46 protein-coding genes, 1 tRNA gene and 1 pseudogene (2 of these 48 only partly in view) are annotated in these 57671 nt (G+C 38.8%); 12 read left to right on the top strand and 36 right to left on the bottom strand.

What is annotated here, in order from left to right:
• The 13 genes from AC3E9F_RS02280 to AC3E9F_RS02220 form a co-directional block, all read right to left on the bottom strand.
• Positions 1-603, bottom strand: the 5' portion of a protein-coding gene (locus AC3E9F_RS02280) for a TIGR01457 family HAD-type hydrolase (protein WP_263393749.1). The gene continues 171 nt to the left of window position 1, outside the view; only the first 603 of its 774 coding nucleotides appear in the window; the start codon lies at positions 601-603; its stop codon lies off the left edge, out of view.
• A gap of 11 nt (positions 604-614) precedes the next feature.
• Positions 615-1352, bottom strand: a complete 738-nt coding sequence (locus AC3E9F_RS02275; RefSeq protein WP_263393750.1) for an acyl-[acyl-carrier-protein] thioesterase — start codon at positions 1350-1352, stop codon at positions 615-617.
• A 4-nt stretch (positions 1353-1356) separates the two neighbouring features.
• Complete coding sequence (hemW, locus tag AC3E9F_RS02270; protein WP_214262096.1) at positions 1357-2487, bottom strand: radical SAM family heme chaperone HemW; 1131 nt, start codon at positions 2485-2487, stop codon at positions 1357-1359.
• An 86-nt stretch (positions 2488-2573) separates the two neighbouring features.
• On the bottom strand, positions 2574-2969 hold the full coding sequence (locus AC3E9F_RS02265; RefSeq protein ID WP_263393751.1) for a YtxH domain-containing protein: 396 nt from the start codon (positions 2967-2969) through the stop codon (positions 2574-2576).
• Positions 2970-2983: 14 nt separating this feature from the next.
• Complete coding sequence (locus tag AC3E9F_RS02260; RefSeq protein WP_263393752.1) at positions 2984-3367, bottom strand: DUF948 domain-containing protein; 384 nt, start codon at positions 3365-3367, stop codon at positions 2984-2986.
• A gap of 1 nt (position 3368) precedes the next feature.
• Positions 3369-4157, bottom strand: a complete 789-nt coding sequence (gene lgt / locus AC3E9F_RS02255) for a prolipoprotein diacylglyceryl transferase (protein ID WP_263393753.1) — start codon at positions 4155-4157, stop codon at positions 3369-3371.
• Complete coding sequence (gene hprK / locus AC3E9F_RS02250; RefSeq protein WP_214262100.1) at positions 4150-5085, bottom strand: HPr(Ser) kinase/phosphatase; 936 nt, start codon at positions 5083-5085, stop codon at positions 4150-4152. The genes lgt and hprK overlap by 8 nt, the downstream gene beginning before the upstream one ends.
• A 191-nt stretch (positions 5086-5276) precedes the next feature.
• Positions 5277-7046, bottom strand: coding sequence for an LPXTG cell wall anchor domain-containing protein (locus AC3E9F_RS02245; protein ID WP_490672761.1), 1770 nt, complete (start codon positions 7044-7046; stop codon positions 5277-5279).
• A 244-nt stretch (positions 7047-7290) separates the two neighbouring features.
• Positions 7291-7467 (bottom strand): 30S ribosomal protein S21, encoded by a 177-nt coding sequence (rpsU, locus tag AC3E9F_RS02240; protein WP_000048054.1) that lies wholly within the window; start codon positions 7465-7467, stop codon positions 7291-7293.
• Between the two features lie 110 nt (positions 7468-7577).
• Positions 7578-7901: a hypothetical protein gene (locus tag AC3E9F_RS02235; protein WP_320693568.1), complete on the bottom strand. Its 324-nt coding sequence runs from the start codon at positions 7899-7901 to the stop codon at positions 7578-7580.
• Between the two features lie 32 nt (positions 7902-7933).
• Positions 7934-8563 carry a class I SAM-dependent methyltransferase gene (locus AC3E9F_RS02230; protein WP_049495523.1) on the bottom strand — a complete coding sequence of 210 codons (630 nt, stop codon included), beginning with the start codon at positions 8561-8563 and terminating at the stop codon, positions 7934-7936.
• Positions 8564-8664: 101 nt separating this feature from the next.
• Entirely contained in the window at positions 8665-9372 is a 708-nt protein-coding gene (locus AC3E9F_RS02225; protein WP_049495524.1) for a glucosamine-6-phosphate deaminase, read from the bottom strand.
• Positions 9373-9521: 149 nt separating this feature from the next.
• A complete protein-coding gene (locus AC3E9F_RS02220) occupies positions 9522-12227 on the bottom strand; it encodes an LPXTG cell wall anchor domain-containing protein (RefSeq protein WP_490672760.1) in 2706 nt (901 codons plus the stop codon).
• Positions 12228-12480: 253 nt separating this feature from the next.
• Here AC3E9F_RS02220 and AC3E9F_RS02215 point away from each other — a divergent pair, with 253 nt between their 5' ends.
• Positions 12481-16452 (top strand): glycoside hydrolase family 66 protein, encoded by a 3972-nt coding sequence (locus tag AC3E9F_RS02215; protein WP_490672759.1) that lies wholly within the window; start codon positions 12481-12483, stop codon positions 16450-16452.
• Between the two features lie 146 nt (positions 16453-16598).
• Here the strand turns inward: AC3E9F_RS02215 and AC3E9F_RS02210 are convergent, their stop codons facing one another.
• The 7 genes from AC3E9F_RS02210 to AC3E9F_RS02180 all read right to left on the bottom strand — a co-directional run bounded on the left by AC3E9F_RS02210 (position 16599) and on the right by AC3E9F_RS02180 (position 31318).
• Positions 16599-23450 carry an SspB-related isopeptide-forming adhesin gene (locus tag AC3E9F_RS02210; RefSeq protein ID WP_263393759.1) on the bottom strand — a complete coding sequence of 2284 codons (6852 nt, stop codon included), beginning with the start codon at positions 23448-23450 and terminating at the stop codon, positions 16599-16601.
• Positions 23451-23830: 380 nt separating this feature from the next.
• Entirely contained in the window at positions 23831-27007 is a 3177-nt protein-coding gene (gene carB, locus AC3E9F_RS02205) for a carbamoyl-phosphate synthase large subunit (protein WP_490672758.1), read from the bottom strand.
• 337 nt (positions 27008-27344) lie between these two features.
• On the bottom strand, positions 27345-28424 hold the full coding sequence (locus tag AC3E9F_RS02200; protein WP_006150768.1) for a carbamoyl phosphate synthase small subunit: 1080 nt from the start codon (positions 28422-28424) through the stop codon (positions 27345-27347).
• A gap of 49 nt (positions 28425-28473) precedes the next feature.
• Positions 28474-29397, bottom strand: a complete 924-nt coding sequence (locus AC3E9F_RS02195; RefSeq protein WP_490672757.1) for an aspartate carbamoyltransferase catalytic subunit — start codon at positions 29395-29397, stop codon at positions 28474-28476.
• Positions 29398-29414: 17 nt separating this feature from the next.
• Positions 29415-29936 (bottom strand): bifunctional pyr operon transcriptional regulator/uracil phosphoribosyltransferase PyrR, encoded by a 522-nt coding sequence (pyrR, locus tag AC3E9F_RS02190; RefSeq protein WP_004252509.1) that lies wholly within the window; start codon positions 29934-29936, stop codon positions 29415-29417.
• 209 nt (positions 29937-30145) lie between these two features.
• Positions 30146-30775 carry an endonuclease III gene (nth, locus tag AC3E9F_RS02185; RefSeq protein ID WP_490672756.1) on the bottom strand — a complete coding sequence of 210 codons (630 nt, stop codon included), beginning with the start codon at positions 30773-30775 and terminating at the stop codon, positions 30146-30148.
• Positions 30776-31318 (bottom strand): YceD family protein, encoded by a 543-nt coding sequence (locus AC3E9F_RS02180; RefSeq protein ID WP_490672755.1) that lies wholly within the window; start codon positions 31316-31318, stop codon positions 30776-30778. It abuts the gene before it with no gap.
• A 168-nt stretch (positions 31319-31486) separates the two neighbouring features.
• On the opposite strand from AC3E9F_RS02180, the gene AC3E9F_RS02175 reads away from it, so the two are divergent.
• Complete coding sequence (locus AC3E9F_RS02175) at positions 31487-31816, top strand: helicase BlpT (RefSeq protein WP_490672754.1); 330 nt, start codon at positions 31487-31489, stop codon at positions 31814-31816.
• A gap of 345 nt (positions 31817-32161) precedes the next feature.
• Positions 32162-33721 carry an ATP-binding cassette domain-containing protein gene (locus AC3E9F_RS02170; RefSeq protein WP_490672753.1) on the top strand — a complete coding sequence of 520 codons (1560 nt, stop codon included), beginning with the start codon at positions 32162-32164 and terminating at the stop codon, positions 33719-33721.
• 43 nt (positions 33722-33764) lie between these two features.
• Here AC3E9F_RS02170 and htpX read toward each other — a convergent pair whose 3' ends face one another.
• Both htpX and AC3E9F_RS02160 read right to left on the bottom strand, forming a co-directional pair.
• The gene (gene htpX, locus AC3E9F_RS02165) at positions 33765-34664 is read right to left on the bottom strand and encodes a zinc metalloprotease HtpX (RefSeq protein ID WP_490672752.1); all 900 of its coding nucleotides are present in this window, start codon (positions 34662-34664) and stop codon (positions 33765-33767) included.
• A 1-nt stretch (position 34665) separates the two neighbouring features.
• Complete coding sequence (locus AC3E9F_RS02160; RefSeq protein ID WP_490672751.1) at positions 34666-35226, bottom strand: LemA family protein; 561 nt, start codon at positions 35224-35226, stop codon at positions 34666-34668.
• A 94-nt stretch (positions 35227-35320) separates the two neighbouring features.
• On the opposite strand from AC3E9F_RS02160, the gene rsmG reads away from it, so the two are divergent.
• Both rsmG and AC3E9F_RS02150 read left to right on the top strand, forming a co-directional pair.
• Positions 35321-36034: a 16S rRNA (guanine(527)-N(7))-methyltransferase RsmG gene (rsmG, locus tag AC3E9F_RS02155; protein ID WP_263393768.1), complete on the top strand. Its 714-nt coding sequence runs from the start codon at positions 35321-35323 to the stop codon at positions 36032-36034.
• A gap of 411 nt (positions 36035-36445) precedes the next feature.
• A complete protein-coding gene (locus AC3E9F_RS02150; protein ID WP_263393769.1) occupies positions 36446-37729 on the top strand; it encodes a uracil-xanthine permease family protein in 1284 nt (427 codons plus the stop codon).
• A gap of 43 nt (positions 37730-37772) precedes the next feature.
• On the opposite strand, the gene AC3E9F_RS02145 is transcribed toward AC3E9F_RS02150, so the two are convergent.
• From AC3E9F_RS02145 to AC3E9F_RS02120, 6 genes are all read right to left on the bottom strand, one after another.
• Positions 37773-38531, bottom strand: coding sequence for a CPBP family intramembrane glutamic endopeptidase (locus AC3E9F_RS02145; protein ID WP_263393770.1), 759 nt, complete (start codon positions 38529-38531; stop codon positions 37773-37775).
• A gap of 114 nt (positions 38532-38645) precedes the next feature.
• Entirely contained in the window at positions 38646-39557 is a 912-nt protein-coding gene (locus tag AC3E9F_RS02140) for a DMT family transporter (protein WP_263393771.1), read from the bottom strand.
• A 9-nt stretch (positions 39558-39566) separates the two neighbouring features.
• A complete protein-coding gene (locus AC3E9F_RS02135) occupies positions 39567-40499 on the bottom strand; it encodes a serine hydrolase domain-containing protein (RefSeq protein WP_490672750.1) in 933 nt (310 codons plus the stop codon).
• Positions 40496-41221, bottom strand: a complete 726-nt coding sequence (locus tag AC3E9F_RS02130; RefSeq protein ID WP_263393773.1) for a CppA family protein — start codon at positions 41219-41221, stop codon at positions 40496-40498. Before AC3E9F_RS02130 ends, AC3E9F_RS02135 begins: the two co-directional genes overlap by 4 nt.
• Before the next feature lie 148 nt (positions 41222-41369).
• The gene (locus AC3E9F_RS02125; protein WP_263393774.1) at positions 41370-42188 is read right to left on the bottom strand and encodes an endonuclease/exonuclease/phosphatase family protein; all 819 of its coding nucleotides are present in this window, start codon (positions 42186-42188) and stop codon (positions 41370-41372) included.
• Positions 42189-42239: 51 nt separating this feature from the next.
• Entirely contained in the window at positions 42240-44426 is a 2187-nt protein-coding gene (locus AC3E9F_RS02120; RefSeq protein WP_263393775.1) for a PTS transporter subunit IIBC, read from the bottom strand.
• A gap of 182 nt (positions 44427-44608) precedes the next feature.
• On the opposite strand from AC3E9F_RS02120, the gene mnmL reads away from it, so the two are divergent.
• The 5 genes from mnmL to AC3E9F_RS02095 are packed head-to-tail and all read left to right on the top strand — an operon-like array spanning position 44609 to position 49322.
• Positions 44609-45565: a tRNA modification radical SAM protein MnmL/YtqA gene (gene mnmL, locus AC3E9F_RS02115; protein WP_263394534.1), complete on the top strand. Its 957-nt coding sequence runs from the start codon at positions 44609-44611 to the stop codon at positions 45563-45565.
• Positions 45549-46106, top strand: coding sequence for a tRNA 5-(aminomethyl)-2-thiouridylate-methyltransferase MnmM (gene mnmM / locus AC3E9F_RS02110; protein ID WP_263393776.1), 558 nt, complete (start codon positions 45549-45551; stop codon positions 46104-46106). The genes mnmL and mnmM overlap by 17 nt, the downstream gene beginning before the upstream one ends.
• Entirely contained in the window at positions 46099-46353 is a 255-nt protein-coding gene (locus tag AC3E9F_RS02105; RefSeq protein ID WP_214262125.1) for a hypothetical protein, read from the top strand. The genes mnmM and AC3E9F_RS02105 overlap by 8 nt, the downstream gene beginning before the upstream one ends.
• An 11-nt stretch (positions 46354-46364) precedes the next feature.
• Positions 46365-48419 carry a cation:proton antiporter gene (locus tag AC3E9F_RS02100; protein WP_263393777.1) on the top strand — a complete coding sequence of 685 codons (2055 nt, stop codon included), beginning with the start codon at positions 46365-46367 and terminating at the stop codon, positions 48417-48419.
• Between the two features lie 39 nt (positions 48420-48458).
• A complete protein-coding gene (locus AC3E9F_RS02095) occupies positions 48459-49322 on the top strand; it encodes a YihY/virulence factor BrkB family protein (protein ID WP_263393778.1) in 864 nt (287 codons plus the stop codon).
• 67 nt (positions 49323-49389) lie between these two features.
• On the opposite strand, the gene AC3E9F_RS02090 is transcribed toward AC3E9F_RS02095, so the two are convergent.
• On the bottom strand, positions 49390-50331 hold the full coding sequence (locus AC3E9F_RS02090; RefSeq protein WP_263393779.1) for an ATP-grasp domain-containing protein: 942 nt from the start codon (positions 50329-50331) through the stop codon (positions 49390-49392).
• A gap of 14 nt (positions 50332-50345) precedes the next feature.
• On the bottom strand, positions 50346-51596 hold the full coding sequence (locus AC3E9F_RS02085) for a dicarboxylate/amino acid:cation symporter (RefSeq protein WP_263393780.1): 1251 nt from the start codon (positions 51594-51596) through the stop codon (positions 50346-50348).
• 245 nt (positions 51597-51841) lie between these two features.
• Between AC3E9F_RS02085 and AC3E9F_RS02080 the strand changes: the two genes are divergently transcribed.
• Together AC3E9F_RS02080 and AC3E9F_RS02075 are read left to right on the top strand one after the other, a co-directional pair.
• Complete coding sequence (locus AC3E9F_RS02080; RefSeq protein WP_263394535.1) at positions 51842-52201, top strand: DUF3397 domain-containing protein; 360 nt, start codon at positions 51842-51844, stop codon at positions 52199-52201.
• Between the two features lie 109 nt (positions 52202-52310).
• Positions 52311-53996 (top strand): N-acetylmuramoyl-L-alanine amidase, encoded by a 1686-nt coding sequence (locus AC3E9F_RS02075; RefSeq protein WP_263393781.1) that lies wholly within the window; start codon positions 52311-52313, stop codon positions 53994-53996.
• Between the two features lie 36 nt (positions 53997-54032).
• Here AC3E9F_RS02075 and AC3E9F_RS02070 read toward each other — a convergent pair whose 3' ends face one another.
• From AC3E9F_RS02070 to AC3E9F_RS02045, 6 genes and pseudogenes are all read right to left on the bottom strand, one after another.
• Complete coding sequence (locus tag AC3E9F_RS02070; protein ID WP_263393782.1) at positions 54033-54347, bottom strand: hypothetical protein; 315 nt, start codon at positions 54345-54347, stop codon at positions 54033-54035.
• Positions 54348-54522: 175 nt separating this feature from the next.
• A tRNA-Thr gene (locus tag AC3E9F_RS02065) sits at positions 54523-54595 on the bottom strand.
• Between the two features lie 47 nt (positions 54596-54642).
• Positions 54643-55104, bottom strand: a pseudogene (locus AC3E9F_RS02060) (GNAT family N-acetyltransferase).
• A gap of 38 nt (positions 55105-55142) precedes the next feature.
• A complete protein-coding gene (locus AC3E9F_RS02055) occupies positions 55143-55928 on the bottom strand; it encodes an ABC transporter permease (RefSeq protein WP_225750518.1) in 786 nt (261 codons plus the stop codon).
• A gap of 1 nt (position 55929) precedes the next feature.
• Positions 55930-56748, bottom strand: coding sequence for an ABC transporter permease (locus AC3E9F_RS02050; RefSeq protein WP_003017344.1), 819 nt, complete (start codon positions 56746-56748; stop codon positions 55930-55932).
• Between the two features lies 1 nt (position 56749).
• Positions 56750-57671: the 3' portion of an ABC transporter ATP-binding protein gene (locus AC3E9F_RS02045; protein WP_490672749.1), read on the bottom strand. It continues 71 nt past the right edge of the window; only the last 922 of its 993 coding nucleotides appear in the window; the start codon falls outside the window, past its right edge — the gene reads right to left on this strand; the stop codon is at positions 56750-56752.

Here is a 57671-nt window from a genome sequence, read left to right as displayed (position 1 = left end):
AATTTCTTGGCGTTCAAGTCCTAGGTGTTCAACAGCCTTATCCATAATAATCGCGTTTGGTTTTCCAATATAAACTGGTTTTACACGAGTTGCTGCCTCAAGAAGAGTAATCAGTGAACCAGCACCAGGTAAAAGTCCACGTTCTGTTGGAATATTTAAATCTGGATTGGTGCCGATAAAATGAGCACCTTTATGGATAGCTAAGGTTGCCGTAGCAAATTTTTCATAGTCTACTTGCCAGTCTAGACCAACAACCACATAGGCTGGATTTTCTTTATCTTCCACGTAGCCAGCTGCTTGAATCGCTTCCTTAAGCCCTGCTTCTCCGATGACATAGACTGTCTTTTCAAGTCCTAGATCATTCATATAATCAATAGTCGCTAAGGTAGCAGTATAGATTGTCGATACAGGCGTGTCGATGTTAAACTGATTGGCTAACATCTCTTGGACACTTTCAGGTGTACGAGTGGTATTATTTGTTACAAAAAGATAGGGAATCTCCCTCTTTTGTAACTCGTGAACAAAAGCTTCTCCCGCTGGTATTCTGTCTTTTCCCTTATAAATTGTTCCGTCTAAATCGATTAAATAGCCTTTATAAGTCATAAATTTTCTTTCTAATCTTTGTTAATTTCTTGCCAGGTTATCTTTGCCTGAGCATTGATATCGCCATCACTTGTAACTTGGTGATTACTCTCTAACCCATTTAATTCATAGCTAGAAGTAATCATTCCACCTGGTCGAACTTCCTTGACATATTTGAGGTTGATTTTTTTAGGGATATGGTTGGTCAGAAAATCTGCTCCCATAACCTCAAAGATCCAATCTAGGTATTTGCTGTTATTGACATGCCCATTCATATCCAAGTCGTAAAAACGAACATGATAGTCCTTGCTGATTGCTTCTTCTAGCTCTTGGTATTTTGGTCCACGGATCAGTTTTTTAGAAAATTCAGATTGATAAGGGGCAACAATTTCTGGTTCTACAGGGTGAACCTTTCGACTCTCACGATCCATGAGGACAAAGGTAGCTACCATGTGGATGATTTCTTGACCAGTTTCATCGTAAATGGTAAATCGGCGATAGCAAAAAAGACGGTTATAAGTCAAGGCTTCTGTTTCAATCGTAATCTCCTCAGCAAAACGAGGCAAACGAACCACATCGATGTCATAATCTGTGATAATCCAGACTAGATTGTACTGTTCTAAAACATCCTTGTCACTTACTCCCAGTTCAATTGACTGCATTCCTGATACCTGCAAAGATAACAAAATCACATCTGGTAGCTTGATATGACCGTTCATGTCAGCCATATCGAAAGGAATTTTCATCTTCATTTGATAAGTTAAGCCCATAATTCTACTCCAATATAAATCTTTCTGCTACTGTATCTCCTAAAAAGAGACCTCTCTTCGTCATTCTCACTCGGTCACCGTCAACCAGCATAAGCCCCTGTTGAACCAAATCTCTGACAATTTCTCCATAAAGTCCATCGAAAGACCGCTCAAATTTTTCTTCAAATCGTGTCATGGAAACACCAGACTTCTTACGAAGGCCAAGAAACATCTCTTCTTCCATCTGCTCTCGCAAAGTTAAATGTTCCTCTGTAATTCGGGCATTTCCCTCTTCTACTGCCTTCAAATAATGGCGGATAGGCCCATGATTTTTATAGCGAACACCATTGACATAACCTGAAGCTCCTGCGCCGATACCATAATACTCGGCATTATCCCAGTACATAAGGTTATGACGACTTTCAAAACCTGGTTTTGAAAAATTTGAAATTTCGTAATGCTCAAAACCAGCCCGCTCTAATACAGCAATGATATATTCGAACATCTCAGCTTCTACTTCTTCTTTAGGAAGTGGTAACTTTCCACGCCGCATGCGATTCATAAAGACCGTATGATTTTCCAAAATCAAACTATAAAGACTCATATGGGGAATGTCCAAAGCGATGGCCTTGGCAACATTATCCTTTACTTGTTCCATAGTTTGACCGGGAAGAGCGTAAATCAAATCAATAGAAATATTATCAAATCCTGCTAATTTAAGACGATCTATATTTTCATAGATATCTTTTTCCAAATGGCTTCGACCAATTTTTTTCAGCATTTTATCATCAAATGTTTGCACACCTAGTGAAACACGATTGACAGCTGAATTCTTTAAAACTCCAATCTTGTCCTCATCCAAATCACCTGGATTAGCCTCAATGGTTAATTCTTCTAAAACAGACAAATCCAGATTCCTAGTCAAACCGTCTAATAAAACTTCCAATTGTGAAGCAGACAAGGCTGTCGGTGTCCCTCCTCCAATATAGAGAGTACGCAACTTTTGAATATCATAAGAAGCAAACTCTTCTAAGAGATGCTCCAGATAGCTATCTACCGGTTGATTTTTAATAAAGACCTTTGAAAAGTCACAATAATAACAGATTTGTGTACAAAAGGGAATGTGCACATAAGCTGATGTTGGTTTCTTCTGCATAGTATTTATTATACCACAAAGACTTCCCTCAAGAAAAAAAATCACCATCTCCGACTCTAAGGGAATCAAAAATGGTGATTTCTATTTTAATCTTCTTCGATTTCGATGATGATTTCTTGACCGTCTTCTGGATCTTCAACAACTACTTTTTCTTCCAATTGTTCCTTGAGATTGTTCAAGGTCTCTTTTGAAGCTTCAGTCGCTTGTTGAGCATGGTATTTTGCTTTATCTAGGACTGTATCAATCGTAATTTCCCCAGATTCGATTTGTTCCTTAGTTTTAAGAACAAATTCTTTGGTTTGATCTTTGACATCAGTCAGCTTTTCACAGACTTGTTCTTTTGCGTATTCTGGATCTTCTTTCAGATCTTCTAAAAAGTCTTGTGCTTGACTCGTAACGCGTTTCCCTTTTTCACTTGTTAAAAACAAGGCAATAGCCACACCTGAAACAGTTCCTAAAAGGATTGATGATAATTTACCCATGAGTTATCTCCTTTTTATTTTTTAAAAAATTTACTTGCAATACGAACGGCAGATAAGCCTGCACTAGTCTTTAATGTTTTTGAACCTGCAGATGATGCTTTTTTGCTCAAGACACGAGCCTGCTCATTTAAATCAGAAACAGAAACAGAAAGGTCTGCAACTGCTGTAAAGAGTGGATCAATGGTTGCAACTTTGATATTGATATCATCAGCAAGAACATTGACCTTGGCAAGAAGTTCGTTTGTGTGATGTAGAGTAACATTTACATCTGAAGTTAGCGTTTTAACAGTATTTTCTGTTTCATCAATTACACGTCCAACTTTTTGAAGGGTAATAATCAAATAAACAATAAATACAACCAAGGCAATAGCCACAAAAATATAAGCAACTTCTAACATTTTAATTCTCCTTTTTTACATTATAAAATGGTGCTTTTTTCCGGTTTTGATAAATAATAATATAAATTCCAAGACCAATTAAGAAGACGGATAACAACTGAGATACTCGAATTCCTAATAACATGAGACTATCTGTGCGCATGCCTTCGATAATCATACGCCCAAATCCATACCAAATTAGATAAAAAGCTGTGATATGACCACGACGAATACCCTTTAATCGGCGTCTAAAAATAACAATTAAACTAAAACCAATCAGGTTCCATATGGATTCGTACAGGAAGGTTGGTTGGCGATATGAGCCATCAATATACATCTGATTCTTAATGAAACCAGGCAAGTAGTTAAGATTTTCAACAACTGCACCGTATGCTTCTTGGTTAAAGAAGTTCCCCCATCGTCCAAGGCTCTGAGCAATCATAACGCTCGGAGCTGCTATATCTAAGAAATCCCACGTGTTGATCAATCTACGATCAGCGAAAATATAGAGTACAATCGCTCCAGTAATTAAACCACCATAAATCGCAAGACCACCATTCCAGACAGCAAATATCTCTCCTAAATGTTGACTATAATAGTCAAATCTAAAAACGACATAGTACAGTCTCGCGCCGATGATTGACAAAGGAAAGGCAATTAAGATAAAGTCCAGAATATCTTCCGATAAGATATTCTTTTTAGGCGCTTCTTTACTTGCTAAATATACCGCTAAGATAAGGCCAGAAACGATACAGAGTGCATACCATCTAATAGCTAACGGACCAATTTGAAAAGCAACTGGATCAATCATTTTGCACCTCATTCTTTTCAATTAGTTTCGTCAATCTTTCTTCAAAGAGACGTGTCGCATCAAAGCCCATTTCCTTAGAACGATAGTTCATGGCAGCAGCTTCGATGACCACAGAGATATTACGTCCTGTTTTTACAGGAATCCGAATACGCGGAATAGAAACACCTGAAATTACCAACTCTTCAGCATTGTTCCCTAAGCGGTCAAAGACCTTATTTGTATCGTAATTTTCTAGATAGACAGCCAACTGAACCTGTGAAGAATCCTTAACAGCACTAGCCCCATAAAGGCTCATGACGTCAATGATACCAACTCCACGAATTTCTAACAAATGTTTCAAAATTTCAGCAGGTTCTCCCCAAAGTGTCATCTCATCCTTAGAATAGATATCTACACGATCATCTGCGACTAAACGATGGCCACGTTTTACGAGCTCAAGACCAGTCTCACTCTTACCAATACCACTATCACCTTGAATCAGAACACCCATACCATAGATATCCATCAAAACACCATGTACGCTTGCGCGTTCAGCTAAGCGAGAGTCAAGATAACTAGACAATTCGCCTGAGAGACGACTTGTAGCTGTACGACTTGTTAAGATTGCAATTTTACATTCTCTAGCAGCCTTTAACATTTCTTCAGGAACAACTAGACCACGTGCAACAATAACTGCTGGTGTTTCTGGCTGGAACATTTTTCTCAAAACAGTATAACGGTTGTGAGAAGACATGCTGATCAGGTAAGACCACTCCTTCATTCCCAACAGTTGAATCCGCTCTGGAGTGTAGTAATCAAAATAGCCTGTCATTTCAAGACCTGGTCTCGTTATATCTGCAGTATTGATTTCCTTTTCCAGTAATTCAGGTTCGCCATAGACAATGTCCAGTCTAAGCTTCTCAATTACTTCTTTTACTGAAACCGACATATATTCCTCCTTCAATTGAGTTCTCTCTACCATTATATCAAATTGTAGCTGGAAGTTCGTTTTTTTAACAGTGTTTACGCTATTTATTTGACTGATAATATTTGAACCATACAAAAAGGGACTAGACAATGAAATATTGCCTAATCCCTTCTAATTTTTTAACAGTTTAATTAAATCATAAATAATGGACTTTAGTTATCTTTTTTCTTTAAGCCCAATACTCCAAGACCAGCTACCAAGAGTGCTACACCTGTTGCAAACAATGATTCTTTAGAACCTGTATTTGGTAATTCTTTTTTAGGTTCAACTGTTGTAGACGTAGTCTCAGGTTTTGTTTCTTCAGTTGTTTTGCCTGAAGTTGTTTCTTCGCTTGATTTACCTGGAGTTGTCTCACCTGTTGTTGTAGTCGTTGTTGACTCAGCTGTTGTTGTAGTGGTTGTTGGCTCTTGGGTTGTTGTGGTTGTTGTAGTTTGCCCAACTGTCGTTGTAGTCGTGGTTGTTGTTGGCTCTTCTGTTGTTGTCGTGGTTGTTGTAGTACTAGTTGTTGTCGTAGTTTGTTCAACTTTTTTATACCAGTGGATACGATTTCCTTCACGATCTTTTTCTGTTTTTACAAACTCATAACCATCAATAGTAGCTGGATCTTTCCAACCCTTATCCTGTGGTTTAAGATTTTCTTTTGTATCGATATCCTTGTACTCTGTCACAAGCGTATCAAGAACTAATTGTGCACCTGCAGAGTCATTAATGATACGGTAAATATAGATACCCTTTGAATCTTTCCCGTCAATAGTTGCCGTAGCTACTTTCGAAACATCATATTGCATTTTTTCAAGATCAATCTTAGATTTATCGATGATATTAATACGGTTTTGACCAACACCGAAGAATACACCTAATTCTTTTGGAACATCTCCTGAAATCATTTCCATTGTTATTTTCTTTTCAGAGATAGAAGTTACTTTGAATGTTGGCTCAACACCTGTCGGGAATACATATGCGCCATATTCATTGACTTCATATGTACTATATACAGGCAAGATAAATCTTGAAGTAAAAGTATCTCCAACTTTGAGTGCAGTATCACCACTTGTTTTCCACTCGATACCTGAAGCATCATTGAATTCTAACTCAACAGTTGAACCAACTTTCATACCTTCACTTCCACGAACTTGGAATTCTGTATATGTTTCATATGAACCATCAGCCTTGAACTTAATTGTATTTCCAGAAGGTGGCATGTTAATTGAGTTTGTATCGGTTGCAAATTGTTCTACTTTCGGAATATCTACTGTACTTGTCACAGAAGAAGACCCCACTTTAATCACTTGGTTTAAAGTGTAGTCTTTATTTGCGATTACAGCTCCATTATAAGCGTTATCTGATTTAATTTGGAACTTGACTTGTTTCAATACATCTGGTTTTTCAGCTTCAATAGCTTTCGTAAATGTAATTTTTAATGTCGCGCGTGTTGATTCCAATTGAGCTTGTCGCATTTGAGCTGTATCGTTTGAACCTTGACGTGCTTTATTGACGTTTTCAAACGAAACAATTGAAATTTTACCAATTGTCTTACCTTCGTAAGTGACATCCTTGCCATTTAATTGATTTAAGATAGCGACGTTTTCTAATGTAACTGTAACATAGTCGCCTTCTTTCACATCATCTTCTGTAATTGAAAAAGAAAGGTCTACATCTGTATAGTATTCAAAGTATTTAATGTCATGGTTTTTTATGGTACCAGTCACTTCTGCAGCTACTTCTCTAGCTTCACGTGCAGGAGTTTCTGTAGTTGTTACTGCTTCAGCAGTAGTTGTTGCTTCAGCACTTGTTGTAGAAATTTGCTCAGCCGTTGTTGTTTCTTCGGCAGTGATAATTTCTTGACTTTGAAGCGCAGCCAAAAGCACTCCAGTAGACAACAAAGTGATCAATAATTTTCCAAACCTTTTCTGGTTTTTCATCCCTATTTACCTCCGTGTAAAATTACACTATTTTAACATGATTTTACAATATTTTTCAATTAAAATCAACTAAAACGAATGATTATTTTAAATGTCAAATAAAAGTAAATAGAGTTATAATATTCAGTTATTACACTCTTAAGTTTGATTTTTATCCAATTCCTAAATAATCATTGAAACATGTAAAATTATTCGGGTCTTAAGAATACAAAAAAGACTAGACAAGTCTAGCCTTTCACTTCAATTAGAATTTTTTACGTTTACGAGCTGCTTCTGATTTACGTTTACGTTTTACAGAAGGTTTTTCATAGAATTCACGTTTGCGTGTTTCTTGAAGAGTACCAGCTTTAGTAACCGCACGTTTGAAACGACGAAGTGCATCGTCAAGAGATTCATTCTTACGTACTACTGTTTTAGACATTTTTTTCACTCCCTTCAAGTTCAAGATCTATTCTATTTTACATGCATAATGAATAAATGTCAAGGGGAAGCCTACATTTATTCCTATTTTCCAGTTTATTAATTACTTTCTTACCTATACTTTATCAAATCATACAACTTTGTTACTGCTTGTTCAAAAGATTCAATATATTCCCAATATTCATCAGGAAGATTTGAAATCTTACTCAAGTCATTGCTATCAAAATGATATACCAGATGACGAAGAATTTGATTTTCAATAAAATGCAAATCCCTCAGCTGATCTATACTAATAGAATCGATCTTTTCTACGTAGTGACATAAATCAGCCAGCGACTGCCTATCAAATACTTTTTCCTCGTGTAAATAATAGAGAAAGCTTTGGTTTTCAGCCTTTTTATTATCTTCTATCAAATTCCTATTCTTCGTATTCATTCTGATTCCTCCTGTAAAAGATTTTAAAAAAGCTACTTTTTAACAAATCCTTTACGAATTTTATAAAGGATCCACGATCCCTTTCTTTGACTAGTTACGAGCTCAAAGCCTACTGATAACAAGAATCGTCTAAATGCTTCTTCGCTTTGAACCTCTGGTAAAAAGTAAGATAACTTGTTATATTCACAAGCCAGTAAGAGCATCCCGTCTGATTTGAGTATTCTTCGAATTTCCATAAAAGAAGCCTCTAGATTCTGCCAATGAAAATGAGTTTGAAAGGCTGTGATTAAATCAACACTTTCATCAGAAAAACCTGTCTCCCTAACGTCTCTTCGTTCAAAATTTAGATTAGTCATCTCTATCTGTTTGGCTTGAGCTATTGCGGTATCTGAAATATCGATTCCAGTTATAGTACTTTGCGGAAAAGTTTCTTTCAGTAGGATGGTTGAACGGCCGTTCCCAACTCCTACATCTAAGATTACAGGGTAAAATGTCCTATCCAGATGACGAATTGCCCATACAAACATGGGGAGATAGGCTCTATTCCACAATTTCATCATTCGTTTTCCTAGAATACCTGAAGGGTTCTTTGATTGCTGAATGAGACGATAAAACAGTAACATTAAAAGTAAAAAACAAATAAAACCGATTATATAAATCAAAGTTCGAACCTCCTTTATATAGCTATATTATACCACTTTAGCAGGATAGTGAACATTTGAAGTAAAAAACCACTCACTACAAAGAGCAAGTGGTTGTGAATTTATTTTTCAAGCAGGCTGAGTGCTCCAGCATCCGCAATAATAGTTACATCTGGATGGTTCTGCAAACTACTTGCTGGAAGACTTTCAGTAACTGGACCTTCAACAGTTCCAGCGATAGCTTCTGCTTTTGACTCTCCATAAGCAAATAGAAGGATAGACTTAGCGTCTAAAATGTTCTTAATGCCCATTGAGATAGCTTGTGTTGGTACATCTTCAATCTTATCAAAGAAGCGAGCATTTGCTTCAATAGTAGACTGATCAAGATCTACAAGGTGTGTTTGACTATCAAATGGAGTTCCTGGCTCATTAAATCCAATATGTCCATTTCGGCCAATTCCCAAGATTTGTAAATCTACTGGATGATCTGCAAGAATTTGATTATAACGTTCTACTTCTTCTTCTGCATTATCTTTTACACCACGCGGTAAAAAGCTTTCTTTGAATGGCTTTTTATTGAATAGATTTTCTTGCATAAAGTAACGATAAGATTGTGGGTTATCTCCATCAAGACCTACATATTCGTCCAAGTTAACACTTGTAAGATTTGAAAAATCAAGGTCACTCTTAACGATTTCTCCATAAAACTCAAGTGGACTGCTACCTGTCGCAAGTCCTAATGTTTGAGCACCGTTTGCTAACTTTTCTTTTAAAATTTCAAAAGCTACTTTTCCACCTTCTTCAGGATTTTTTACTTGAATAACTTTCATAATTGTTCCTCCATATTTCTTTATTTCATTATATGGTATAGACCAATTTTTGTCAAGTGAAAACGGTTTAATATTTTAAATTTTATAGGAGAATGTTAAAAAAAAGAGAAGACTAAACTAGTCTTCTCTTTTTAAATTGTCAGAATGAATTAGTCTTCTTTTTTCTTTCTTGACAAAGCATAACCGGCAGTAGCTAAACCAATAAGTGCTGAATAAGTCATGAATGATTGTTCAACTGAACCAGTATTTGGCAATGATTTCTTAGATGATTCTGGTTTTGGCTCTGGTTTTGGCTCTGGCTTAGGCTCTGGTTTTGGTTCTGGCTTAGGCTCTGGTTTTGGCTCTGGTTTTGGTTCTGGCTTAGGCTCTGGTTTTGGTTCTGGCTTAGGCTCTGGTTTTGGTTCTGGCTTAGGCTCTGGTTTTGGTTCTGGCTTAGGCTCTGGTTTTGGTTCTGGCTTAGGCTCTGGTTTTGGTTCTGGCTTAGGTTGTGGTTTTTCATTTTTCTTGATAAGCACAACATTTTTATTCCATTCAACAGCTGGTTTTTCTGTTTCTTTCTTAACAGGATCCTTCAGCAACTCAGGTGCTTCTGGTTTAACCGGTTCACTTGGTAAGACAGGTACAGTTTTATATTCTGGTTCTGTCGGTGGAACTGGTTTTTCTTTAACAGTTGGTACTTCTGTCAATTCTGGTTTTTCAGGTTTAACTGGAGGTGTTGGTTCTGTTGGTTTAACTGGCTCTTCACCTGGATCTTGAGGGAAGCCAACGTTTGAGTTGATAGAGAACCAATAGATAGTTGCTTCGCCTGTTGCGTTAGCACCTTTTGCTGTAAATTCAAGATGACCATCTTTCAAAATAACAGCAGCACCACCATAGTAAAGGTAAGGGCTCGTAGGATCATCCCAACCCTTAGTTTGACTTGAAGAGTCTGCATTAAATGTAGCACCTTGATCCATGTATTGGTTTTGTTCTTTAGCAGATACTTCTTTTGTAGATGAATCTTGGTCTACACTTGAATTTGGAAGTTTAATAAACTCTTTGTCACCAATGTTTACAGACTCAACGTGAGGAGTATCTTGGTGTTTCATTTTTGGTGTGTATCTCAAAACACCTGATGTAGCGTCTACAGTGTAAGAACCGATAACATCTGATTTATCACCAAATGTGTAATCTTCAGTACCAACTGAGTGACCATTTCCGCCACCAGATGCGTTCACTGTTGTAGCATCAACTGTTGTTTCTTCAGTTACTTTGAAGGCATCATCAACCCATGTTGCTTTTTGAGCAACAATTTTCAAAGGATTATCAGCATTGATATCAACTTCTGCACTACCGAAGTCAGCTTTACCGCTTTTCACAACAACGTTTGCACCATCGAGTTTTGGTTCAGTTCCATCTGAATATGGATCCCAAGTTCCACGAACTGTATTGCCTTCGCTATCTTTAGCTTCAACAACTAGAGGACGAGGTTTGTCATTTTCAACATAAGATGCACCATTCCAGTGGTTAAGTGAGTTAAGGGCAAGGATTGCATTGTGTTGTGACAAATCAATTAATTGGTCATTTTCATCGTAAAACTCAATGTCAACACCAACAGTTACTGGGTTTTCAGTATCTGTTGAGCTACCAATTGTCATTGTAACTGCTGGATCGTTATAAATTTGAACGATTCCTTTTCCATCTGATGATGGAAGGCTCTTCACTTCGTATTTATAAACAACTTTTGCAATACGTTTTTCTTCGCTACCTTTTACAATTTTAGCTTGAGTAAGTCCTGTGTATGTCACATCAAATTTGTCTCCGACTTTTACAACTCCCCACTCAATTTCATTGTTGGCATATGGATTTGTAGTTGTCAAATCAGAATCTTGAAGATTCTTTGTTTCATACATTTTTGTAGCTTTCCCATCGCCGTACATACGAGAATGACCTTCTTTTGTCAAGTAAGTTGTTAATCCAGTTGTTTGGTGTGTGATTTTAGTTGTTTCGCCATCAGCAAGTTCTTCAGAGAGGAATGTCAAATCTTGTTTGTATTTCTCAGGATTTCCACCACGCTCTGCAACCATCTTATTGAAGGCATCTTTAGCATCATCGTATTGTGCTTTTTTCTTGTTGTAAATTTCAAGTTCAATCAAGTAAGCAGCTTGCGCTTCTTCATAAACAGCTTTTTTAGTCTTGTATTCAGCTAATTTAGCTTCATAATCTGCTTGAGCTAATTTATTACTTTCAGTAGCTTCTTGATTTGCTTTTACAGATGCATTATATGCTGCAAGAGCTGTGTTATATTCTTCAAGCGCTTTTTCATAAGCAACACGTGCTTCCTCATTACTCTTTTCTACTGCTGTTTTTTCTGCTGATTTTTCAGTCAATTCTTTTTTATAAGCAGTAAGTTTTTCGTTGTAAGCTTCAAGCTCTTTATCGTAGTTTGCTTTTGTAGCAACATTTTTAGCATCAACTTCAGCTTTTTCTTTTTCGTAAGCTTCTTGATTTGCTGCAACCTCAGCTTTATAATCAGCTACAGTTTTATGAATATCAGTAACTTGTTTTTCGTAATCTTTAGCAGCAGCTTCCTCAGAGTCTTGCTTTTTAGTCTCAGTTTCTTTAACTTCAAGACCTTCTTTTGTGGCAGCAGTTTTAGCTTCTTCCAACTTCTCTGGAACCGCAACTTCTTTTGTTTCTTCTCCAGCTACTGTTGTAGTTGAAGTAACAGGTGTAGTCGCTGATGAAGTCTCATCGGCAGATACAGTCGCAATACCTGCAGCTGCAATCACTGTTGCGACTGCAACAGAACCAAAAGCAACTGAGGTTTTTCTCAAGGCATACTTAATCGTTTTATTATTCTTTAACGATGACATGACAAACTCCTTTTTAATGTTTTTTATATATGCTTCTCAAGCAAAAAGAATTTTTGTTCTTCGAAGTCCCAAAAATCATATCATAAATAATTTTAAAAGTCAAGCATTTTTATTTATTTTTTTTTCAATCTTTTTTCACTTTATTTTCAAAAGATTTTCATGTCGGTTTCAAAAAGATTACGTTTTTCTTGACATTTTCTTATGAACTATCGTATAATCTCAACTAACAAAATATTATGAATGGAGAGATATAATGAGATCTTCAAATAACTTTTCTCAAGAAAAAGGGCACGGTTATTTCCGTAAGAGGAATAAAGTACTTGTATCTATGATTACGGTCTTTGGTTCCTTGATGTTAAGTTCTGTTGCTATGGCAGATGAAGTTGCTTCAACTACAACTTCAACTACAAACGTAACTACATCAAGTCAACCAGCCACTAGTACTGAGACCACTAGTACTGAGACCACTAGTGAGCAACCTACTACAACAACTAGTGAGGGAACCCCAAAGACTTCTTCAAGCGAAGAGACATCAACTTTGCCTCAAACTTCAAGTACAACTGAACCCACAACGGCTAGTACTTCATCTACAACAAGCACTTATAACACTCCAAAAATCCGAAACGATGTAACATTTAACAAGGCTACATATAAAAGTGGTGAGGATGTTAGCATCTCAATCAATAATCCTAACGTAACTTCATCTGATTTGACAATATCTCATTTAGACAAAGTCATTTATGAGTTGAAGAATGCTCCAGGAAATTCACTTGTCATTCCAAACTCTGTCTTCTCTCCAAATTCTGGTTATCTCATTGACATCATTGGAAAGAATGCTGATGGAAAACAAGAACTTCACAAAGTAGCTGGTCTATCAGTCGAAGATGATTGGACTGTATATCCACGTTATGGTGTTGTTGCAGGTTCAAAAGACAATCACAATTCAATCACAAAAGATCAAGTAGAAGGATATAAAAATAGTATTGACCAATTGGCCAACATGCACATCAATAACTACTTCTTCTACGACGTTTACAATACTCCTGCTAATCCATTCCCAGCTAATGTTGAACGATTCACTCAAGATTGGGCTACTTTCTTGATTCCGAAAGATGAAACAGATCCCGAAAAACGTAAAACATACTTACCGGTTATTGACACAGAAGCTGTAAAAGAGTTGGTTTCTCATGTCCATTCAACTGGTGCTAAAGCTATGCTTTATAATATGATTTACGCTGTGTCTCTTGATGAAAAAATCCCAGACCAAGTAAAAAGTGCGATCGTACGCAACTTGCAAGATCACTTCAACTTTGGAAAGACTGGTGATATTACAGCAACAGACATCCAACAATTTCTAGATCCAGGAGATCCAAACTGGCAAAACTTTATCATCAATGTGATGTTAAAAGCCATGAAAGAAGGCGGCTTCGATGGTTGGCAAGGAGACACTATGGGGACTAACTTGGTTGAAAAAGTTAACGAACCTGGAAAAGCTTTCTCTTTAAGTGAAAACTATCCAAAACTAGCCGCAGCTGCAACAGAGGCCCTCAAAAAAGAAGGCTATGACTTCATGATCAACGATATCTCTACTGGAGATGCTGATCGATTAGGAAAAACAAATGTTTCTGCACCATACGCGGAAGTTTGGGGAGATAGCATCGCCCATGATTCTACCTACCAAGCCTTAACACGCTTGACTGAGCGTATGCGAGATTTATACAACGGAAAATCTCCAATTATTGCTGCTTATACACATCGTGAAAAACATGCAGCAAAACTCAGTAAAGATAATGAATTGCTAACAGATGCAATTATTGCAGCAAGTGGTGGTTATCATATGACAACTGCTGCTCTCAATACCTCTCAAGACGAAAAAGGTTTTGGTGTTATTCAGGCGGAATGGTACCTCAATCAAAACTTACCAGTCAATGCTGATTTTGCGAATGCAGAATTCAACTACCAAGAATTCATCGTTGCTTATCAGGAACTCCTTCGTGGGCGCGAAACCTTAGCACATGATACTCGTCGCATCGGTGACAATACAAATGTTCTTGTAGATGGAAACTTTATCGGTTCTAATCTTGATAATTCAGACGGTGTTCAACCAGGTACCGTTTATACCATCACAAAAGAAACGAAGACCGGCGATCGAATTGCTCATTTAATTAATTTAGTTGGAATTACTGAAAACAAATGGAATAGTGCTGTTAATTCCACTACCAAACTGACTAACATCCAAGCCTTTGTTCCACTTGGAAAAATCACAAAAGATCAGGCTGAACATGCTAATATCTATTGGGCTACCCCAGATGCTGTAGAAGGAAAGTATAATATTAAACTTCGTGAAACTACTGCCAACGTATATTACGATAGCGGTGCGGGACAATGGATGGCTGCAATTGATGTTCCTAGCCTTGATGTGTGGGATATGCTCTATGTCAAACTCAATGAGGTTGCCCGTGTAATTTATCAAGATGAAACTGGTAAAGAACTGGAACGTTCAAAAGACTTTGTTGGTCATACTGGTGAAAAAATTGACTACTCAACAAAAGATACGATTGCTAAATATTTGAAGCAAGGTTATAAACTAGTTGAGAACGAATTTGATAAAAATGGACAAGCAAAATTTGACCGAGATGCTTCAAACATTAATGATGATGGCGTACAAGAATTCATTGTTCGCTTTGCTCCAAAAATCGTAGATTTTTCTGAGACACAGCCAATTCAAGTTGGTCAAGTTGTTCCAGGAGATACTGATGGCAGCCTCTATCCAACTCCTAAAGCTCCAAATGGAAAATCTATTAGTGATCTCAATCATTTATCTGAAACAGTGACTCGTACCATCACATATGTGATTGAAGATAAGAATGGACACAATCGTCAAGAAGCTGGCATCACTTCAAAAACAGATAGTTTAAGCTTTAGCCGCAAAGGGACTATCAATTTGGTAAGTGGAGAAACTACACTTGAAGATTGGGAACCTAAAGACGGCACTACTTTCGCAGATTATGAAAATCCAGTCAAAAATGGATATGTTGTGGTATCTGAGGAATCAAATGCAACAATCACTCCTGATCTTAAGAAATCTGGAACTCACACTGGAATCCTAGCTGAATCAGATGACATTTCTGATATTGTTGTCTACCGACCAGTTGGTGTTTATACAATTAGTTATGCTTCTGGAAAAGAACCAGCAAATGCTATTAAGGAGATTCCTTATCTCAATGATCCTTCCAATCCAACTGCTATTTCAGCGCCAACTGCAACTCTGCCATATATTGAAGGATTAGAACCTAAAGATGCAACTGGAAAAGTCTTAACCTTCGTAGACCCACTTGATGAAACTAAGGGTTACCTTCTTCCGACTGCAACTTCTGCCACTATTGATACACCAATTACTTATACCATTTCTCAAGGAACAGTGACTGTACTCTTCCTCATTGCAGGTAGCAATACAGAACTACAAGACTCTCAAACAGTTTTTGAAAATGCAGACTTTGGTACGAACTATACTACAGATGCACCAAAAGTCATTACCAAAGACGGTCTAGTCTATAATTTAGTTGGTCATCGTGAGGGTTCTGCTGATGTTTCAGGAACAGTATCTAAGGGAAATAAAACAGTAATTTATGACTACAAACTTGCTTCAGGAAATGTAATAGCACGATTTGTCCTTCAAAACACCACAACTGAATTGCAACCAGCTATCGTTGTTGCTTCAAATGCAGATAACGGTTCTGCCTACATTGCTGTTGCACCGGACGAAATTTCTTATAATGGTCAAACATACGAACGTATTAGCAGTGCACAACAATCAGGCCAAGTCGGAGTAGGTACTACAGATCTGATTTTTGAATACAAAGTCAAAGAATTACCAACTCCTCAACCTCAACCTAAACCTCAACCTAAACCTCAACCTAAACCTCAGCCTAAACCTCAGCCTAAACCTCAGCCTAAACCTCAGCCTAAACCTCAGCCTAAACCTCAACCTCAGCCTAAACCTCAGCCTAAACCTCAAACTCAAACTCAAGTTCAACCTCAAACTCAAGTTCAAGTTCAAGGTTCTGAACGCCAAAAAGAGTCAATACAATCAGAAAGAACTTTGATTAAACCTGGTAGTCAGCTACCTGCAACAGGAGAGCAAAATTCCCAATTAGCATATCTTGGATTTGCTTTTCTCACTGGATTTGCAGGTCTTGTCGGTTATAAAAAGAAACAAGATTAAACTACTATAATTTTAAAAACCCAAGGAATAAGTCCTCGGGTTTTTTTAAGAAAATAACAAAGAGGCCTTGCTCTTACGAGCAAAGCCTCTTCATTTTAGAGCTAAAATTGCTATTTCAATACCAAAATATTGATCTTATCTCAATCTTAGTCTTCACGTCTTTTTGGTTTTGCAATTAAACCAAGACCTACTAGACCAAGTGCTGCACCTAGAGTCACTAATCCAACTTTAGATTGCTCACCAGTATTTGGCAACTCACGACCTTTAGGTTTTTCCGGAGTTGGTGGTGCTACCGGCGTTGGCGGCGTTGGTGGTGTTGGCGGTGTTGGCGGTGTTGGCGGCGTTGGCGGCGTTGGCGGTGTTGGCGGTGTTGGCGGCGTTGGCGGCGTTGGCGGTGTTGGTGGTGTTGGTGGTGTTGGTGGTGTTGGTGGTGTTGGCGGTGTTGGTGGTGTTACCTTGTTGTTAAACTCAGTATCTTCAGGCATTTGTGAAGTAAGAGTCAACACTTTACCATCCTTAGTTACAGTAACTCCAACAGTCGCTACCATCTTATCGTACTCAACTCCAGCCTCTGTACCTTTCACTTCTTCTACATGATAGATATAAGTACCTTCTTGACCACGTTTGAATTCAAGAGCTGAGAACTTGATTTTACCTTCAGCATCATTGCTTACGGTTTCAATCACGTTACCATCTTTGTCTTTCAATACGAAGCTGAATTCACCAGCTTTCAACGCACGACCTTCCAATTTCTTAGTGAAGTTGAATTCAACTTTAACTGGAATATTTACAACACGTTTTTTAGTTGGTTTTTCTGGTTTTTCAACTGATTTCTTAGTTGGATCGTATTGGTGAACGATTTGAGAAGCTGTATTTTCAATATCTACACCTTCCTTAGCAGTATCCTTGATTCGTGCAAGAATATCAAACTTGTAGTAACGTCCAAATGCTAATTTAGCAGTGTCGATTACTTGAGTATTTTCTGCATCTCCAAGTGACTTAGTCAAATCAGTCTTAGATGTAGCAGTAATGACACCATCCACAATTGAGATATCAAACTTAGCTGTAACATCTTCACCAGTTACTGAATCATAAGCTTTAATATCGGCTACATTAACATCCAAGTTTTCGATGTCATATTTATCTGTAATACCAACAGATTGGATATTGTGAGCTTCTGTGAATTTAGTTGTATCCAACCATACTTGGTAAACAACCTTATCACCTTTGTGGAGTGTTTGAGTATTGATATTTTGTGCTTCATTATTATCAACTTTGTCCACATATGGGTCTTTGTTGGTATCAGCTACTTTATCAGTCAACTCTTTATCATCATCCAGAAGTTTAGTTCCAGTAATGTCAAATTTCTCTTCGTTAAGAATATATTTTTCTGGGTTAAACTCAGGAGTTTCTGGAGGAGTCACAGTGTTATTGAACTCTTTATCTGGAGCATCTGTCACTGTCTTCACAAGTGCTTTAGCTGTACCATCGTATTTGACTTCTACTGTGATCTCAGCCTTCATAGAGTCGTAAGTGACTGTAGCGTCAGTTCCTTTAACTTCTTCTACAGTGTACTTATGAGTTCCAACTTGAGCTTTAGTGAATTCAAGTTTAGCGAATTTCACCTTACCATCTTTGTCGTTCTGAACCGTTTCGATTTCAGTACCTTTAGAGTCTTTCAATACGAAGCTGAACTCACCAGCTTTCAATTCACGACCTTCGAGTTTCTTAGTGAAGTTGAATTCGACTTCAATTGGAACTGAGTTGACACGTTTTTCAGTTGGTTTTTCTGGTTTCTCAACTTTCTTCGTAGATGGGTTGTAGTAGTTTACAATTTGCGCTGCTGTATTTTCGATGTCTACTCCACCTTCAACGTCTGATTTTACAGTGGCTGGGATATCGAATTTATAGTAGCGACCAAACTCGAATTTAGTTGTATCGATGATTTGTGTATCGTCTGCGTCTCCAAGTGACTTAGTGAAACCAGCTTTAAGAGTTGCGGTCATAACACCATTTTCAACCTTGATGTCGAACTTGTCAGTCACATCCGCACCAGTTACTGAATCGTAAGCCTTGATCGCTGAGACATCTACATCGACCTTCGTTTCATCGAAATCATCAGAAATACTTACGGATTGGATGTTATCCTTGTTAGCTGCGTCGAACTTAGTAGTATCAAGCCAGACTTGGTAGTAGAGCTTAGCACCACGCTTAACAGTCTTGGTATTCAAGTTTTCTGCTTCGTTGTTGTCAGTCTTATCTACATACGGATCTGTATTCGTATCTCCGTACTTGTCTGCCAATTCAGAATCATCATCAAGAAGTTTGTTATCCGTAATTGAGAATTTAGCTGTATCCAATACATATTTATCTGGTTGGAACTTAGGTTCTTCTGGTGGAGTTACAGTGTTATTGAACTCTTTATCTGGAGCGTCTGTCATTGTCTTCACAAGTGCTTTCGCTTTTCCATCGTAAGAAATCTCAACAGTAATCTCAGCTTTCATTGTATCGTAAGTTACTGTCGCATCTGTTCCAGCTACTTCTTCTACAGTATACTTATGAGTACCTTCGTCACCCTTCATAAATGATAGTGGTTCAAATTTTACTTTACCATCTTTATCATTCTTGACGGTCTCGATTTCGTTTCCTTCAGAGTCTTTCAACACGAAGCTGAATTCACCAGCTTTCAATTCACGACCTTCTAATTTCTTAGTGAAGTTGAATTCAACTTCAATCGGAACTGAGTTAACACGTTTTTCAGTTGGTTTAACTGGTTTTTCAACCTTCTTAGTTGATGGATTGTAATAATGTACTAACTGACTTGCAGTATTTTCAATATCAGCTCCTGCCTTAACATCTGCTTTAACAGTAGCTGGGATATCGAATTTATAGTAGCGACCAAAGGCAAATTTAGTTGTGTCGATGATTTGCGTATTGTCTGCGTCTCCAAGTGACTTGGTGAAGTCAGCTTTAAGAGTCGCGGTCATGACACCATTTTCAACCTTGATATCGAACTTGTCAGTCACATCAGCACCAGTTACTGAATCGTAAGCCTTGATAGCTGAAGCATCTACATCAACCTTAGTTTCATCGAAGTCATCAGAAATACTTACTGATTGGATGTTATCCTTGTTGTTAGCGTCAAACTTAGTAGTATCCAACCATACTTGGTAAACCAATTTAGCGCCACGTTTAACAGTCTTAGTATTCAAGTTTTCTTTTTCGTTGTTTGACGCATCGTCCGCATATGGGTTCGCATTTGTGTCTGCGTACTTATCTGCCAACTCTTTATCATCGTCAAGAAGCTTGTCACCTGTGATATCGAATTTCTCTTCAGAAACAACGTATTTCTCTGGTTGGAACTTAGGTTCTTCTGGAGGTTTCACAGTGTTATTAAACTCTTTATCTGGCGCGTCTTTAACAGTTGCTACGATTGCCTTAGCAGTACCATCATGGTCTACCTTCACTGTAACTGTTGCAACCATATCATCGTAGGTTACTGTTGAATCAGTACCTGCAACCTCTGAAACAGTATAAGTGTAGGTCTTGCCAAGATCATCTTTACCAAACTTGAGTGTCTTAAAGGTAATTTTACCTTCTGCATCATTCTGAACAGTTTCAACTGCAACATTGTCTTTCTTAAGAACAAAGCTAAATTCACCAGCAGCTAGAGTACGACCTTCCAACTTCTTAGTGAACTTGAGATCAACTGTAACAGGTACAGTGTTGACACGTTTTTGAGTTGGTTTTTCAGGTTTTTCTACAGATTTACTTACTGGGTTGTAGACATGAACGATTTGGTTGGCTTTGTTTTCAATATCAGCTCCTGCCTTAACATCTGCTTTAACAGTAGCTGGGATATCGAATTTATAGTAGCGACCAAAGGCGAATTTAGTTGTGTCGATAACTTGAGTATTATCAGCATCACCTAAAGATTTGTTCATAGAAGACTTAGAAGTTGCTGTGATGACACCATTTTCAACCTTAATGTCAAACTTAGCCGTTACATCTTCGCCAGTTACACTATCATATGCCTTAATATCACTAGCATTAACTGTTACTTTTCCAGCATCATAAGTATCGGAAATACCAACAGATTGGATATTGTTCTTCTCTGAGAAGTTTCTAGTATCTAACCATACTTGGTAAACTAATTTTTCACCACGTTCAACTGTCTTAGTATTGATGTTTTCTGCTTCGTTGTTAGTAGTTTTATCAGCATACGGATCTGCATTCGTTTCTGTGTACTCATCCGTTAACTCGTTGTCATCATCAACCAACTTAGTACCAGTGATGTCATACTTTTCTTTGTTGAGTACAAATTTTTCTGGTTGGAAAACAGGTGTTTCTGGAGGAGTGATTTTGTTGTTGAATACTTTATCTTCCTTACCATCAGTTGATGTTCCGTTATCATCTACACCACCAGTTGATGATACGCTTGTTACTGTAGTAAGTGTATGACCGTTCTTAGCAACCTTAACTGTAATAGTTGCCTTCATCGTATCGTAAGTCATACCAACTTCTTTTGTTGTTGGAATAACTTCTTCTACAGTATAGGTATGTGTGCCAATTTTCGTATTGTCAAATGACAATTCAGTAAATGTCACTGTACCATCTTTTTTGTTGGCAACAGTTTCAACTTCTTGACCTCTTGAATCTTTAAGAACAAAGTTGAATTCTCCGTCTTTAAGTTCACGTCCAGCCAATTTCTTCGTGAAGTCAAATTTAACTTTTACTGGTGCTACTACATAGTTGTTGAAGATCTTATCATCATCACTTGATTTGAATCCACCTTCAGCACTGTATTTAACAGTTGCTTGCAATTCACCTTTAGAATTCTCAGTTACAGTAACTGTCATGGTAACAGTCATTGCGTCATAGTCTACGTCTGTATCAGAACCCTTTTGTTCAGTGATCTTGTATTTATAAGTACCAGCTTTGTTAAAAGTAAGCTTGCTGAATGTAGCTTTTCCATCCTTGTTGGTAACAGTTTCTTCGTGCTTATCAGGAGTACTTTTCTCTTCTGTTAATTTGAAAGTAAACTCGCCGTCTGTCAAGACACGTCCGTCCAATTGTTTTTCAACTTCTGGAGTGACTGTTACTGGTTCTTGTTTGACATAGTAATAAATTGGTTGCTTGTATGGTGTCAATGAGTTGAGCAAGTCAACGTTTGTACCTATTTGTACATATGCACCATTTCCTAATTGACTATTTGGTGAAAGGTGTCCGATACCATCTCCTAAGAATGGTACGAATACCGTTTTATACGGTGTATATCCAGCAGCTTTTTGGAAGTCAAATGGAACTTCTACTCCATTAGGATGGTTTACACCGTCATTACCGGTGAAGTCAATTGTGTTAAGAGGTGATTTCTTAACATTTAATTCTTGTTTGTTATAATCACCAGGTTTAATCGGTTTAGTTTCTGCTAGCAACATGTATCCATCAGTGCTCAATGTACCATCAGAACGTTTGCTTTGTTGTTTTGGATCTAGAAGATAAACACGAACGACTACAGTTCCATCTTCCCCTACGATTTCTTTAATCCGTTTAATCCCTGCACGCTCAGCGTCCATGAATTTAGTTCCAACTTTGTAAGGACGACTCACATAACCTGATTTATCGTTTGCATCAGCTGTTTGATACAATTTGTAGCCATCAAATTGGCGCTCACCAGATGCTGTGAAGTTTTGTCCTTCCATGGCTTTAGTTGTATATCTAGCCAAGTCTACTTCATTACCATTTGGTACGTAATCTTGAACAGTTTTATCTGTTTTATTAGCGTTAAATGTTGGGTTATTTTTATCAACTACTCTGTAGTAAGTTGTTTTATCAACGAATATTGGAATTTTAGCGTTTGTATCTGTGATTGTACGACCATTATAAGCTGGTTCTACAACGTTAATAATATCAGTTGATGTACGAGCATTATAAACATCTTGATATAATTTTTGTTCAGCTTCATTCTTTGGATTTACTAAAGCTTGAATACTTGCACCAACTTCATAACCTAATTGGATAAATGGTTGGTCAGTTTTACCCGGCCCTGCTCCTGTACCTGGGTTGTAATCAACTTGCCAAGTTAGTTCACCATTTGATGCCGTTTTAGTAGTAGTGAATTTTTGAATTCCACTTGTTGCTGTGATTGTTTTTGTTTCTACTACATTCCCAGTTGTTTTATCAATTAATTCGACAGTGGTATCTGTAGAAGCATCAAACTTCTTATAAGCACGTGTATAGTAATTTGTATTATAACGTTCGTTAAATTTGGTCAAATCTACAATACTGTATGTATACCAATCTCCTTCTTTTCTCGCGTAACCAGCTGGTACATCTTGAGACTTAACAGTTGCCCCGTTAGGATTAGTAATAGATGGATCAACAGTTTCCCCATCTTTTAAATAAGTGCTAACACTTACTGGTTTAGTGTTGTGATCTCCAGTAACAGCTTCGTCAGTAGTGGCACGACGACTACGTACTCTTGGTTTGTTTGATTCATCTATTGCTGGTTTTGCTTCAGTTGCAACTGCTTTCTCTGCTGCTGCTTTTTCTTCTTTTTTAGTTTCTCCTTCAGCAACTTCTGGTTTTGCTTCTTCTGCTTTTTCTGCTGGTTTAGCAGTTTCTTCTGCAGTAACTCCGCCTTCAGCTGTTGCTGGTTTTGCCTCTTCTGCTTTTTCTGAAGACACTGGTTCAGATTTAGGATCTTCTGTTTTAACCTCAGATGCTGGTTTTGCTTCTTCAACCTTTTTTGTTTCAGCAAGCTCAGTTGTTGCAACATTTTCGACAACATTCACTTCCTTCTTAGAGGAATCCTCGATGCCACTATCCTTTTTCACCAACTCTGTCTTCTCTTCAGAACTTGGTTGCGTAGGAAGTTCAGAAGCTTTTACCGCACCACCATTTGCCAGCATAAAGCTAAGGGTTGTTCCTAAAAATACGGATGCAACACCTACTTTATATTTCCGCAAAGAAAAACGTTGTTGTTCCTTTCTTATCATTTGGATATATTCTCCTTTTATATTTTTTTACTATCAGCAGAAGAAATTATACTATATCTGAATATAGAATACAATATTTTTCTCACACCTTAGCAATTCTATCATACCATAAGTCTTACCTAACTTCAAATAATTATGAGCTCTTGAAATCGTTTACTTCGTTATATTTTAGACCTTTTAAACCTACTCTAATTTATTATATATACTTATATGCAAATGTACATCATCCTATATTATGTCTATTTTTTTAAATAAATAAATCTAAAATTATACTATTTTTATATATTTACTCATGCGTTGGTTTTACATATAATTTTTTGTGAAAAATGATAGCAACGCTTTCAACAAAAAAAGATTCTCTTACGAGAATCTTTTTAATCCTAGATAGCCTCTGTGACAAAACTTCTGCTTTCTAATACTTTTAGCATGGCATCTGCTGTATCCAAAGCTGTAAAGAGAGGCACCCCATGTTCGATGGCAGATCGACGGATTTGTTCTCCGTCTTCGTCGGCTGTCCGTTTGGTACCGACAGTATTGATGATTGCTTGAATTTTTCCTTTGCGGACGTAGCTTGGGATATCGTGTTCATCATGACCGATTTTACCAACAAGTTGAGTCTGTAATCCATGACTTGCAAAGAACTCCGCTGTTCCTGCAGTTGCAAGGATTCCGTAACCAATATTTTGGAAACGACGCGCTAAATCTAAAGCTTCTTCTTTTGCATCGTCTGCGATGGTAAAGACAACGTTCCCAAAGGTTGGCAAGTGGAGGTATGAAGCTTCAAAAGCTTTATAGAGGGCTTTTTCTAGAGTGGTATCAGACCCCATAACTTCCCCTGTTGACTTCATTTCAGGACCAAGAAGGCTGTCTACCTTAGCTAGTTTGGTAAAGGAGAAGACTGGTGCCTTGATATGGACGCGAGTACTTTCTGGGTAAAGTCCATCTTGGTAACCAAGTTCTTCGAGACTTTGACCAAGAATCAACTTAGTCGCTACCTGTGCCATAGGGATATTGGTTACTTTTGAAAGGAACGGTACGGTACGGCTAGCACGAGGGTTTACTTCAATGACGTATACTTTCTCATCCTTGATAACAAACTGAATGTTCATCATACCAAGACAGTTGAGGCCAATTGCAAGACGCTTAGTGTAATCTGCAATCGTTTCTTGCACCTTTTGAGACAAGGTTTGTGGAGGGTAAACAGCCATTGAGTCACCTGAGTGGACACCAGCACGTTCGATATGTTCCATGATACCTGGAATGAGGACATTTTGTCCGTCTGAGATGGCATCAACTTCACATTCTTGTCCAACGATATAAGAGTCGACAAGAACTGGATGGTCTGGACTTGCCTTAACCGCAGTACGCATGTAAGAACGAAGGTCTTCTTCGTTCTCTACGATTTCCATAGCACGTCCACCCAAAACATATGAAGGACGAACGAGAACTGGGAAGCCAATCTTACGAGCTGCAAGCACAGCTTCTTCTTCATTGGTTGCTGTTTGTCCAGGTGGTTGTGGAATATCCAAGTCTTTGAGGGCTTGCTCGAAGAGGTCACGGTCTTCGGCACGGTCTAGGTCAGAAACTTGCGTACCAAGGATAGTTACACCAGCTTTTGCCAATGGTTCAGCAAGGTTGATGGCTGTTTGACCACCAAATTGAACGATAACGCCTTTTGGTTGTTCAAGGTCAATGACATTCATGACATCTTCAAATGTCAATGGTTCAAAGTAAAGTTTGTCCGATACAGAGAAGTCTGTTGAAACTGTCTCTGGGTTTGAGTTCATGATGATAGCTTCGTAGCCAGCAGCTTGGATTGCCTTAACAGAGTGAACAGTTGCGTAGTCAAACTCAACTCCTTGACCGATACGGATTGGACCAGAACCTAGGACAAGAACAGATTCCTTATCTGACTTGATAGATTCATTTTCCCAACCATAAGTAGAATAGAAATATGGAGTTTCTGATTCAAATTCTGCCGCACAAGTATCCACCATCTTGTAAACTGGGACAATCTTGTTTTCCAAACGTAGTTGGCGAACTTGGTCAGCTGTAGTGTTCCAGAGTTCAGCGATTTTACGATCTGAGAAACCATTGAGTTTTGCTGTTTTTAGGACTGCTACATCTTGTGGATGTGCGCCCAATTCTTGCTCAATTTCAAAGATATGCAAGAGTTTATCAAGATAGAAGATATCAATCTTAGTCAAGTCAGCAATCTCTTCTGGTGTATAACCACGACGAATGGCTTCAGATACGTAGAAGAGACGGTCATCTTGTGCTTTGACAACTTTTTCAATCAAGGCATCATCTGAAACATCTGCAAGTTCTGGCATCTCATTGTGGTGAACTCCAATTTCAAGAGAACGACAAGCCTTAAGAAGTGATTCCTCGATGTTACGACCGATAGCCATAACTTCTCCAGTTGCCTTCATCTGAGTACCAAGACGACGTTCACCCTTTTCAAACTTGTCAAATGGGAAGCGTGGAATCTTTGCAACCACATAGTCAAGGGCTGGTTCAAACATAGCATAAGTTGAACCTGTAACAGGGTTAATAACCTCATCCAATGTCAATCCTACTGCAATCTTAGCAGCCAATTTAGCGATTGGGTAACCTGTCGCCTTAGAAGCAAGGGCAGAAGAACGAGATACACGAGGGTTTACTTCGATGACATAGTACTTAAAGCTATGAGGATCAAGTGCCAACTGAACGTTACATCCACCTTCAATCTTGAGGGCACGAATAATGCTCAAGCTCGCGTCACGTAGCATTTGGTTTTCATAATCTGACATGGTTTGCGCAGGGGCAAATACGATGGAATCCCCTGTATGAATCCCGACTGGGTCAAAGTTTTCCATGTTACATACAACAAGGGCATTGTCAGCTGAGTCACGCATGACCTCATACTCAATTTCCTTGAAACCAGCAATGGAACGTTCAATCAAACACTGGGTAACAGGTGACAACTTCAAACCATTTTCAGCAATTTCTCGCAATTCTTCTTCGTTGGCACACATACCACCACCAGTACCACCTAGAGTAAAGGCTGGGCGGACGATAACTGGGTAGCCAATAGTTGCTGCAAAGGCAACTGCTTCCTCTACTGTGTTGACAATTTCTGATTCTGGAATTGGTTGCTTGAGTTCTTCCATCAATTGTTTAAAGAGATCCCGGTCCTCAGCTTGGTCAATAGCAGACAATTTTGTCCCCAGAAGTTCAACTCCAAGTTCATCTAAGATACCATTTTTAGACAATTCCATGGCCATATTAAGACCTGTTTGACCTCCAAGAGTTGGAAGCAAAGCATCTGGACGTTCCTTACGGAGAATACGAGTCACAAACTCAAGTGTAATCGGTTCGATGTAGACCTTGTCTGCAATTTCTTTATCCGTCATGATGGTTGCAGGGTTTGAGTTTACCAAGACAACCTCATACCCTTCCTCTTTCAGAGACAAGCAAGCCTGAGTCCCAGCGTAGTCAAACTCAGCAGCCTGACCAATAATAATCGGACCAGAACCAATCACCATAATTTTTTGAATATCAGTACGTTTAGGCATTTATAAGATATTAAGGGCGTCAAGCGAACAAAGCTAAAATAGGAGTTATGACGAAGAACAGTCAGTTCTAGGAATAACTATCTTTTTAGCACCGTCCGTAGCCCGTATTCAATTCAGCAAATACGAACTACCCTTCTCCTTTCTATTCGGCAACTCTCTGATTGCCATTAAATAAATTCTCCGACGATTTTTTAGCGAAACGATCATTTTCGGTAAAAAATCTAGTGCAGGGAGTTTTTAGTTCGCCATATAGCGACTAAAATAAACGACCTGCCTTTCTATTCGTCGCCTCACAGAGCGACATTAAATAAATTCTCCGACGATTTCTCACTCGTCTTTAGTTTGTTTGTTTGAAAGCTTCCATCATCTCGATAAACTCGTCAAATAGGTAGCTTGCGTCGTGTGGACCAGGAGCTGCGTCTGGGTGGAATTGCACAGAGAAACCTGGTTGGTATCTGTGACGTACGCCTTCAACTGACTTATCATTGATTTCTTCATGGGTGATGATTAAGTGCTCTGGTAAATCCTCACGGCTAACTGCATAACCATGATTTTGACTAGTGAAGTCCACGCGCCCAGTTGCAATTTCACGTACAGCGTGGTTAAAGCCACGGTGACCAAACTTCATTTTATAGGTCTTCGCACCATTTGCCATGGCAAAGAGTTGGTGCCCCATACAGATTCCAAAGATTGGAATTTTCCCGAGAATCCCACGAATCATATCAAGAGCTTCTGGTACATCTTCTGGATTCCCAGGCCCATTTGACAACATAACTCCATCAGGATTTAAATGCAAGATTTCCTCAGCTGTAGTTGTGTATGGAACTACAGTCACGTTACAATCACGTTTTGAAAGTTCTCGTAAAATAGAATGCTTAAGACCAAAGTCTACTAGAACAACACTCAAACCAACTCCTGGAGCTGGATAAGAAGTCTTGGTAGAAACTTGTCTGATATTATCAGTCGGTAAAACAGTCGCTTTAAGTTGATCAGCAACATGATCCATACTGTCTCCAGCATGTGTCAAAGTTGCACGCATTGTCCCATGTTTACGGATAATCTTTGTAAGCGCACGTGTATCAATTCCTGAAATACCAGGAATTTTCTTAGCTTTCAAGAACTCATCCAGCGTCATTTGATTCCGCCAGTTACTTGCTCTACGTGCCTCTTCGAAAACTACAACACCCTTACAGGTTGGGCTAATAGATTCGTAATCATCACGGTTAATTCCATAATTCCCCACCAATGGATAAGTGAAGGTCAAAATTTGCCCATTATAAGACTGGTCTGTAATAGATTCTTGATAGCCTGTCATCCCTGTGTTAAAGACGATTTCCCCTGTTACATCAATATCTGCACCGAAGGCTTTACCTTCAAAAACTGTGCCATCTTCTAAAACTAGAAGTCGTTTTGTCATATTCTCACCTCTCGTGGACGCTCACTGGCGTCTTTTAACGTTTTGTGTCTTATTTGGCTTTTCTGCTTGCCAATACGGATTCTAAGATTGCCATTCGAACAAAGACTCCATTGGTCATTTGTTGGACAATACGTGATTTTGGAGCCTCAACCAAGTGGTCAGCAATTTCTACATCTCGATTAACTGGAGCCGGGTGCATAATAATTGCTTCTTCTTTTAAGCGATTGTAGCGTTCTTGGTTCAAGCCATGTTGAGCATGATAGCTTTCTTTTGAAAAGAACGCTCCACTTTCGTGACGTTCATGTTGAACTCGAAGCAACATCAGAACATCCACCTGATCAACAATCTCATCAATGGTTACAAACTGTCCGTAGTCTGCAAACTCTTGACTTCTCCATTCCTCAGGTCCTGCAAAGTAAAGTTCAGCTCCCAAGCGCTTCAGAATTTGCATATTGGACTTGGCTACACGTGAATGGTCCAAATCACCAGCAATCGCAACCTTGAGCCCTTCAAAACGACCAAATTCTTGGTAAATTGTCATCAAATCAAGCAAGCTTTGGCTAGGATGTTGCCCTGATCCGTCTCCACCGTTGATAATGGAAGTCGTAATCGTTGGGCTCGCAATCAATTCCCTGTAGTAATCAACCTCTGGGTGTCGAATAACACAGATATCTACACCAAGCGCAGACAAGGTCAGGATTGTATCATAGAGTGTCTCACCCTTGTTGACTGAACTTGTCTTTACATCAAAGTCAAGTCGTTCCATTCCCAGCTTAATCTCTGCAACTTCGAAAGATTTATGCGTTCTTGTCGAATTTTCAAAGAAAAGGTTGGCAACAATAGGATGATCTTCGTAGGGCAACTGGGCTCCATTTTTAAACTCAATCCCTCGTTTAATCAATTTTATAACCTGATCTACAGTGAGATCTTCCATGGACACCACGTGTTCCAGTGCTTGTTGATTTTCTGACATGGCTACTCCTTTAGCTTTTAAGCTTCTTCAGTAATCAAAACTCTATCTTGGCCATCAAGTTCTGTCATCTCAACGATGATTTCTTCAGAACGACTAGTTGGAATATTTTTCCCAACGTAATCTGGACGAATTGGCAATTCTCTGTGTCCACGGTCCACTAGTACTGCAAGACTCACACGGGCAGGGCGACCATGTCCGACAATGTTATCGATAGCGGCACGAATTGTACGTCCTGTGTAAAGAACATCATCCACCAAGATAACTTCGCGGTCTGTCACATCAACAGAAATCAAGGAAGTATCTTCACCACTTTTGACATCGTCACGGTAAGGTTTGGTATCTAATTCTACAACGGGAACAGAGATGTTTTCCAATTGTTCCAAGCGCTCTTGGATGCGGTGGGCGATAAAGACACCACGTGTTTTAATTCCTGCTAAAATGATTTTGTTCAAATCTTTGTTGCGTTCGATAATCTCATAAGTGATACGCGTAATTGCTCGCTTGACGGTTAATTCGTCTACAACTTCTTTTGTCTTCATGACAAACCTCCAAAAAGAAAAGTCTCCTTAGACAAGGAGACTTGAGAATGTATCATTAAGCGAGCCATACTGGAAACAGCATAGACTTACCCTTCTACTTTATCGAGCTCCTTGCCTGCCTCACGGGACAGGTTTAAAGGAATATTTTATTGTTTTTACTATAACACAAAGCCCAGTTCAAAGCAAGTAAAAACATTCAATATTTGACCTTATAATGAACTAAAATCATACAATTGTGGATAGTGTTCGCATTCTGGATTTTTCGGATGACAGATAGCACGACCAAAGTAAATCATGGCCTGATGTGCCGCCAACCACTTTTCTGGTGGCAAGACATCCATGACACGTTTTTCAACTTCTAATGGTGTAGCAGATTTTTTTACAATATCATGGTGTTTGCAAATGCGCTCCACATGGGTATCTACCGCAAAAGCTGGAATTCCAAAACCCACACTCATGACTACATTAGCCGTTTTACGCCCAACTCCCGCCAAACTTTCTAATTCTTCTCTAGTCTGAGGAACTTGACCGTCAAAATCTTCTAATAACTGTTGGGCACATTTCTTAAGGAACTTGGCTTTGTTTCTATAAAGGCCTAGACGAGAAATATGTTTAGCAATCTCATTCTCACTTGCGTTCGCCATGGCTTGCGGTGTAGGGAAGGCTTCAAAAAGAGCTGGGGTTGCTTTATTTACTGCTGCATCCGTCGTCTGAGCAGACAACATGACTGCAACTAGCAATTCAAAATGATTGCGAAAATCTAGACTTGGTTTCGCATCAGGAAAAAGAGCAATGATTTCTTCTATGACATGACGGGCACGTTTCTTGGATAAAACCATCTATTCATCTCCATCAAAAAGCCCTTGTAAACCTGCAAAAGGACTACTTTCTTCTTTCTTGACTGCTTGTTGAGCTTGGTACTCTTCCTCAGTCATGATTTGCCAGTCATTTCCAGAAACAAATCCCTGACCAGCTTCTTCTTCTGCTGTTAATACCTTGATTGGAATGTTTAGCAAGATATTGTCCGAAACGCTCTCAGCAAGGTCAATTTCACCATTTTCGATGGGTAAAACCAAGTCATCATCTAGAACTTCTTGGTCCAGATGATTAGTAGCACCTTCCATAAAGACTTCTGTCACTGGATAAGACTCTGCTAACTCAACAGGTTCCATACTACGGCTAGAAGCAAGAACTATAATGTAAGATAGTTGATAATCTAGGAAATACATACGGTCTTCATACTGAACCTTCCCAACTGCGACAATATTTTTTACATCTAAAATTTCTTGGTTACGCTCACGTAAGTCAGCTGACAGGTCTAGAGTTTGCTCAAAATACAAACCTTCAGGCTGCTTACGAACTTCTTGAATATTTAATTTCATACTTCCTCCATTAAGATTTACTCACTTGATTATACCATGAAAAGCGGTCAAGTAAGGCCTCTAAACTTTTAAAAGATCTTTCTGTATTTTTTTGATATATTTATTATGATAATTTTACTTTTTATGCTATACTATAGGCATCAATACATGAGCAAGGAGGAAGCTCATATGGAAGACAAAGCTCTTTTAACAGAAGCCTATCAATTAGTCTCAGAATTAAACCAAGCAATACAAAGCTGTAAACAGGGCTTACCTGATGACCTACGCTTACAGCAAAATATAGACGAAATTCTCAGAGCACTCAAAAAAGCTGAGAAAGTAGACAACGCTATCTTAATTGAACTGGAAACTTTTTTCCAACGTACTAGTCTTTTGATTGGACTTGGTAGCCTAAAACTAAACGACCAGGCTCGTACAGCTTGGCGAAACTATGATAAGTTCCACTACGATCACGTTAAACATCCCCTGACACTTTATGGACCTGTTTTTGGTCTTTAAAAAGAAGATTTTCTGTCTAAATCTTGACAAATTTTTTCAAAAAGAGTATGATGATTCCAACAATACTCGGAGGTAAAGGAGACATGAACAACTAAGTCTATCAAATAAAGAACCTTTATTTAGTAGATCTTGTTTTTGTCTCTTTTTGTGTGCTCTTTTATGCTCTTTCTTCTGGCATTTTATACTCAATGAAAATCAAAGAGCAAACTAGGAAGCTAGCCGCAAGCTGTACTTGAGTACGGTAAGGCGACGCTGACGTAGTTTGAATTTGATTTTCGAAGAGTATTAAAAGAGTTTTTTTGACATAGACTTTGGGCTCTACTAGGTAAAGTAGAGCTTTTTGTTATGCACTATCGACATTCTAGAAAGGGCAACAATATGATAAAAATCAACCATCTGACCATCACACAAAACAAAGATTTAAGAGACCTTATTTCCGATTTAAATATGACTATCCAAGACGGAGAAAAGGTCGCTATTATCGGTGAAGAAGGAAATGGAAAATCAACCTTACTTAAAACTTTAATGGGAGAAAAATTAGCTGATTTCTCTATCAAGGGAGACATTCAGTCTGACCTTCAGTCTCTGGCCTACATTCCCCAGCATCTCCCTGAAGAACTGAAGAAAAAATCTTTACAGGACTACTTCTTTTTAGAGTCTACAGATTTGGACTACAGCATTCTCTATCGCTTGTCTGATGAATTACACTTTGACAGCAGTCGTTTTGCAAGTGATCAAGAAATTGGTAGTCTCTCGGGTGGTGAAGCTTTGAAAATTCAGCTCATCCATGAATTGGCTAAACCCTTTGACATTCTATTTTTAGATGAACCTTCAAATGACCTAGATCTTGAGACGATTGATTGGCTAAAAGGTCAAATTCAGAAGATGAGGCAAACCGTTATTTTCATTTCTCATGATGAAGACTTCCTCTCTCGAACGGCAGACACCATTATCCACTTGCGACTAGTCAAGCACCGAAAGGAAGCTGAAACCCTAGTCGAACATCTAGACTATGATCGCTATAGTGAACAGAGAAAGGCTCATTTTGCCAGACAAAGCCAGCAAGCTGCCAACGACCAGAGAGCCTATGACAAAACCATGGAAAAGCATCGTCGCGTCAAGCAAAATGTAGAAACTGCACTTCGAGCTACCAAAGACAGTACTGCCGGTCGCCTATTAGCTAAAAAGATGAAAAATGTTCTTTCTCAAGAAAAACGTTACGAAAAAGCAGCTCAGTCCATGACCCAAAAGCCACTTGAAGAGGAACAAATCCAACTTTTCTTTTCAGATATAGAGCCATTAGCGGCTTCTAAGGTCTTAATTCTACTGGAAAAGGAAAATTTGTCTATTGGTGAGCGTGTTTTAGCTCAGGAGTTACAACTAACTGTCCGTGGTCAAGAAAAAATTGGTATTATCGGTCCCAATGGCATTGGCAAATCCACACTTTTAGCCAAGCTGCAGCAACTTCTTAATAATAAGAGAGAAATCTCGCTTGGATTTATGCCACAAGATTACCAAGAAACATTGCAATTGGCTCTATCGCCAGTAGAATTTCTCAGCCAAACTGGACATAAAGAGGAATTACAGAAAATCCAATCCTTCCTAGCCAGTCTCAATTTCAGTTATCCAGAGATGCACCAGCAAATCCACTCCTTATCTGGAGGTCAACAAGGTAAACTCCTTCTTTTGAATTTAGTTCTGCGAAAACCGAACTTTCTCCTTCTAGATGAACCCACACGAAATTTTTCTCCAACATCTCAACCAGAAATCAGAAAACTCTTTGCCAATTATTCTGGTGGTCTTGTCACTGTTTCGCATGATCGACGTTTCTTGAAAGAAGTCTGTACGAGTATCTATAGTCTGACAGAGTATGGTTTAGAAGTAGTCGATTTACAAGATCTTTAACTTTTGGAAATAAAACATCCAGAGGAAAACCTCTGGATGTTTTTTACATATGTTTCAAACGCTCAATCCGTTCTGAAATAGGTGGATGCGTGTAAAATAGTTTTTTCAAGAAACCTGGTTTTTGAGGATCATTGATATAAAGCGCACTACTAGCATCATCCACATGATGAGTCATTGGTTGACTATTTTCTAGCTTAAGGAGGGCATTGATCATCCCTTGAGGATTACGAGTTAATTCTACGCTTGAAGCATCTGCTAGAAATTCTCGTTGTCGAGAAATAGCTAATTGCACTAAAGTTGCTGCAAGAGGTGCCAGAACTATGGCTAAGAGAGAAATGACTAACATAATCACTTCAAGTCCTCCACTGTCACGGTCACTATTTCTTCTACTACGTGATGCTCCACCCCACCATATCATACGACCAGCCATACTCGATAAAAGTGTAATTGCACTGGCAAGAGCAACAGCAATGGTAGAGATTCGAATATCCAAGTTGCGAATATGACTAACTTCATGCCCGATTACAGCTTCTAATTCCTCACGATTCATGATGTCTAGAAGTCCTGACGTAGCAGCAACAGCAGCATTTTGAGGATTCGAACCTGTGGCGAAAGCATTCAAACCCGGGTCATCAATTACATAAACTCGTGGCATAGGAATCTGCGCCACCATAGCCATATCCTCAACAACATGAGAGAGAACAGGTTCTTCATTCCTATCAACTTCACGCGCACCATTCATGCTCATGACAATCTCTGTAGATTGAAAAATCATGGTCAAGGCATAGATAAAGCCAAGAATCATGGCTATAGTCACGCCCCCAAATCCTGAGTTCATGAAAAGATATCCAACTGCATAACCTACAATAGCTAACAAAAGAAAGAAGACAATTAAAAGAACCCAAGTTTTGCGTTTATTACTAGCGATTTGTTTGTACAGCATCTTAGTCACCTAAACCACTAAAATCAACTCTAGGAACAGCCTTTTCTTCTTCTGGAGTCTGAAGGAAATCCGCTGCCTTGAAGCCAAAGATAGCCGCAATCAGATTACTAGGGAAGGTTTCTAATTTAACATTGTAGTTGCTAACGACACTATTATAGAGCTGTCGTGCATAAGAAATTTTATTTTCTGTGTTAGTCAATTCTTCTTGTAATTGTGCAAAGTTACTGCTAGCCTTCAAATCCGGGTAGTTCTCTGCAACCGCGAAGATACCTGATACTTGACGAGTAAGGGCATCACTAGCCTTCATAGCTTCTGCAGGTGTGGTTGCTACTGCCACTTGTCTACGAAGTTCCGTTACCTTTTCAAGTGTAGAAGCTTCATATTTTGCGTAGCCTTTTACCGTTTCAATCAAGTTTGGCAAAAGGTCATTTCGACGCTTCAACTGAACATCAATTTGACTCCAAGCCTCCTTGGTTTGCATACGATTTTTTACCAAGCCATTGTAGCTAACGATCACCAAAAAAATAATGAGAGCAAGAACTCCAAAAAACATCCATTGCATCATAAAGCTCCTTTCTGCTTTTAGATTAGTACAAGTATATCAAATTTCCATGTTTTTGTGGTAAAATAAGATGATATACAAGAAGGATACAACTATGAAACCAGAAACTTTTTACAGATTACTCGCTGAACAAAATATTATTCTTACTGACAAGCAAAAAGCACAATTTGATCGTTATTTCCAACTCTTAGTTGAATGGAATGAAAAGATCAACCTAACCGCTATTACCGAAAAAGAAGAAGTTTATCTTAAACACTTTTATGATTCTATCGCTCCTATCCTACATGGGTTGATTGCAAATCAAGAAATTAAGTTACTGGATATTGGAGCAGGGGCAGGCTTCCCAAGTCTCCCTATGAAGATTCTCTACCCTCAGCTAGATGTGACCATCATTGATTCACTGAATAAGCGGATTAACTTCCTTCAGCTTCTGGCTGAAGAGCTAGGATTAGAAGGGGTTCACTTCTACCATGGTCGTGCTGAAGACTTTGCTCAAGACAAGAAGTTCCGTGCCCAATTTGACATTGTAACAGCACGCGCGGTTGCCCGCATGCAGGTTCTCTCTGAGTTAACCATTCCCTATCTTAAAGTTGGTGGAAAACTTTTGGCCCTTAAGGCCAGTAATGCCCCTGAGGAATTGACAGAATCCAAAAATGCTCTCAACCTTCTCTTTAGTAAAGTTGAAGACAACATCAGCTACACACTTCCTAATGGTGACCCTCGCTACATCACTGTGGTTGAAAAGAAAAAGGAAACTCCAAACAAATATCCCCGTAAGGCGGGCATGCCAAATAAACACCCACTTTAAAAATTTTTAAAAGTTTACCACAAAATCTTGCCTCGCTTTTTTGTTTCTTAGCTCGGGAAAAAATCGTTTACAAAATCATACCTCGCTTTCTCATTTCAAGGCTCGGGAAAAAATGATTTACAAAATCATACCTCGCGTCTTTGTTTCTTGGCTCGGGAAAAAATGATTTACAAAATCTCGCCTCGCTTTCTCATTTCAAGGCTCAGGAAAAATTCGTTTACAAAACGAATTTTTTCTGCTATACTATCCTAAGCAAAGGTTTTTAATGTCATCCCGTGAGGTGACGAAGGCGTGGAAATATATGAAATTCTTTAGGAATGAGATAATCCTCTTTTTAAAGATGTCTTACTCTGAGAGCCTATTGCTGTAAAATAATGGGCTCTTTTTTGATGCCCAAAAAGTGAGGTATTTATGAAACAAGAATCAACTGTTGATTTGTTACTCGACGTTGACCAACGTCCTTCTTTTGGTAAGGGAATTCTACTCAGTTTCCAACACGTTTTCGCCATGTTTGGTGCGACCATCTTGGTGCCACTGATTTTGGGAATGCCTGTATCTGTTGCCCTTTTTGCATCAGGTGTCGGTACACTGATTTACATGATTTCCACTGGCTTTAAAGTTCCAGTCTATCTCGGTTCTTCTTTTGCCTTCATCACTGCAATGGCTCTTGCTATGAAGGAATTGGGTGGAGATGTTTCTGCTGCTCAAACAGGGGTTATCTTGACTGGTTTAATTTACGTTCTTGTTTCAACTAGCATCCGCTTTGCTGGTACAAAATGGATTGATACGCTCTTGCCTCCAATCGTTATCGGACCTATGATTATCGTTATCGGTCTTGGTCTTGCAGGCTCAGCTGTAACAAATGCTGGTCTTGTTGCTGATGGCAACTGGAAAAATGCTCTTGTAGCAGTAGTTACCTTCCTCATCGCTGCTTTTATTAATACAAAAGGAAAAGGATTCCTTCGTATCATTCCTTTCCTCTTTGCCATTATCGGTGGATATATCTTTGCAGTCTTTCTTGGTCTAGTAGACTTCACACCTGTTCTTCAAGCTAACTGGTTTGAAGTTCCTGGTTTCTACCTACCATTTAGCACAGGTGGTGCCTTCAAAGAATATAACCTATACTTCGGTCCTGAAACAATTGCAATCCTACCAATTGCTATTGTAACAATTTCTGAACATATCGGAGACCACACGGTCTTGAGTCAAATCTGTGGCCGCCAATTCTTGAAAGATCCTGGTCTTCACCGTACCCTTCTTGGTGACGGAATCGCAACATCTGTATCTGCCTTCCTCGGTGGACCAGCCAATACTACTTACGGTGAAAACACAGGGGTTATCGGTATGACTCGTATCGCTTCTGTCTCAGTTATCCGTAACGCTGCCTTTATCGCAATTGCCCTAAGCTTCCTTGGAAAATTCACAGCCTTGATTTCTACAATCCCTAACGCCGTACTTGGTGGGATGTCAATCCTTCTTTACGGGGTTATCGCCAGCAACGGTTTAAAAGTTTTGATTAAGGAGCGCGTTGACTTTGGACAAATGCGTAATCTTATCATCGCAAGTGCAATGCTCGTGCTTGGACTTGGTGGAGCAATCCTTAAACTCGGTCCAGTTACACTTTCTGGTACTGCCCTCTCAGCTATGACAGGTATTATCCTAAACTTGATCTTGCCATACGAGAACAAAGACTAAAATGTATTCATAAAAAATCCACTCATTCGAGTGGATTTTTTTCTTAAGTCCTCCAAGCAATCAAGAGATATAAAAGACTGGATCCGAACATATCTGCAAGAGCATGCATGAGAAAGAATGGCAGTAAGTTCTTGACTAGATACTTGTACAAGAAATAATAGAATAGTCCATAAACAAGACCAATAACCAAGGCCCAGAGTAATCCTTGATAGGTATGGAATGAAATCCGTATGATGACCGAATATACTAAAACCAGCCACTGATGCTTTTCTTTTACTGAAGTCAGTAATCCTAAGAAGAAAAATTCTTCGTAAAAACCATTTAGCAGAGCATAGCCAATAGCCATTGGAGTTAAGGCCATGAATTTTCTAATGATTTCCATAGGGTCTATAAAAGGGAGCAGTTGAGGATTAAAATAATTGTACTCGCCACTGAGAGTTGTAATAATATCACCGAAGATCCCAACTACAGCAAAAATAAGGGGAACCCAAATGAAAACCGACCATGACAAGCGGATGGAGAGCTGTTTAAAATCGTAGTTTCGAATCAAGAGATAGAGTAAAGTAATCCCTAGCATGATCAATTGAAAAGTAAAATTACTCGAATAAGCTGCCCCATCACTTGCTACATTTGTTGTAGTTTCTGCAACGCTAGTCACAGTCGAAGGTGATAGACTCTCCATAAATTGCTGGGTGGATCGAATGATAAACTCTCCAAACATTAAAACAGTGATGATTACGATATCAAACCATTTTAAGTATCTTAAAGGTTTAGTAGGATGAATACTCTGGATAAAATTCATATTTCCTCCATAAAACTTTGTATTTGATAAAGTCATTATAAACTTTCAATCTTAAAATTAATTTAATTGATGCTAGAACATAAAAAACAACCTTTTTATCAGGTTGTTCTGTCTTTAAACGGATTTGTGTTTCTTTTCTAGCATTAAATCCTTTAAAGAGATAATAGTCACAGCCAATAAAATCATTGCCATTCCAAGAAAATCTACAGGATAAAAAATATCTCCCATAATCATAAAAGCAAAAAAGACTGCAGAGATAGGCTCAATCGAAGCCAAAAGACTTGACTTGACTGGTCCGATCATACTGGCTCCCTTAAGAAAGGCTGTGTAGGCAAATACTGTTCCAATAAGAATGATTCCCGAAAAGGCTAGAAAAATATCAAATGACATAGGAATACTGGCGCCGATAATCCCTGTAAATGGCACTGCTACCAACCCAGATATGGTCATACCGACACCAATAACCAGAATGCTCCCCCACTTTTGAATGAGCTTAATGGGTACAATGATATAAAGAGCATAGGTTAAAGCAGAAAACAATCCCCAAAAGAGACCTGCTGGTGTCATAGAGAGCTGATCCAACTGACCATGAGTCGCAATTAAAAAGGTTCCACCTATTGCTAAAATCATAGAAAGGATTTCGGCTATAGTAGGTGCTACCCTATCCTTTATACATGTGTAAGCCAAGATTCCAACAGGACAGACATATTGAAGCACCGTCGCTGTACCTGCATTTGTCTCCTGAATAGCCGATAAATAAGCCAATTGATTCAGAAAGAGGCCAAATAAAGAAAATAAGAAGAGAAAAAAGAGACTTGATTTATCTTTTAAAAAAGCTAGAAATTGCTCTTTGGACTTCATATACGATAAAAGAACTAAGAGGAGACCTGCGATTATTAAACGGATATTAGTTAGGACTAGAGCCGATATCCCATGAACCATTAGGTACTGACCACTGGTCCCAGACAAGCCCCAAGCAATACCAGCAATCACTGTAAAAAGAGTTCCTTTAAGAGCTTTTGACATACTTCCTCCCTAGTCTGCTTCACGGATCAAATCCATAATCTGATTACGGTCAATGATCCACTGGGCACGCTGGTCTTTTTCGTAGGTTCTATTGGACAAGAAAATCACAGCTTCCTGCTTCTTACGATTCCACATGATAAAGGTTCCAGTATAGCCTGTATGGTCTAGCCAATCACCTTCAAGATTCCAGGCCAAGGATCGTTCCTTATCACTCAAATCTGAAAAATTCTGGCTTAATCCTGCAGCAAAATCATCCTGTAAATAATGCTCTAGGAAGATTTTCAAATCCTTCACAGTTGAAAACAAGCCTGCACTCCCGGCATGTCTACCTAGTAAACGAGCCTTGGGATCATGCACCACTCCTGCCTTCTGTCCACGAACTGTAGGGACAGCACTGCTAACTGGTCCAAAATGAGTTCCCTTCATCTTCCATGGATCTAAAACTTGCTCTTGTAAAATCTGGTCTAAGTTCTTCTCAAAGTAGTTCTCTAAGAGAAAACCGAGTAAGAGAAAGTGCACATCCGAGTATAAAAAAGCTCTCTTCTCTCGGCGATTCAAATGAAACATGGCTTCTCTTAGTTGGTCCGCTGAGAGCTGATCTCTGTTAGGAATATAAGGATCCAAATCTGTCGCATGCGTTAGCAATTGTCGAATGGTGATGTCTGGATAATCCGCCTCTGGAAGATAGGTCTTTATGGATTGATCGAGCTCTATCTTGTCTTGCTTCCACATGAAGGTTAAGACGGTTCCTACGCCAACAACCTTACTCACACTTGCCAAATCATAGACTAAACCTTGACAAGTCTGCTCTCCAATTTCTGGATTTGCTTCTCCGAGGTAGCAATCAGACCATTCACCATCCCGATAATACGCAAAAGAGGCACCAGGATAAATCCCTGCCTCAATTTGTTGCTCTATTTTTTGAATGATTTCTTGTTTCATACTTTTTCAAACCACAATTCGATATTGTTGGCATCCTTGGTTAGGAAAAACTTCTCAGACTTAGGAATAAAGTAACCTGCAGTTTCAAAACGCTGACGCAGACTTGCCAATTCAAGTTCATTTACTTGGAATTTCAACATAGACAAATCCCAAGTTACATTATTTTCAACAAGCAAATCACTACCTTGGGCTTGCTTAAAAGTTATGCTAGTTTCGATTTCCTCTTTTTCAAGCAGGCTCGTCGTTTCAGCAGGCAAGTTAATTTCTGCTGAAATATCAAATGCTGTTAAATATTGCAGTTTCTCATCTTTTGTGAAAGTAACAGTTTCATCAAACTTTCTCAAATCTTTGATGTCATCTTCCGCATGGATTAGGACAAGATCCCCCTCTGGTGAAAGGATTTCAAAAGCATATCCCTTGTTTCCTTTATAGAGTTGAGGAAGTTTTTCCATTCTAGCTAGCAGTGCTTCAACCTCGGATGGATTCGCTACTTTTACAATCAATCTAGCTAATTTTTTGATCCCTTCAACCTTGCGGCTTCTCATACTTGGTGATTCTTCTAAAACCAATTTTTCAATGCCTGACTGGTCTCCTAGCGATAAGAAAGCCGACTCTTCAAGCAAGGGTTTCATACCCAAGGTTTGGATATAAAACAATTCATTTAATCTTCTATTATTTACCTTTAGCGTCGGGATCATACGCACAATTTGATTTACATTCATAAATTCCTCCAACACTTTTTATTTTAAAGGATTTTATTCTATTTTACAAGTTATTCAACTAAAAACTTTAACTATATTAACCCTTTGAATCAGTAACCCCCCTTCGTTATCAAAAGGGGGGCTTGTTATATTTTAGTAAAATACTTTCTTAGTTCTTCCAAGAAAGTATTGCTTGAAGGCCGTAGTGATCACTAACTTGTGGACTTTTCTGACCATCAAAAACTACTTGTAAGTTTTCTACCTCTATATCCTTTGTCGTAAAGACATAATCTATCCTTAGAGGTTCACTGTTTCCCTTCCAACCATCGATTTCAGGCGGAACAGTATAGCTACCACTTCTCTCTTTTGCAACTTCAAATGCATCTTGTAAGTTTAGTGGACTAGCTAGGATAGCTTGATAACCCTCTTGACCTGCAGGATTGTTGAAATCACCAGCTAGCAAGAGAGTCTTGTTCAATTCTTTCAGAACTGCTTCAAAGCGTGCCCACTCCTCTTGGAAACCTTTATTCCACCAAGAAAGATGCACACTCGCAACTGCAAGCTCTTTGCCTTCCACTACTGTTTCAGCTAATGCAACTCGACGAGTGTGATAATCAGTTGGATCATCTACATCAGAAACCAAAATTTCACGAGCCTCAATTGGTGTTTTAGATAGAATGGCCACACCCTCATGATAACGATCATAACCGATATGGTTGTAGGCCCAGGTCCAATAATATTTGTGACCTTTTTCAGCTAGTTTCTCTACCAAAAGACGCACATAATGGTCTTGGTGAATGGGTTCTGCTGAAGGTAACGGATGATATAGCGGGCCCGCTTCTACTTGCTCTGAAGTAATTTCTTGGTTGATTTCCTGAAAACAAATCAAATCATAGCTGTTTTCAAGGATATCTTGTAACAAGAGCTGAAATTTTTCTTCAGGATTTTTTTCCATCCAACTATGAGTATTGAGTGTTAAAAACTTCATACTTTTCTCCTATAAACAAGAGGTTGGAAATAGATTCCAACCCCTAATCAATTACAATTCTACTTTCGCAACTGCTGTGTTAGCTGCAAGAGTTCCTGTTTGTTCTAATGTTACTGATTTAATAGCATCACCATTTGTAAAGACAACTACAGTTGTAGTTTCACGACCTGCTGCTTGAATAGCACCAAGGTCAGCTTTAACTAAGAGATCACCTGCAGCTACTGCTTGCCCTTCTGAAACCTTCACATCGAATGGTTTTCCTTCAAGACTTACTGTGTCCAAACCAATGTGAACAAGAACTTCAAGACCATCTGCAGTCACAAGACCAAGAGCATGTTTAGTTGGGAAGATACTTGATACCGTACCTGAAACTGGAGATACAATGTTTCCATTTGATGGTTCCACTGCAAATCCATCACCCATCATTTTTTGTGAGAAGACAGGGTCCTTAACTTGTTCCAATTCGATAACTTGACCATCAGCAACTGAGTAAACTTCTTCAGTTACACCTTTATAGACTACAGCATCTTTTTGAGCTGCTGCCATTTGACTTGAAAGAGTTTCAGGAATTACTTCACCTGAGTCAAGAATATCTTGGATATCTGATTTCAAAACGTCAGCTTTAGGTCCGTAGATAGCTTGGACACCTTGTCCTTTCATGACAAGTCCCATAGCTCCTTCAGCTTTCCATTGTTCTTCCGTTCCAACTTTTTCAGCATCTTGTACAGTTACACGAAGACGAGTCATACATGCGTCGACATCAACGATGTTCGCACGTCCACCAAGAAGGTTGATGATGTTAACAGCTTGAGAAGCTTCTGCAACTTTAGTTTCTCCAGCAGATGAAGATTCAGAAGAACCATCTGCATTTTCATAGTTACCGTTACGTCCTGGAGTTGCATAGTTGAATTTCTTAATCATGAAGTTAGCGATGAAGTACATGATAAATCCAAAGAGTACTGTAACCCAGATAAAGTTAATGATATCCATACCAAGACCAGCATTGATAGCTAGTGGAGTACGAGTCAAGAATTCGATTGAACCGAATGAGTGCACACGAAGGTTCACAATATCAGCCATTGCAAATGCAGCACCTTGAACAAGAGCGTAAACAAGGTAAAGAGGTGTTGCGATGAACATGAACATATACTCAATTGGTTCAGTTACCCCTGTCAAGAATGTTGCAAGAGCAGTTGCAATCATCATACCTTTGTATTGGTGTTTCTTATCTGGATCAACGTTACGGTAGATAGCCACAATGATACCCATCAAGATACCAAACGAACCAATCATTTGTCCAACTTTAAAACGAGCTGGATGTACTGTATTTAACAAGTGTTGGTATTGAGCTGCGTCAGTACCTTTAAGGTTTACAAGGTCAGTTACCCATGCAAGCCAAAGTGGATCTTGACCAAATACTTGAGTACCTTTTGCTGCACCAGTCATGACATCATAAGTACCACCAAGAGCTGTATAGTTCATTGGGATAGTCAACATGTGGTGGAGACCAAAAGGTAATAACAAACGTTCCAAAGTACCATACAAGAATGGTGCTAGAACTGGAGCTGTTTCTTGTGAGTTGGCAATCCAGATACCGAAATTGTTGATACCTGTTTGAACAAGTGGCCAAAAAATTGAAAGAAGGATTGCAGCGATTGCTGAACGAAGGATAACAACAAATGGTACAAATCGTTTTCCGTTAAAGAAAGAAAGTGCATCAGGAAGTTTACGGAAATTGTAGTATTTGTTAAAGGCAGTTGCCCCTACAAAACCAGAAATAATCCCTACAAACACACCCATGTTAAGTGCTGGAGCTTCAAACACGCTGATAAAGTAATCAGAAACTTTGATAGAGTTACCAAAGATTGTTGAAACCATAGCATTAGGATCTTTCAACATATCACCACTAACACTAAAGATAGCACCAGTGATACGGTTAATCAAGATAAAGGCAAGTCCTGCTGCAAAGGCACCACCTGCACGTTCTTTTGCCCAGCTACCACCGATAGCAAGAGCAAACAAGATATGTAGGTTACCGATAACTCCCCAACCAATTTGCTCAAGGATTCCACCTGTAACAACAAGTGGCGCAAAGTTAGGGTTAATCATTGCAAGTGTCTTACCGATTGAAATCATCAATCCAGCCGCTGGCATAACAGCGATAACCACCATTAAAGCCTTACCGAATTTTTGCCAAAACTCGAAAGACAAAACATTTTTGAATGTAGCTTTCATCATTCAAATCTCCTTATTTTATTTTAGTGCAAACGATTTACGAAAACGTTTGCACCGATAACACCTCTATTATACCACTTTAATTTTTTTTGTAAAGGATTTATATAAGTTTTTTTGATTTTAAAAATTTCTTACTTCTCTTCAATTGTTTACTAACTTTGAGTTTACTGGGGTTTTCTGATATAATATTAGCTATGAAATCCTATAATACCTTGAATGATTATTATCGAAATTTATTCGGAGAAAAAACTTTCAAAGTTCCTATCGATGCCGGATTTGATTGTCCCAATCGTGATGGTACAGTGGCTCATGGGGGCTGTACATTCTGTACGGTTTCTGGCTCTGGAGATGCTATCGTCGCTCCTGACGCACCAATCCGCGAGCAATTTTATAAGGAAATTGACTTTATGCACCGAAAATGGCCAGATGTCAGAAAATATCTGGTTTATTTCCAAAATTTTACCAATACTCACGAGAAACTTGAAGTGATTCGCGAACGCTATGAACAGGCTATCAACGAGCCTGGTGTCGTTGGCATCAATATCGGTACACGACCAGACTGTCTACCCGATGAGACTATCCAGTATTTGGCAGAACTATCTGAACGAATGCACGTCACTGTAGAGTTAGGTTTACAAACCACATATGAGGCAACTTCTGAATTGATTAACCGTGCCCACTCCTATGAACTCTACGTGGAAACGGTCAAGCGCTTGAGAAAATACCCCAAGATTGAGATTGTAGCCCATTTGATTAATGGTCTACCAGGTGAAACTCATGAGATGATGGTGGAAAATGTTCGCCGCTGTGTGACTGACAATGATATTCAAGGGATTAAACTTCATCTACTTCACCTCATGACTAATACTCGAATGCAACGTGACTTTCATGAAGGTCGTTTGCAACTCATGAGTCAAGATGACTATGTCAAGGTCATCTGTGACCAACTAGAAATCATTCCCAAACATATCGTCATCCACAGGATTACAGGAGATGCACCTAGAGATATGTTGATTGGTCCTATGTGGAGTCTCAATAAATGGGAAGTTCTAAATAGCATTGAAGCTGAAATGAGACGTCGAGGTAGTGTTCAAGGTTGCAAGGCTGAAAAACAGGAGTTTGATAATGAAAAGACCACTTGAAATGGCACATGATTTTCTTGCCCAAGTCATCACCCAAGAAGATATTGTCGTTGATGCGACCATGGGGAATGGCCATGATACGCTTTTTCTTGCCAAGTTAGCGAAACAAGTCTACGCTTTTGATATACAGGAACAAGCTTTGAAACAGACTAGTCAACGCCTACAAGAAGCTGGCTTCACCAATGTTGAGTTAATCTTGCAGGGGCATGAGACTGTGGATCAGTTTGTAAGGGAAGTCAAGGCTGCTATCTTTAATCTAGGTTACCTTCCTTCTGCTGATAAGTCTATCATTACTATGCCTCAAACAACCATCGAGGCACTTGAAAAGCTCTGTCAAATACTCGTTAAAGGCGGACGAATAGCTATCATGATTTATTACGGGCATGAAGGTGGAGATATCGAACGGGATGCAGTCATGGATTATGTCAGTCAGTTACCGCAACAAGAATATACTGCTACTATCTATCGCACCCTCAACCAAATTAACCATCCACCATTTTTGGTCATGATTGAAAAATTAGAAAGGTATCGACATGGATAAACAATACCTAAAAGATAAAATCGAAACTCTTCGTCACAAATTCGTCGAATCAACCCAACACGAACGTGCAGTTGGTATGTTGGATGAGGCCCATATGAGCAAAAAAATGCTGAAAATCAAGAAAAAAATGATTTCACTTGAAATGGAACGTTGTCAGAAGAAAATCGAGCATAAGGACTGCTCAAAAATTGATCAAAAAATCCAAGAACAAAAGGAACTTTTTGAAAATTGTTGTAAACAAAAATAGGGAGGTGGAAAATGAATTTACTTTTTTATCTCTTGGTTTTTTTACTAGTTCTCATTGTTTCTAGTACAACCAACAAGCTGCTTCCTTTTTTACCCATGCCTTTGATTCAGATTTTGCTGGGAATTGGGCTTGGCCTTTGTTTACCTAACAACCAATATCACTTAGATACTGAGTTATTTCTAGCTTTAGTCATTGGCCCACTACTATTCCGAGAGGCTCAAGAAGCAGACATTACTTCTATCCTAAAACACTGGCGCATTGTCCTCTTTTTGATTTTTCCAGTTATCTTTGTTTCAGCCCTAAGCATGGGGGGACTCGCTCATGTCCTTTGGGCTAGCTTACCATTAGCCGCCTGCGTAGCAGTTGGTGCAGCTTTAGGCCCTACTGACCTAGTTGCCTTCGCTTCCCTTTCTCAACGTTTTACCTTCCCGAAGCGGGTTTCTAATATCCTAAAAGGGGAAGGTCTTCTTAATGATGCTTCTGGACTAGTAGCCTTTCGGATGGCTCTCATCGCTTGGACAACAGGAACATTCTCCCTTACCCAAGCCGGAACTTCATTAGCTATTTCCATTGTTGGAGGATTTGCAGTTGGGCTTATAACAGCCTTAATCAATCGCTTCCTCCATAGCTTTCTACTCAGTGTTCGTGCAACGGATATAGCAAGTGAACTCTTATTGGAACTCAGTTTACCTCTCTTAACTTTTTTCATTGCTGAAGAGCTTCATGTCTCAGGCATCATCGCCGTTGTTGTTGCTGGGATTCTGAAAGCCAGTCGTTTCAAGAAAATAAATCTCCTTGAAGCACAAGTTGATACAGTTACTGAGACTGTTTGGCACACTGTAACCTTTATGCTCAATGGTTCTGTCTTTGTCATTCTTGGAATGGAACTGGAAATGATTGCGGAACCAATTCTCAAGAGTGCTTTTTATAACAATGTGCTTCTTCTTGTCACGATCTTCCTATTAACCTTCCTACTATTTGCCATCCGATTTGTCATGATCTATGGATTTTACGCCTTTCGGATTAAAAAGCTTCATAAAAGTTTAGACAAGTACGTCAAAGACATGCTCCTCCTTACGTTTTCCGGTGTGAAGGGAACTGTATCCATTGCCACTATCCTTTTGATACCGTCTAATCTGGAACAAGAATACCCTCTTCTTCTCTTCCTCGTAGCTGGTGTAACCCTGGTAAGTTTCCTGACGGGATTACTAGTACTCCCACACCTTTCTGAAGAGAAAGAACCGTCTAAGGATCAGCTCATGCACATCGCTATTTTAAATGATGTCACCATGGAGTTGGAGAAGGATTTAGAGAACACAAAAAACAAGGTTCCACTCTATGCGGCTATTGACAATTATCATGGACGTATTGAAAATCTTATTCTTAGTCAAGAAAACAAAGAAATTCAGGAAGACTGGGAAGCTCTGAAACTCTTGATTCTCAGTGTTGAAAGCGATGGCTTGGAACAAGCCTATGAAGAAGGAAAGATTGGAGATCGTGCTTATCGTGTCTACCAACGCTACTTGAAAAACATGGAAAAAAATATTAAGCGAAACTTTGCTTCTCGACTAACCTACTACTTCCTTGTCTCCATACGCATTCTTCGTTTTCTACTTCATGAATTGCTCACATTTGGGAAAACATTCCGTTCGTGGAAAGACAAGGAAAAACAGAGACTTCTTGCCATTGATTATGACCAGATTGCAGAACTCTACCTAGCCAACACTGAAATTATTATCGAGAGTTTGGAAAACCTTAAAGGGATTTATAAGAGTTCTCTGATCAGCTTTATGCAGGAATCTCGTCTTCGCGAAACCAGTCATATTACTAGTGGAGCCTTTGTGGAACGGGTTATCAATCGTATCAAACCCAATAACATTGATGAAATGCTCAGAGGTTACTACCTAGAGCGTAAGTGTATCTTTGAATACGAAGCTCAAAAACTCATCTCAGCTCAATATGCTAAAAAGCTACGCCAAAATGTCAATAATTTAGAAACTTATTCCTTAAAAGAATCTGCTAATACCTTACCTTATGATATGATGGAATTAGTCCGAAGAAATTAAAGTCTAAAGAAAACAAGAGAAAAACTGGAGGATTGTAAAATGAAAAAGTTGTGGAAACAGCTGACTGATAGACCCTTATTAAAAGCTTTTTTGCACTACTATCAAGCCTCCGATAGTGAGTTAACTAGCGTTGCTGTTGCCTACTATTGGTTGATTTCAATCTTCCCTTTACTCATGATTGTAGTCAACATTTTACCCTACTTTCAAATTCCCATCTCCAACTTTCTATTAACCATCAAGGAATTTTTACCGGATACAATCTATGAAGTTGTTGCAAAGATTGCCAGAGAAGTTCTTACCCAACCATCGACAGGTTTACTAAGTTTTGCGATCTTATCAGCTCTTTGGACTTTCTCCAAATCCATGAATTTTCTCCAGAAGGCCTTTAATAAAGCCTATGGAATTGCAAAAAATAGAGGAATTATCTCACACCAACTGATGAGCCTCTTGGTTAGCTTTGGTCTTCAAATTCTCTTTGCACTTGCCTTATTCCTAAGTATGTTTGGCCATATGTTATTGGATTTGCTTAAAAACTACTGGAAATCTGAAAGCACTCTGTTTTCTTATCTACAAGATTTTACAGGTCCGCTGATTTATGCCTTTCTTTTTGCAATCGTAATCATGCTCTATTATTTCCTACCAAATGTTAAAGTAAGTAAGATTCGCTACGTCATACCTGGAAGTCTCTTTGTACTAGTTACCACTATTGCATTATTAAACATCTTTGCAGCTTATTTCAACAATTATGTCAATTATCTCGTTGACGTCAGATTTTTCAGTTCAATCGTCGTCGTTGTCATGATGTTCTGGTTCATTATCATTGCCAAGATATTAATTATCGGTGCAGTCATCAATGCTAGTGTTCAAAGTTTGAAGGATCCAGACTTTAAAGCAAATCAATAATTTTTTATCGATGAAATAAATCAATCCCCCAGTCATTTGATACTGGGGGATTTTTGAATTTCCTAGTTTATTGTCCACTCGTTAGGGCTTGCAATTCTGTTTTTAGATACTGAGCCAAATGTTGGTGAGCAAAAATATTGGCATTTTTTTCTGCGGTAGGATTGTAGTTGGTGTTGGTATTTACATCATAGACATAAATGTCTCCACTCTCTGATTGAACCCATTCAATCGCCGCAACTTCAATCTGAGCATTTTTCAAGAAATTCTCATAAGCTTCTCTCCGGTCATCTGGTAGAGGTTCTGTAATCTGGAATTTTTCAGACGTTTCTAGTTGCTCTGGTCTCTTGCCGATTTGGCAACCATCTGCTGGACACAGTTGGAAACCATCTGAAGAATCGATAGAAACAGTATAGAGAAACTTCTGATTGATAAACTCTGAACGACGGATACGTCCATCACTTGGCTTGATGTAGGCTTGTAACAAGGTAATCCCGTCCACTGATGGTTCAAAGAGAGGACTATTGACATAAGCTTCAAGTTCTTCTTCATTTTGAAAGAGTTGAACGCCTAATCCCTTACCTGCTCGATTGTGCTTGGTAATCAAAGGATAAATGTTCAATTTTCTTGCTGCTTCAATGATATTTTCTTGACCTAAAACTGCAACTGTCGCAGGAGTCTCAATACCAGACTCGTTTAACTTCAAATATTGTTTGACTTTACTGATTTCTAGGTTGATAGCTTCAGTACCATTCACAACCTTGCGTCCATGTGCCTCCAACCAAGTAATCACCTGCTCTGTAAACTCTGGCGCATAACGATGTCCTCTTGTGTGAGAAGAGGCAGACATACGATTGTAAAAGATACCTTGCGGCGGTGGGCTTTGCAAATCTAAAATCCCACTAGACAAATCCCATAGTTCATAAGGGACTTCTAATTCTTCCAACCATTTCACTAAATGTTGAGTCCATTCTAGATTCTCATGAATTACATAAACTTTTGCTTCACTCATTACTTATATTCTCCTTAAGAAAAGCTGACTGATAGTTGGCTTTCCTTTTCTTCTTCTAAAATATATCCTTCTGTTTTTTCGATAACGCTGACTGTTAAGATTTGACCCAAAACATTGATCATGGTACGGCCTGCATTGACAAAGAAATCAACTGCAAAAATCAAGGCCACTCCTTCAACTGGCAAGCCCAATTGAGGTGCTGCTGCTAATAGAACAACGATAGCCCCTGATGGTACGGTTGCTGCAGTTTTTCCAATCAAAGTCAAAAGCAAAACAGTAAACAAGAGACTTGATAAAGAAAATTGAATGCCGTAGGCATGCGCGATAAAAATCGTCGCTACTGAGAAATAAACTGCTGCTCCCTCTAAGTTAAAAGTATATCCTAAAGGAACAACTAAATCAATTGTATGCTCGTCATGGCCCTGTTTTTTCAAATCTTTAAGAAGGGATGGCAAGACAACACTAGAACTACCCGTAACAAAGGCCAGAGTCAAGAGACTCAAATTTTCACGAAAGGCTGACAAATACGGTACTTTAAAGAAGAAAGCAATCAAGGGGAAAATAAGCAGAACCAATACAGCATAAGCCAAATAAGTTCCAATTACAAATTGGCCAAGCCCAATCAACTTGTCAACACCAGTAGTTGCAACATCTTTAGCGATAAATCCAAAAATTCCAATTGGTGATAATTTAACAATCACTGAGACAATCTTATAAATGGCTTCAATCCAGATTTGGAAACCTTCAATAATCTTCTGAGATTTATCAGTCTTAAGATTCCCAATTCCGTAACCAAGAAAGATGGCAAAAACGATAATTGGCAATAGAGCGCCATCTGAAAGAGATTTAACGATATTTGATGGAATGAAACCAAGCAAAAATTCGCTGAACTTGACATTGTTAGCAATCCCATCAAGATTTCCACCAGTTTGACCTATGTTCACTCCTTGTCCAAATCCTAAATAGTAACTAGCAAATACAAACAAAAGAGTAATGGCAGTTGTTACGGCAAAAAAGTAAACCAAACTCTTGGTCAAGATTTTTCCGAAAGATTTTTTTCCAATAACTCCAGCTACTGCAACAACGATCGTTGGGAAGATTAGCGGAATGATAACCATATTGATCAATTTAATAAAGGCCTGACCTAAAAATTGATAAAAGCCTGCAAATTGTGGCCAGATAAGGGCAGCGATAACCCCCAAGACCAAAGCCACCAATAATTGAATGCCTAGTGAGAGTTTTGACCATAAAGTAACTAATTTCATAAGAAACTCCTTTGTTTTATTTGCTACTCATTCTACTACTATTCTTCTCTCCTGACTAATATATATTTTTTATTGTCACCATAAAAAAGATTTATAATGAAGGTTCAAACTACTCCAACTTTACAAAGTAAATCACATTGATGTTTGATATAGTATAAAAAATCAGTTTCTAAACAAAAATTTTTAGAAAAACACTGTTAAATCAAGGAATATGCTTTCCTTTTATTCAAATTTTATGATACAATATTGTTATGATTTTAATAAAACTCGCTTCTGTCTTGCTTTTGGTACTAACCTTGGCTTTGGCTATTATCTTTAGTAGATTCTTCAAGCTAAAGAAAAAGGGGATTAACTTTGCAGATTTGGCTTTTCCTTTTCTGATTTTTGAATACTATTTGATCACTGCAAAGGTTTTTACTCATAATCAACTTCCGATATTGGGAGCAGCCTTATCTTTGTTGGCAATCATTCTAGCCTTTTTCTTCTTGAGCAAAAAACGTAGTTTTTATTATCCAAAATTCCTTAAATTCTTTTGGAGAGCTGGATTTCTACTCACATTGCTCATCTACATCGTTATGATTGTTCAAATCTTCATGATGAAATAAAAATAAATCATGCCAGCACCTCAACAGTTGGCGACTAGTTTTCCCACATGAGGTGCTTTTCTAATGACATTTTAAAAAGAGATTATTAAAAAAATAGGAGATCAAACAAGTGAAAAAAACGCTCTTGGCAAGTGCCATCACCCTTACTTTTCTAGGATTCGCAACAACCCCTGCTTTGGCTGAAGAAAATAACCTACAAACTACTTCAGCAGAAACAACACAAGAGACTACAACTGCAAATAAAGTAGAGAATAACAAACCTTCAACCAAGGAAACTCTTCCTTCAACTGAGGCAAGTTCAAGCCTGCCTACAACATCTACTACAACTCCAAGTACAAGTTCAGACAAAAAAGAAGAGACAAAAGCGCCAGAAGTCAAAAAAAATGGTTGGGTATTTGAAGAAAATATCTGGCGCTTCTATGAAGCAAACAAACCTGCTCTAAATTGGAAAAAAATTCACGGAAAATGGTACTATTTTGATAAAAATGGAATCATGCTTGATAATACTATTTTCGATGGATACATTCTAACTTCTAGCGGTGCTATGGTCGATAATGGCTGGGCTAAAATTAAAGATAAATGGTATTATGCAAAGCCATCTGGTAAAATCTCTCAGCAAAAATGGGAAAAAGTTGGTGGTGTGTGGTACTACTTTGATAAAGACGGAATCATGCTCAGCAACACTATTTTTGACGATTATATCTTTACCAATAGTGGGGCTATGGCCGAGAGCGCTTGGGTCAAACAAGATGGTAAATGGTACTATGCCCAAGCTTCTGGCAAATTAAGTAAAAATAAGTGGGATAAAATTGGTGGTACTTGGTACTACTTTAATAACGATGCCACTATGGTAAGTAATCAATGGCAAGGGAGCTACTACCTAAAAGCTAGCGGTGCCATGGCTGAAAGAGAATGGATTTTCGATAAAAACTATAATAGTTGGTTCTATTTGAAATCTGGTGGTACTTATGCAGCGCGTGAATGGATTGGCTCCTACTACCTCAAGTCAGGTGGTTATATGGCAAAGAGTGAATGGATTGACGACAGCTACTACAATGCCCGTTACTATGTGGATGAAAATGGTATCTATGTCACAGGAACTCGTAAAATCGAGGGAAAAGCTCATCAGTTCCAAAGCAATGGAAAATGGATTGGCGAAGTTCCAGTGAGTCGCGGATTTGAAAAAGGAAAATATACGAATACTGTTTTCTTAGACCCAGGACACGGTGGTAAAGATCCAGGTGCTGTTTACTATAACACGAATGAAAAAGACCTCACTATGCAAGTTTACAAGAAACTTCGCAAGGAACTCGAGGGACTTGGTTATACCGTTCTTTCTTCGAGAGATAGTGATGTCTATGTCGACTTTGTCACTGAACGTTCAAAAATGGTCAATAATACTAACTCAGATATCTTCATAAGTATTCACTTCAATGCAAGTGGAGCTCCTGCTTCTAACCGTTCTGGAATTCAGACCTATTCTTACGAAGACGACCCGGGCTATCGCTCTAAGATTAATCCATACTGGCATAACCATCCTGATCGTATCAGTGAAAGTAATCGCCTGGCTGCTGATATCCACTATTCTCTTCTAGCTGAAACAGGTGCCAAGGATGCCGGTCTCCTCCAAAGTAGCTTTGCTGTCCTTCGAGAAACGGATAAACCAGCTGTTCTATTGGAGCTTGGTTACATTGACAATTTCAACGAAAACCAACAAATTCGTAGCGATGCTTACCAAAATAGATTGGTGGCAGGTATTGTCAAAGGTATTCAAAAATATTACGCAGGCAAATAAAGAAAAAACCTCGAGAAATCTCGAGGCTTTTTTGTATTATGCTTCTTTCTTATTAGCGTCAGGAAAGAGAAATCCAATTCCCACGCAAGCCAGCACTCCAGCACCGATAACCAAACCACTTGAAAGTGGTAAGATATCAAAAATAGCATTTGCAATGATAAAGGCAATAATCAAGCTCATGAGACTGGCCTTATAATCTTTTTTAACCAAATTCTCAAGAGTAAAGAATAAGAATAGACCTACTGGAAAAAGTGCCCAGATGTTAACATCCAAACTTGGCCATCCAACAATTCCAAAATACAAGACTACTGCTGCAACGACTAAAAATCCGATACCTAATACTTTTTTCATGATATAACCTCATTTTCTATTTTGTTAGGAAGCTTTATCTCCCCTTGACAATTACTACTATAACAAAAATAAAAAACTCAAACAATAGGTTTTGCCTATGTGGTAGACATGATAGACTATGTGGTCAAAAATCTTATCAAAAGAAAAAAGAAGTCCAAGAGGACTTCTTTCACACTGCCGATTGCAGGGATCGAACCTGTGACCTACGCGTTACGAGTGCGTTGCTCTACCAACTGAGCTAAATCGGCGATTACCCTTATAGTATAGCACTATAAGGAAGGATGTCAAGGGATTCTTAACCCATCTTTTTAATCAAAATCTGACAAGGATTTTGAGGCCCCCAAAGTTGTGGAAAAATCTCTAGTTTTTTAAAACCAAGACTGCGATAAAAGATATTGGTTCGGTCATAATCCTTGTTAGAACCTTCTGCCACTGTTTTTACCTGTAAATAGTCGACTTTTTTGCAGGCTTCACTTTCCAAAGTAGCAAGCAACTGACTTCCAATCCCCCTGCCTTGATGAGCTTTTTTTACACCGAGACAATCAATCTCTGCACAATCTTCACTAGAATAGGACAAGCTTACAAAGCCAAGCAAATCACTCTCTTGATAAGCAGCCCAAACTCGTAAATCCTTAGCTCCTTCAATGTAGGCTTGCGTGCTTTCTGGTATTCCAAACTATTCTGGCAAATCCCTTAAAATCTCAGCGACAACTGCCATTTTTTGATCTTCACCCTTGACTTCTTTAATTACAAACATCATAAGTTCCTTTCTTGATTTTAGTCTTACTTTACCTCTTACGAACCAGCACTTTCGTAGGCATCCAATCCCCTGTCCCAAAGTTTGAGGGAAATAACAAAGAAAACAAGGGAAATCAGAATCAAACCACCAATATTAAAGAGTCCATCCTTGTCCTGCAAGAAATAGCTGGCAGGATAGTAGGCGGTAAAGGCAAAAGGTACAATAAAGCTAATTAACCAACGAAGAAGCGAATTGTAAATGGAAATCGGGTACTTGGCAAAATCATTAAACATATAGAAAATGTAAATCATGGCACCTGACTGCTTGGTCCAAAAAGCGATGCTGGCTGTTGCAATTTTCAAGGAAGTATAAATCAAGGTCGCAAAAGGAATACAAACTAGGAAAATCAGGAATTTGGGAAGCGTCCAAGCAATGCTAGTCGCCGTTGTCGCTAGTAAAATTCCACCGACCAAAAGTTCACCCAAGGCATCAATCTGAAAGGTCTCAACGAGGATGTGAAAGAGAGGATTGATAGGCCGAGTCAGATACTTGTCAAACTCCCCTTTTCGAACTAGTCGTTGACCTAAAGCCCAGAGATTGTCAAAAAAGAGATGATCTAGTCCCTTTGGAATTAAGGAAAATCCATAGATAAAGGCAATTTCTTGAAAAGTCCAACCTTCTAGCGAGGGGATGTGTTGAAAGAGTACATTAAGAAACAAGAGGTTCAGGCCTTGAGTCAGAAAGACTCCCAAGACACCAACCACAAAATCTACCTTGTATTCCATGATTTGCTTGATGTACTGTCTGATAAAAATCAGATGCATGCGTTGATATTTTTTCATCCTAACCTCCCTGAATGGTGATAAATGACTGGACTCGTTTCCAAATCAACTGAGACAAGCCCACCATCACTATAAGCCAGAAAAGCTGAAGCAAAAGTGCTTGAAGAATCTGACTAGCATCGTATTTCCCAACAATAATCATGACCGGAGTGTAAATTAAGGATGAGAAAGGTAAGAAGGACAGAATATCTGAAATGACCTTTGGAAAGAAAGCCAAGGGAATCAAACTCCCAGACATAAAGGCCACTATGGAAGTCTTAAGTAGGTTGGAACCCCAAAGATTTTTAAATACAAAGGCTGAAAATCCAAAGCAGATATTAAAGAAAAAGTTAATCAGATAGGCCAGCGTTAAGCTAAAAAGATAAAGGGTAGTTAGTCCCAGCACTTCTACAATCCCTTGCCCAGATAAGATTTTCATCAAAACAATGACACTTAAAAATGGCAGTCCAACAGAGATAAAAATCAACCACTTGGAACCAAGCTCCGTAAAGAGGTAAGAAGCCGCAAAATGCACTGGTCGCAACAAGCGCATGATAATGGAACCATCCTTGACCTCATCACCAATCATAAAGGAAGAATCCGACCTAGTCAGAAGATTAGTCACAAAACTCATGATGATGTAGAGGGTGATATCCGCCATACTGAAGCCCTGAATCAAAGGCTCCTGGGAGGAATCAAAGACAGCCTTCCATAGATAAAAAGCCACAAAAGCACCCATGACATCGCCAATCCGATAGAGAATAAAGTTGACTCGATAGCTAATCAACTCCTGAATCCCTGCATTGATAAAGGGTTTATAACGTCTCCACAATTTGACCATCTTAGAGCTCCTTTCGATAGAAGCGACGGATAATATCTTCAATATCCGTATCTACCATCTTCAAATCACGGACTTCAAAATCAGATAAGGTTTGCTTGATAATATCAGCTGATTGGTAGCGGGAACTATTGAATTCAATTATTAGGTTATTTCCTTGTCTATCAATGGATATATCAGACAAGCCTTCATAATGAGAGACGAGTTGACTTTGACCTGGCGTCAGCTCAAAGGAAAGAGTCTTCATCTTGCCAAAGGTCTCCTTGAGCTGGCCAACCGTCCCATCAAAAATCTCCTGCCCCTTATCAATCATAAAAATCCGATTACAGAGTTGCTCAATATCACTCAAATCATGAGTAGTCAAGAGAATAGTTGTCTCTTCTTCCTGATTGATTTGAGTGATAGCACGTCGAATATTATCCTTGACCGACACATCCAAACCAATAGTCGGTTCATCTAAAAAGAGAACTTTGGGATTGTGAAGCAAGGAAGCCGCAATATCCGCCCGCATCCGTTGACCCAATGAAAGAGTCCGCACAGGATCCTTGATAAATTCCTTCAAATCCAAAACTTCATTCAAAAAGTCCATACGCTTATGGAAAAGCGAGTCTGGCACATCGTAAATCTCCTTCAAAACCGTGTAGGTCTCTTGCAGTGCCAAATCCCACCATAGCTGGGTACGTTGTCCGAAAACGACTCCAATATCCTTGACATAATCTTGGCGATTATCCTGGGGAATCTTGCCGTTAATCCGACAAAAACCAGATGTCGGTTTCAAAATCCCTGTTAGCATTTTGATGGTAGTCGACTTCCCAGCACCATTAGCTCCGATAAAGCCTAGAATCTGCCCCTTGGGTACTTCGAAAGTCAAATCCTTGACCGCTTCAAAGGTCTGCTTTTCAGGATGAATAAAGGAGCGCAAAGCT

It is taken from the genome of Streptococcus sp. SCPM-O-B-15277 (M60), from assembly GCF_058200335.1.
The sequence above is the reverse complement of the archived record's forward strand: the minus strand, read 5'-3'. Positions and strand labels throughout refer to the sequence as shown.

Bases quoted from the DNA above. Each gene is read 5' to 3' on its own strand.
- AC3E9F_RS02275 (WP_263393750.1), bottom strand. From the start codon at position 1,352: ATGGGCTTAACTTATCAAATGAAGATGAAAATTCCTTTCGATATGGCT.
- hemW (WP_214262096.1), bottom strand. From the start codon at position 2,487: ATGCAGAAGAAACCAACATCAGCTTATGTGCACATTCCCTTTTGTACA.
- AC3E9F_RS02265 (WP_263393751.1), bottom strand. From the start codon at position 2,969: ATGGGTAAATTATCATCAATCCTTTTAGGAACTGTTTCAGGTGTGGCT.
- AC3E9F_RS02260 (WP_263393752.1), bottom strand. From the start codon at position 3,367: ATGTTAGAAGTTGCTTATATTTTTGTGGCTATTGCCTTGGTTGTATTT.
- lgt (WP_263393753.1), bottom strand. From the start codon at position 4,157: ATGATTGATCCAGTTGCTTTTCAAATTGGTCCGTTAGCTATTAGATGG.
- hprK (WP_214262100.1), bottom strand. From the start codon at position 5,085: ATGTCGGTTTCAGTAAAAGAAGTAATTGAGAAGCTTAGACTGGACATT.
- AC3E9F_RS02245 (WP_490672761.1), bottom strand. From the start codon at position 7,046: ATGAAAAACCAGAAAAGGTTTGGAAAATTATTGATCACTTTGTTGTCT.
- rpsU (WP_000048054.1), bottom strand. From the start codon at position 7,467: ATGTCTAAAACAGTAGTACGTAAGAATGAATCTCTTGACGATGCACTT.
- AC3E9F_RS02235 (WP_320693568.1), bottom strand. From the start codon at position 7,901: ATGAATACGAAGAATAGGAATTTGATAGAAGATAATAAAAAGGCTGAA.
- AC3E9F_RS02225 (WP_049495524.1), bottom strand. From the start codon at position 9,372: ATGAAAGTTATTCAAGTAAAAAATCCTGAAGAAGGTGGAAAAGTAGCT.
- AC3E9F_RS02220 (WP_490672760.1), bottom strand. From the start codon at position 12,227: ATGTCATCGTTAAAGAATAATAAAACGATTAAGTATGCCTTGAGAAAA.
- AC3E9F_RS02215 (WP_490672759.1), top strand. From the start codon at position 12,481: ATGAGATCTTCAAATAACTTTTCTCAAGAAAAAGGGCACGGTTATTTC.
- AC3E9F_RS02210 (WP_263393759.1), bottom strand. From the start codon at position 23,450: ATGATAAGAAAGGAACAACAACGTTTTTCTTTGCGGAAATATAAAGTA.
- carB (WP_490672758.1), bottom strand. From the start codon at position 27,007: ATGCCTAAACGTACTGATATTCAAAAAATTATGGTGATTGGTTCTGGT.
- AC3E9F_RS02200 (WP_006150768.1), bottom strand. From the start codon at position 28,424: ATGACAAAACGACTTCTAGTTTTAGAAGATGGCACAGTTTTTGAAGGT.
- AC3E9F_RS02195 (WP_490672757.1), bottom strand. From the start codon at position 29,397: ATGTCAGAAAATCAACAAGCACTGGAACACGTGGTGTCCATGGAAGAT.
- pyrR (WP_004252509.1), bottom strand. From the start codon at position 29,936: ATGAAGACAAAAGAAGTTGTAGACGAATTAACCGTCAAGCGAGCAATT.
- nth (WP_490672756.1), bottom strand. From the start codon at position 30,775: ATGGTTTTATCCAAGAAACGTGCCCGTCATGTCATAGAAGAAATCATT.
- AC3E9F_RS02180 (WP_490672755.1), bottom strand. From the start codon at position 31,318: ATGAAATTAAATATTCAAGAAGTTCGTAAGCAGCCTGAAGGTTTGTAT.
- AC3E9F_RS02175 (WP_490672754.1), top strand. From the start codon at position 31,487: ATGGAAGACAAAGCTCTTTTAACAGAAGCCTATCAATTAGTCTCAGAA.
- AC3E9F_RS02170 (WP_490672753.1), top strand. From the start codon at position 32,162: ATGCACTATCGACATTCTAGAAAGGGCAACAATATGATAAAAATCAAC.
- htpX (WP_490672752.1), bottom strand. From the start codon at position 34,664: ATGCTGTACAAACAAATCGCTAGTAATAAACGCAAAACTTGGGTTCTT.
- AC3E9F_RS02160 (WP_490672751.1), bottom strand. From the start codon at position 35,226: ATGCAATGGATGTTTTTTGGAGTTCTTGCTCTCATTATTTTTTTGGTG.
- rsmG (WP_263393768.1), top strand. From the start codon at position 35,321: ATGAAACCAGAAACTTTTTACAGATTACTCGCTGAACAAAATATTATT.
- AC3E9F_RS02150 (WP_263393769.1), top strand. From the start codon at position 36,446: ATGAAACAAGAATCAACTGTTGATTTGTTACTCGACGTTGACCAACGT.
- AC3E9F_RS02145 (WP_263393770.1), bottom strand. From the start codon at position 38,531: ATGAATTTTATCCAGAGTATTCATCCTACTAAACCTTTAAGATACTTA.
- AC3E9F_RS02140 (WP_263393771.1), bottom strand. From the start codon at position 39,557: ATGTCAAAAGCTCTTAAAGGAACTCTTTTTACAGTGATTGCTGGTATT.
- AC3E9F_RS02135 (WP_490672750.1), bottom strand. From the start codon at position 40,499: ATGAAACAAGAAATCATTCAAAAAATAGAGCAACAAATTGAGGCAGGG.
- AC3E9F_RS02130 (WP_263393773.1), bottom strand. From the start codon at position 41,221: ATGAATGTAAATCAAATTGTGCGTATGATCCCGACGCTAAAGGTAAAT.
- AC3E9F_RS02125 (WP_263393774.1), bottom strand. From the start codon at position 42,188: ATGAAGTTTTTAACACTCAATACTCATAGTTGGATGGAAAAAAATCCT.
- AC3E9F_RS02120 (WP_263393775.1), bottom strand. From the start codon at position 44,426: ATGATGAAAGCTACATTCAAAAATGTTTTGTCTTTCGAGTTTTGGCAA.
- mnmM (WP_263393776.1), top strand. From the start codon at position 45,549: ATGAAAAGACCACTTGAAATGGCACATGATTTTCTTGCCCAAGTCATC.
- AC3E9F_RS02105 (WP_214262125.1), top strand. From the start codon at position 46,099: ATGGATAAACAATACCTAAAAGATAAAATCGAAACTCTTCGTCACAAA.
- AC3E9F_RS02100 (WP_263393777.1), top strand. From the start codon at position 46,365: ATGAATTTACTTTTTTATCTCTTGGTTTTTTTACTAGTTCTCATTGTT.
- AC3E9F_RS02095 (WP_263393778.1), top strand. From the start codon at position 48,459: ATGAAAAAGTTGTGGAAACAGCTGACTGATAGACCCTTATTAAAAGCT.
- AC3E9F_RS02090 (WP_263393779.1), bottom strand. From the start codon at position 50,331: ATGAGTGAAGCAAAAGTTTATGTAATTCATGAGAATCTAGAATGGACT.
- AC3E9F_RS02085 (WP_263393780.1), bottom strand. From the start codon at position 51,596: ATGAAATTAGTTACTTTATGGTCAAAACTCTCACTAGGCATTCAATTA.
- AC3E9F_RS02070 (WP_263393782.1), bottom strand. From the start codon at position 54,347: ATGAAAAAAGTATTAGGTATCGGATTTTTAGTCGTTGCAGCAGTAGTC.
- AC3E9F_RS02055 (WP_225750518.1), bottom strand. From the start codon at position 55,928: ATGAAAAAATATCAACGCATGCATCTGATTTTTATCAGACAGTACATC.
- AC3E9F_RS02050 (WP_003017344.1), bottom strand. From the start codon at position 56,748: ATGGTCAAATTGTGGAGACGTTATAAACCCTTTATCAATGCAGGGATT.